The organism is Aeromonas schubertii (assembly GCF_000820105.1).
In the GTDB taxonomy this organism is placed as follows: domain Bacteria; phylum Pseudomonadota; class Gammaproteobacteria; order Enterobacterales; family Aeromonadaceae; genus Aeromonas; species Aeromonas schubertii.
This window is the reverse complement of sequence record NZ_CDDB01000039.1, coordinates 1-57671: the sequence shown is the minus strand read 5'-3', so window position 1 is coordinate 57671 and position 57671 is coordinate 1. Positions and strand designations below refer to the sequence as shown.

General features: G+C 60.6%; 48 protein-coding genes, 4 pseudogenes and 1 riboswitch (1 of these 53 running past the window's edge). Of the genes and pseudogenes, 24 read left to right on the top strand and 28 right to left on the bottom strand.

All coding sequences use genetic code 11. The features are described from left to right. Both BN1133_RS07290 and BN1133_RS07285 read left to right on the top strand, forming a co-directional pair. A protein-coding gene (locus tag BN1133_RS07290; RefSeq protein WP_082177948.1) for a response regulator crosses the window boundary here: on the top strand, positions 1 to 988 show its 3' portion. It extends 41 nt beyond the left edge of the window; only the last 988 of its 1029 coding nucleotides appear in the window; its start codon lies beyond the left edge, outside the window; its stop codon occupies positions 986 to 988. An 8-nt stretch (positions 989 to 996) separates the two neighbouring features. Beyond that, a complete protein-coding gene (locus BN1133_RS07285; RefSeq protein WP_050665879.1) occupies positions 997 to 1419 on the top strand; it encodes a PAS domain-containing protein in 423 nt (140 codons plus the stop codon). Positions 1420 to 1453: 34 nt separating this feature from the next. Here the strand turns inward: BN1133_RS07285 and ltaE are convergent, their stop codons facing one another. The 7 genes from ltaE to BN1133_RS07250 form a co-directional block, all read right to left on the bottom strand. Then, on the bottom strand, positions 1454 to 2467 hold the full coding sequence (gene ltaE, locus BN1133_RS07280; RefSeq protein ID WP_050665878.1) for a low-specificity L-threonine aldolase: 1014 nt from the start codon (positions 2465 to 2467) through the stop codon (positions 1454 to 1456). A 122-nt stretch (positions 2468 to 2589) separates the two neighbouring features. Further along, entirely contained in the window at positions 2590 to 3225 is a 636-nt protein-coding gene (gene maiA, locus BN1133_RS07275; protein WP_050665877.1) for a maleylacetoacetate isomerase, read from the bottom strand. A gap of 31 nt (positions 3226 to 3256) precedes the next feature. After that, a complete protein-coding gene (locus BN1133_RS07270; RefSeq protein WP_050665876.1) occupies positions 3257 to 4246 on the bottom strand; it encodes a fumarylacetoacetate hydrolase family protein in 990 nt (329 codons plus the stop codon). Further along, positions 4247 to 5392: a homogentisate 1,2-dioxygenase gene (locus BN1133_RS07265; RefSeq protein ID WP_050665875.1), complete on the bottom strand. Its 1146-nt coding sequence runs from the start codon at positions 5390 to 5392 to the stop codon at positions 4247 to 4249. It lies immediately after the preceding gene. Then, positions 5385 to 6458, bottom strand: a complete 1074-nt coding sequence (gene hppD / locus BN1133_RS07260; protein ID WP_050665874.1) for a 4-hydroxyphenylpyruvate dioxygenase — start codon at positions 6456 to 6458, stop codon at positions 5385 to 5387. The genes BN1133_RS07265 and hppD overlap by 8 nt, the downstream gene beginning before the upstream one ends. Positions 6459 to 6641: 183 nt before the next feature. Next, positions 6642 to 7268 (bottom strand): haloacid dehalogenase-like hydrolase, encoded by a 627-nt coding sequence (locus tag BN1133_RS07255; protein ID WP_050665873.1) that lies wholly within the window; start codon positions 7266 to 7268, stop codon positions 6642 to 6644. Further along, positions 7265 to 7909: a TIGR01621 family pseudouridine synthase gene (locus BN1133_RS07250; RefSeq protein WP_050665872.1), complete on the bottom strand. Its 645-nt coding sequence runs from the start codon at positions 7907 to 7909 to the stop codon at positions 7265 to 7267. The genes BN1133_RS07255 and BN1133_RS07250 overlap by 4 nt, the downstream gene beginning before the upstream one ends. Positions 7910 to 8049: 140 nt before the next feature. Here BN1133_RS07250 and BN1133_RS07245 point away from each other — a divergent pair, with 140 nt between their 5' ends. From BN1133_RS07245 to BN1133_RS07235, 3 genes are all read left to right on the top strand, one after another. Beyond that, on the top strand, positions 8050 to 9000 hold the full coding sequence (locus tag BN1133_RS07245; RefSeq protein ID WP_050665871.1) for a hypothetical protein: 951 nt from the start codon (positions 8050 to 8052) through the stop codon (positions 8998 to 9000). Positions 9001 to 9171: 171 nt separating this feature from the next. Beyond that, the gene (locus BN1133_RS07240) at positions 9172 to 10362 is read left to right on the top strand and encodes an amino acid aminotransferase (protein ID WP_050665870.1); all 1191 of its coding nucleotides are present in this window, start codon (positions 9172 to 9174) and stop codon (positions 10360 to 10362) included. A 114-nt stretch (positions 10363 to 10476) separates the two neighbouring features. Continuing rightward, entirely contained in the window at positions 10477 to 11910 is a 1434-nt protein-coding gene (locus BN1133_RS07235; protein ID WP_050665869.1) for an NAD(P)/FAD-dependent oxidoreductase, read from the top strand. Positions 11911 to 11973: 63 nt separating this feature from the next. Here the strand turns inward: BN1133_RS07235 and befA are convergent, their stop codons facing one another. From befA to BN1133_RS07205, 6 genes are all read right to left on the bottom strand, one after another. Continuing rightward, positions 11974 to 12747, bottom strand: coding sequence for a beta cell expansion factor BefA (befA, locus tag BN1133_RS07230; protein WP_050665868.1), 774 nt, complete (start codon positions 12745 to 12747; stop codon positions 11974 to 11976). A 62-nt stretch (positions 12748 to 12809) separates the two neighbouring features. After that, entirely contained in the window at positions 12810 to 13244 is a 435-nt protein-coding gene (gene arsC, locus BN1133_RS07225; protein WP_197273654.1) for a glutaredoxin-dependent arsenate reductase, read from the bottom strand. Next, positions 13241 to 14290, bottom strand: a complete 1050-nt coding sequence (arsB, locus tag BN1133_RS07220) for an ACR3 family arsenite efflux transporter (RefSeq protein ID WP_050665866.1) — start codon at positions 14288 to 14290, stop codon at positions 13241 to 13243. Before arsB ends, arsC begins: the two co-directional genes overlap by 4 nt. Before the next feature lie 44 nt (positions 14291 to 14334). Beyond that, positions 14335 to 16083, bottom strand: coding sequence for an arsenical pump-driving ATPase (arsA, locus tag BN1133_RS07215; protein WP_050665865.1), 1749 nt, complete (start codon positions 16081 to 16083; stop codon positions 14335 to 14337). Positions 16084 to 16092: 9 nt separating this feature from the next. Then, the gene (gene arsD, locus BN1133_RS07210) at positions 16093 to 16455 is read right to left on the bottom strand and encodes an arsenite efflux transporter metallochaperone ArsD (protein ID WP_153006677.1); all 363 of its coding nucleotides are present in this window, start codon (positions 16453 to 16455) and stop codon (positions 16093 to 16095) included. Position 16456: 1 nt separating this feature from the next. Next, on the bottom strand, positions 16457 to 16822 hold the full coding sequence (locus BN1133_RS07205; RefSeq protein WP_050666002.1) for an ArsR/SmtB family transcription factor: 366 nt from the start codon (positions 16820 to 16822) through the stop codon (positions 16457 to 16459). Positions 16823 to 17020: 198 nt separating this feature from the next. Here BN1133_RS07205 and BN1133_RS07200 point away from each other — a divergent pair, with 198 nt between their 5' ends. Beyond that, entirely contained in the window at positions 17021 to 18475 is a 1455-nt protein-coding gene (locus tag BN1133_RS07200) for a SulP family inorganic anion transporter (RefSeq protein WP_050665863.1), read from the top strand. A gap of 70 nt (positions 18476 to 18545) precedes the next feature. Here BN1133_RS07200 and icd read toward each other — a convergent pair whose 3' ends face one another. Beyond that, positions 18546 to 19799 carry an NADP-dependent isocitrate dehydrogenase gene (gene icd, locus BN1133_RS07195; RefSeq protein WP_050665862.1) on the bottom strand — a complete coding sequence of 418 codons (1254 nt, stop codon included), beginning with the start codon at positions 19797 to 19799 and terminating at the stop codon, positions 18546 to 18548. Between the two features lie 188 nt (positions 19800 to 19987). Here icd and BN1133_RS07190 point away from each other — a divergent pair, with 188 nt between their 5' ends. The 9 genes from BN1133_RS07190 to BN1133_RS07150 all read left to right on the top strand — a co-directional run bounded on the left by BN1133_RS07190 (position 19988) and on the right by BN1133_RS07150 (position 31283). Continuing rightward, complete coding sequence (locus BN1133_RS07190) at positions 19988 to 20737, top strand: pseudouridine synthase (RefSeq protein ID WP_082177947.1); 750 nt, start codon at positions 19988 to 19990, stop codon at positions 20735 to 20737. Between the two features lie 3 nt (positions 20738 to 20740). Further along, on the top strand, positions 20741 to 21190 hold the full coding sequence (locus BN1133_RS07185; RefSeq protein WP_050665861.1) for an NUDIX domain-containing protein: 450 nt from the start codon (positions 20741 to 20743) through the stop codon (positions 21188 to 21190). Positions 21191 to 21277: 87 nt separating this feature from the next. After that, positions 21278 to 22381 carry a tRNA 2-thiouridine(34) synthase MnmA gene (gene mnmA / locus BN1133_RS07180; RefSeq protein ID WP_050665860.1) on the top strand — a complete coding sequence of 368 codons (1104 nt, stop codon included), beginning with the start codon at positions 21278 to 21280 and terminating at the stop codon, positions 22379 to 22381. Between the two features lie 24 nt (positions 22382 to 22405). Continuing rightward, positions 22406 to 23020 (top strand): high frequency lysogenization protein HflD, encoded by a 615-nt coding sequence (hflD, locus tag BN1133_RS07175; RefSeq protein WP_050665859.1) that lies wholly within the window; start codon positions 22406 to 22408, stop codon positions 23018 to 23020. A 34-nt stretch (positions 23021 to 23054) separates the two neighbouring features. Further along, positions 23055 to 24425, top strand: coding sequence for an adenylosuccinate lyase (gene purB, locus BN1133_RS07170; RefSeq protein WP_050665858.1), 1371 nt, complete (start codon positions 23055 to 23057; stop codon positions 24423 to 24425). 63 nt (positions 24426 to 24488) lie between these two features. Continuing rightward, the gene (locus tag BN1133_RS07165) at positions 24489 to 25619 is read left to right on the top strand and encodes a ribosomal protein uL16 3-hydroxylase (RefSeq protein ID WP_050665857.1); all 1131 of its coding nucleotides are present in this window, start codon (positions 24489 to 24491) and stop codon (positions 25617 to 25619) included. Between the two features lie 136 nt (positions 25620 to 25755). Next, positions 25756 to 26139: a hypothetical protein gene (locus BN1133_RS07160; RefSeq protein WP_050665856.1), complete on the top strand. Its 384-nt coding sequence runs from the start codon at positions 25756 to 25758 to the stop codon at positions 26137 to 26139. 153 nt (positions 26140 to 26292) lie between these two features. Beyond that, complete coding sequence (locus tag BN1133_RS07155; protein ID WP_050665855.1) at positions 26293 to 30156, top strand: hybrid sensor histidine kinase/response regulator; 3864 nt, start codon at positions 26293 to 26295, stop codon at positions 30154 to 30156. After that, on the top strand, positions 30153 to 31283 hold the full coding sequence (locus BN1133_RS07150; RefSeq protein ID WP_050665854.1) for a hybrid sensor histidine kinase/response regulator: 1131 nt from the start codon (positions 30153 to 30155) through the stop codon (positions 31281 to 31283). The genes BN1133_RS07155 and BN1133_RS07150 overlap by 4 nt, the downstream gene beginning before the upstream one ends. A 4-nt stretch (positions 31284 to 31287) precedes the next feature. On the opposite strand, the gene tyrA is transcribed toward BN1133_RS07150, so the two are convergent. From tyrA to glpT, 6 genes are all read right to left on the bottom strand, one after another. Next, complete coding sequence (gene tyrA / locus BN1133_RS07145; RefSeq protein ID WP_050665853.1) at positions 31288 to 32415, bottom strand: bifunctional chorismate mutase/prephenate dehydrogenase; 1128 nt, start codon at positions 32413 to 32415, stop codon at positions 31288 to 31290. A 57-nt stretch (positions 32416 to 32472) separates the two neighbouring features. Then, positions 32473 to 33549 (bottom strand): 3-deoxy-7-phosphoheptulonate synthase, encoded by a 1077-nt coding sequence (locus BN1133_RS07140; RefSeq protein WP_050665852.1) that lies wholly within the window; start codon positions 33547 to 33549, stop codon positions 32473 to 32475. A 269-nt stretch (positions 33550 to 33818) separates the two neighbouring features. Then, entirely contained in the window at positions 33819 to 34892 is a 1074-nt protein-coding gene (glpQ, locus tag BN1133_RS07135; RefSeq protein WP_050665851.1) for a glycerophosphodiester phosphodiesterase, read from the bottom strand. A gap of 74 nt (positions 34893 to 34966) precedes the next feature. Then, positions 34967 to 36454, bottom strand: coding sequence for a glycerol-3-phosphate dehydrogenase (glpD, locus tag BN1133_RS07130; protein ID WP_050665850.1), 1488 nt, complete (start codon positions 36452 to 36454; stop codon positions 34967 to 34969). Positions 36455 to 36671: 217 nt separating this feature from the next. Next, entirely contained in the window at positions 36672 to 37430 is a 759-nt protein-coding gene (locus BN1133_RS07125; protein ID WP_050665849.1) for a DeoR/GlpR family transcriptional regulator, read from the bottom strand. Between the two features lie 97 nt (positions 37431 to 37527). Next, complete coding sequence (gene glpT, locus BN1133_RS07120; protein ID WP_050665848.1) at positions 37528 to 38868, bottom strand: glycerol-3-phosphate transporter; 1341 nt, start codon at positions 38866 to 38868, stop codon at positions 37528 to 37530. 468 nt (positions 38869 to 39336) lie between these two features. Between glpT and BN1133_RS07115 the strand changes: the two genes are divergently transcribed. Next, positions 39337 to 40185 carry an MIP/aquaporin family protein gene (locus BN1133_RS07115; protein WP_050665847.1) on the top strand — a complete coding sequence of 283 codons (849 nt, stop codon included), beginning with the start codon at positions 39337 to 39339 and terminating at the stop codon, positions 40183 to 40185. 68 nt (positions 40186 to 40253) lie between these two features. Beyond that, positions 40254 to 41756 carry a glycerol kinase GlpK gene (gene glpK / locus BN1133_RS07110; protein WP_050665846.1) on the top strand — a complete coding sequence of 501 codons (1503 nt, stop codon included), beginning with the start codon at positions 40254 to 40256 and terminating at the stop codon, positions 41754 to 41756. A 49-nt stretch (positions 41757 to 41805) separates the two neighbouring features. Here glpK and BN1133_RS07105 read toward each other — a convergent pair whose 3' ends face one another. Continuing rightward, complete coding sequence (locus BN1133_RS07105) at positions 41806 to 42606, bottom strand: DUF2726 domain-containing protein (RefSeq protein ID WP_160327880.1); 801 nt, start codon at positions 42604 to 42606, stop codon at positions 41806 to 41808. Positions 42607 to 42798: 192 nt separating this feature from the next. Between BN1133_RS07105 and BN1133_RS07100 the strand changes: the two genes are divergently transcribed. From BN1133_RS07100 to ppx, 3 genes are all read left to right on the top strand, one after another. Beyond that, the gene (locus tag BN1133_RS07100) at positions 42799 to 43311 is read left to right on the top strand and encodes a glycine cleavage system transcriptional repressor (RefSeq protein WP_050666000.1); all 513 of its coding nucleotides are present in this window, start codon (positions 42799 to 42801) and stop codon (positions 43309 to 43311) included. 65 nt (positions 43312 to 43376) lie between these two features. Beyond that, positions 43377 to 45449 carry a polyphosphate kinase 1 gene (ppk1, locus tag BN1133_RS07095; RefSeq protein WP_050665844.1) on the top strand — a complete coding sequence of 691 codons (2073 nt, stop codon included), beginning with the start codon at positions 43377 to 43379 and terminating at the stop codon, positions 45447 to 45449. Continuing rightward, on the top strand, positions 45439 to 46929 hold the full coding sequence (ppx, locus tag BN1133_RS07090; protein WP_050665843.1) for an exopolyphosphatase: 1491 nt from the start codon (positions 45439 to 45441) through the stop codon (positions 46927 to 46929). The genes ppk1 and ppx overlap by 11 nt, the downstream gene beginning before the upstream one ends. A 61-nt stretch (positions 46930 to 46990) precedes the next feature. Here ppx and mgtE read toward each other — a convergent pair whose 3' ends face one another. Continuing rightward, on the bottom strand, positions 46991 to 48334 hold the full coding sequence (mgtE, locus tag BN1133_RS07085) for a magnesium transporter (RefSeq protein ID WP_050665842.1): 1344 nt from the start codon (positions 48332 to 48334) through the stop codon (positions 46991 to 46993). A 115-nt stretch (positions 48335 to 48449) separates the two neighbouring features. Next, a riboswitch (M-box (ykoK) riboswitch) is annotated at positions 48450 to 48619 on the bottom strand. A 307-nt stretch (positions 48620 to 48926) separates the two neighbouring features. Between mgtE and pseB the strand changes: the two genes are divergently transcribed. Beyond that, a complete protein-coding gene (gene pseB, locus BN1133_RS07080; RefSeq protein WP_050665841.1) occupies positions 48927 to 49931 on the top strand; it encodes a UDP-N-acetylglucosamine 4,6-dehydratase (inverting) in 1005 nt (334 codons plus the stop codon). Next, positions 49928 to 51064 (top strand): UDP-4-amino-4,6-dideoxy-N-acetyl-beta-L-altrosamine transaminase, encoded by a 1137-nt coding sequence (pseC, locus tag BN1133_RS07075; RefSeq protein WP_050665840.1) that lies wholly within the window; start codon positions 49928 to 49930, stop codon positions 51062 to 51064. Before pseB ends, pseC begins: the two co-directional genes overlap by 4 nt. 232 nt (positions 51065 to 51296) lie before the next feature. On the opposite strand, the gene BN1133_RS20060 is transcribed toward pseC, so the two are convergent. From BN1133_RS20060 to BN1133_RS20045, 6 genes and pseudogenes are all read right to left on the bottom strand, one after another. Beyond that, on the bottom strand, positions 51297 to 52061 hold the full coding sequence (locus BN1133_RS20060) for a class I SAM-dependent methyltransferase (protein WP_153006664.1): 765 nt from the start codon (positions 52059 to 52061) through the stop codon (positions 51297 to 51299). Next, positions 52054 to 53214, bottom strand: a complete 1161-nt coding sequence (locus BN1133_RS20055) for an ATP-grasp domain-containing protein (protein ID WP_153006665.1) — start codon at positions 53212 to 53214, stop codon at positions 52054 to 52056. The genes BN1133_RS20060 and BN1133_RS20055 overlap by 8 nt, the downstream gene beginning before the upstream one ends. Before the next feature lie 44 nt (positions 53215 to 53258). Further along, positions 53259 to 54368, bottom strand: coding sequence for a DegT/DnrJ/EryC1/StrS family aminotransferase (locus BN1133_RS07070; protein WP_050665839.1), 1110 nt, complete (start codon positions 54366 to 54368; stop codon positions 53259 to 53261). Positions 54369 to 54379: 11 nt separating this feature from the next. Continuing rightward, on the bottom strand, positions 54380 to 55762 hold the full coding sequence (locus BN1133_RS19615; RefSeq protein ID WP_082177945.1) for a glycosyltransferase family 2 protein: 1383 nt from the start codon (positions 55760 to 55762) through the stop codon (positions 54380 to 54382). Between the two features lie 314 nt (positions 55763 to 56076). Beyond that, positions 56077 to 56211, bottom strand: a pseudogene (locus BN1133_RS20050) (IS5/IS1182 family transposase); the annotation flags it as partial. Positions 56212 to 56239: 28 nt separating this feature from the next. Next, positions 56240 to 56344: pseudogene (locus BN1133_RS20045) on the bottom strand (IS3 family transposase); the annotation flags it as partial. Positions 56345 to 56678: 334 nt separating this feature from the next. Here BN1133_RS20045 and tnpC point away from each other — a divergent pair. Then, positions 56679 to 57383 (top strand): annotated as a pseudogene (gene tnpC, locus BN1133_RS07065) (IS66 family transposase); the annotation flags it as partial. Positions 57384 to 57398: 15 nt separating this feature from the next. Next, positions 57399 to 57641, top strand: a pseudogene (locus BN1133_RS07060) (IS3 family transposase); the annotation flags it as partial. Positions 57642 to 57671: the final 30 nt, after the last annotated feature.

Genomic DNA, 57671 nt, shown 5'->3' with positions numbered 1-57671 from the left:
GCAAATGGCCCGGGCGCTTCCCCCGGACTGGCCGGTCACAGTTCACTTTGCCGAGCACGGTGTCGCCGGGGTAGAGCAGGCCTTGATGGGACACGGAGAGGTGATCTTCCTCGATCTCACCATGCCCGAGCTCGACGGTTACGGTGTGCTCGAGACCCTCAAACGCGAGGGGATCAAGTCCAAGGTGATCGTGGTCTCGGGGGATATTCAGCCCGAGGCGCACCAGAAGGTGATGAGTCTGGGGGCCATCGACTTCATCAAGAAGCCGGCCACCGCCGAGCAGATCGCGGCCCTGCTGCGCCACCACGGTCTGTGGCAGCCGGGAGGACAAGCTCCCGCGCCCATCCTGACCCAGCCGACCGAAAGCTCCGCCGAGAACACCGGCAGCGGCTTGCTGCTCGGCAGCGAGACCCGTGACGCCTATCAGGAGATCGCCAATGTGGCCATGGGACAGGCGGCCGACCTGCTGGCACGCCTGCTCGACGCCTTCGTGGTTTTGCCCATCCCCAACGTCAACGTGCTCGAGGTCTCCGAGCTGCACATGGCCCTCAATGCCGCCGCCGATCAGGACACCCTCTCCGCCGTCTGCCAGGGATTTATCGGTGCCGGGATCGCCGGTGAGGCACTGCTTCTGTTTCACGACTCCAGCTTCAACGATCTCGCCCGTCTGATGAAGATGGAGGGCCCGCTGGATCGCAGCGCCGAACTGGAGCTGCTGATGGACACCGCCAACGTGCTGATCGGCGCCTTCTTGCGCGGCTATGCCGAGCAGCTCGATACCCCCTTCAGCCAGGGGCACCCCGTCATACTGGGGCAACACAGACCGATCAAGGAGCTCATCCACACCAACCAGAGCCGTTGGCGTCGCACCCTGGCCATCGAGATCAACTATCGGGTAGAGGGGTATGCGGTCCAGTGTGACCTGCTGCTGCTCTTCACCGAGGATTCGATCACCACCATGAACAACAAGATCATGCACATGCTGTAGGAGTGCCCATGGATATCAGGGAATTTCACTGGTTGATGAACATAGTCCAGAATCTGGACGTGGGGCTGGTGGTGCTGGACCGCGACTTCAAGATCCAGGTGTGGAACGGCTTTATGGAGAGCCACAGCGGCCGCTTTACCCATGAGGTGCGCGACGGCAACCTGTTCGATCTCTTCCCCGAGGTGGATAGAAAATGGCTCGAGCGCAAGGCCAACATGGTCTTCAAGCTCAACAACCGCGCCTTCAGTACCTGGGAGCAAAAGCCCTACCTGCTGCGCTTCTCCAACTACCGACCCATCACAGGGGCCGCGCCGCACATGTACCAGAACCTGACCCTGGTGCCTCTGGCCGACTTCGGCGGCCAGGTGAGCCACATCGCCATCATGATCTACGACGTCACCGACGAGGCCATGCTGGCCAGCCAGCAATAAGTGAGGGCGCCAACGGCGCCCTCATCCTTTTCCCTCAACGACTGCCCATCAGCTCGGCGAAGGCGTCGATCACCTCCTCCACATCGTCATCGCTGATCTGCAGATGGGTCACCAACCGCATCAGCCCATACCCCGAGCAGAGGATGCCACGCTCGCGCATGAAGGGGCCCACCTCGGCCAGCTCGCGCCCGTCCATATGCAAGAACAGCATATTGGTCTGGGCACTCTCCACCCGGATACCAGGAATGGCCGACAACCCTTCGGCCAAGCGTGCGGCGCGGCGGTGATCATCCGCCAGGCGCTCCACATGGTGTTCCAGGGCAAACAGTCCGGCCGCCGCCAGCACCCCGGCCTGGCGCATGCCGCCACCGACCATCTTGCGCAGGCGACGCGCCCGGGCGATCAGCGCCTGCGACCCCACCAGCACGGAGCCGACCGGAGCACCCAGCCCCTTGGAGAGGCAGATGGAGACTGAATCGAAGGGAGCGGCTATCTCGCGGGCCGAGCGGCCACAGGCGACGGCCGCATTGAACAGGCGAGCCCCGTCCAGATGCAGCGAGAGCCCCTGCCCTTTGGCCCAGGAGGTCACCTCGGCGAGATAGTCCGCCGACAGTACGCGACCGTTGTGGGTGTTCTCGAGGCACACCAGACGCGCCTGGGCGAAGTGGGCATCGTCGGGGGCCACCGCAGCCTGCAGGGCCTCCAGGGGCAGCTGACCGTCTGCCTGCATGGGGATAGCCTGCAGCACCACAGAGCCGAGCACGGCGCTGCCACCCGCCTCGTAGCGGTAGATATGGGCATGATGGCCGACCAGCGCCGCCTCGCCGCGCTGGCAGTGGCTCATGACGCCGAGCAGATTGGACATGGTGCCACTTGGCACGAACAGGGCTGCCTCTTTGCCGAGCAGCCCGGCCGCATAGGCTTCCAGCCGGTTGACGGTGGGATCCTCCCCGTAGACATCATCTCCCACCTGGGCGTGAAGCATCACCCGACGCATGTCGTCGGTGGGTTGGGTGACCGTATCACTTCGTAAATCGATAAAACGCATAGATCCCTCCTTGCTGGCGCAACGACGTTACAAAGAGAGGAGCACACTGGCAAGGGGCGAACGGTGGGAATGTGAGATAAAACAGCGGGGCCCAAGGCCCCGCTCCCGTGACAGACGGCTCGTTACTGGGCGTCCGGCTGCCGCTCGGGGGCGGCGTCGGCAAACGCCTGCAGGGCCATGCAGTTGTCATGGATCCGCTGGATATTGGGAAACACCGAGATATCCATGTTGTAGCGGCGGGCGTTGTAGATCTGGGGCACCAGCATGCAATCTGCCAGGGTCACCTCGTCACCCACACAGTAGATGCCGCTGCAGGCCGACAGCATCTGCTCCAGGGCCCGGAAGGTCTCGCGGATCCAGTGCAGGTACCAGGTCTCTTGCTGCTGTTGCCGCACGCCGAATTCGCTCTCCAGGTAGTTGAGCACGCGCAGGTTATTGAGAGGGTGCACATCACAGGCGATCATGCCGACGATCTGGCGCACCCGGGCCCGCTCCTGGGGAGACGAGGGGAGCAGAGGATAAGCCGGATAGGTCTCGTCCAGATATTCCATGATGGCCACCGACTGACCCAGCCCCCACTCCCCGTCCACCAGAAAGGGGACCAGCCCCTGGGGATTGAGACGGCGGTAGCTCTTCTCTCCCTGCTCACCGCTCCTCAGGTTTACCGGGATCTGTTCATAGACTATGCCCTTGAGTCCCAACACGATCCGCACCCGAAACGAGGCCGACGAGCGCCAATATCCATACAGCTTCAACATAAGATACCTCAATGTCGCGGGCTACCCCGCCCTAGCGCGGCTCGTAAGGCCGCACCTCCTGCTCGATGCGTCCGAAGATCTCCCCACCGGACTCGTTTCGCATCGTGATGACCACTCTATCACCAAAGCGCAGGAAGGGCGTAGCGGGCGCACCCGAATCCATGATCTCGAGCATTCTCCGCTCGGCGATACACGACGCACCGGCGCTGCGATCGTAGTTGGAGACAGTCCCCGAGCCGATGATGGCGCCGGCTCCGAGCGGCCGGGTATGGGCCGCATGAGCCACCAGAGTGGAAAACCCGAAGGTCATGTCGACACCGGCATCAGGGGCGCCAAACAGGGCGTCGTTGAGCCAGGTCTCGAGCTTGAGGTGCACCTTGCCCCCCTGCCAGGCGTCCCCCAGCTCATCGGGCGTCACCGCCACCGGCGAGAAGGCGCTCGACGGCTTGGACTGGAAGAAGCCAAACCCCTTGGCGAGCTCTCCGGGAATGAGGTTTCTCAGGCTCACGTCGTTAACCAGCATCAACAGCTTGATGTGGCCGAGGGCCGCCGCCTCGCTCACCCCCATGGGCACATCGTCGGTAATGACCGCCACCTCGGACTCGAAGTCGATGCCCCAGGCCTCATCGGCCATCAGGATGGGATCGCGCGGGGCGATGAAGCTGTCGCTCCCCCCCTGGTACATCAAGGGATCGTGCCAGAAACTCTCGGGCATCTCGGCGCCGCGAGCCTTTCGCACCAGCTCCACATGGTTGACATAGGCGCTGCCGTCCGCCCACTGGTAGGCGCGCGGCAGGGGGGAGAGGCACTGGGCCTGGTCAAACGCAAAGGCATCGGCCACGGCATCGTCACACAGGGCGCGATAGACCTGCTCCAGACGCGGGGCCAGGGCGGCCCAGTCGTCGAGGGCCGCCTGCAGGGTGGGGGCGATCGCACCCACCCGGCAGGCACGGCGCAGATCCCGGCTCACCACCACCAGCTCCCCATCACGACGGCCATTCTTCAGTGTCGCCAGTTTCATTCATTGCTCCTTGCTCTGGCGCTGCCAGCTGTTGACGTATTCCCGGTTTTCTACCCGCTCGCACACCTCGCCCAGCATCAGGGCATCCCGGGTGTCGAGCATCACGGCCACCTCGTCGGTGAACTTCTTGGCATAGGCCTGGCCCGCGGCGAAGGCCTTGGGATGGGGGCCATGGGTGAAGCCGGCCGGGTGGAAGGTGAGCATGCCCTTCTCGATGTTGTCGCGGCTGAAGAAATCCCCCGCGTGGTAGAAGAGCACCTCATCGAAGTCATCGTTGTTGTGGTAGAAGGGCACCTTGAGGGCCCCCGGATCGCTCTCGATGGGGCGCGGCACGAAGGTGCAGACCACGAAGCGGCTCGCCACGAAGGTGGTGTGGGCCGACGGCGGCAGGTGATAACGGTGGCTCATCAGGGGACGGATGTCGCGCCAGTTGAGGCGCACCACGCAGAGATCCCCGTGCCAACCGATGGCGTCGAGCGGGTTGAAGGGCCAGGTGACCACCGAAACCTGGCTGTGGCGCTTTATTTGCAGCGACCAGGGCTCCTCGCTCTGCTGGGCGAGGAAGGCGTCGTCGATGGCCGGCACCCCGAGGGCGGCGGGGTCGAAGATGGCGTGGTTGCCCACCAGCCCCTTCTCCGGCAGCTGGAAGCTGTCGTTGGTCGCCTCGATCATCAGCACAAACAGGGGGGCGCTCGGCTCGAGACGCCACATGGTGCCGCGCGGGATCAGCAGGTAGTCCCCTTCCGAGAAGCTTAAGTGCCCATAGTCGCAAAAGAGCTCTCCCGCGCCTTCGTGGATGAAGAGCAGCTCATCCCCGTCGGCGTTACGCACCAGAAACGGCATGGGCTCGGCGAGGCGCCACACTCGCATCTTGCAGTGGGGGTTGCTGAGGATATCCGGCACCACCCAGGGAGAGAGGGCGCTGCTCTCTTCCTTGAGACCATTGAGGTCGAGCAGGCGCGGGCGCAGTGGCCCCTCCCAGCTCACCCAGTCGGTCGGGGCGTGGCGATGGTGGATGTGGGAGGCGGGCCCGAAGAAACCGCCGCGCCCCAGCTCCCGCTCGTAGATCCCCTCCTCGGGGAAGTCGGCGTGGGCCTGGCGCGAGCAGACCCCCTCACGGTGGGGGAAACTAATCCATTTACGCATCGCTCAATACCCCGCGGCGAATCTGGTCCAGCTCAATCGATTCAAACAGGGCCTTGAAGTTGCCCTCACCGAATCCCTCGTTACCCTTGCGCTGGATAATCTCGAAGAAGACCGGACCGATGACGGTGTCGGTGAAGATCTGCAACAGGATGCCATCCTTCTCGGGTGCCCCGTCGATGAGGATGCGCAGCTCACGCAAGGCATTCAGGGGCTCACCGTGGCCCGCCACCCGCTCGTCCACCTGCTCGTAGTAGGTCTCCGGGGTCGGCATAAAACCGGTGCCACGGCCGCGCAGGGTGCGAATGGTGTGGTAGATGTCGCGAGTGCCGAGGGCGATGTGCTGGATCCCCTCTCCCTTGTACTGACGCAGGTACTCCTCGATCTGGGACTTGTCGTCCGCCGACTCGTTGATGGGGATGCGGATCTTGCCGCACGGAGCCGTCATGGCGCGCGAATGCAGGCCCGTCAGCTTGCCCTCGATGTCGAAGTAGCGGATCTCGCGAAAGTTGCCGACTCGCTCGTAGAACTGGGCCCACAAGTCCATGTTGCCGCGATAGACGTTGTGGGTCAGGTGGTCGATCTCGGTCAGCCCCGCATCCACAGCGGCCATGCGCGCCTGCCAATCCGGGTAGAAGACAAAATCCACCTCGTAGATGGAGCCCTTCTCCCCGTAGCGATCCACAAAGGCCAGGGTGCTCTCGCCGATCCCGTAGATGGCCGGGATGTTGAGCTCCATCGGCCCTATCTTGCCAACAAACGGCTTGGCCCCCTGGGCCAGGGCATGGCGCTGGGCCTTGCCCGCATCGGCCACCCGAAACGCCATGCCGCACACGCTCGGTCCGTGCTGCTCGGCGAAGGCCTCGGCCTGGGAGTGGGGCTCGGCATTGATGACGAAGTTGATGTCGCCCTGGCGATAGAGCCAGCACTGCTTGTTGCGATGCTTGGCGACTTCGGCAAAGCCCAGAGAGGCAAACAGCTGCTTCAGGGCATCGATGCCGGCGGTCGAGGGGGCCGTGTATTCCACATACTCGAACCCGTCGGTTCCCAGGGGGTTGTACTCAGTCATGGGTGGCTCCTTGTCCCAATGTTAACGGTTTGTTTCATTAGACCGTCAACACAGGGAAAAGGAAGGGGAGAGCTCACCACTCTGGATGAGGCAAACTGCGACAGGATGTAAAGAAGATGTTACTTGTGGCAACGAAAGGCCACTCGGACCGTCCTCCCTGTCAGCAAAAGCTGACAGGGGTGCTCAGTGCCAGTGACGGGCCATCAACTCAGGCAAGCGTTCACGTCCCTGCGCCAATCGCCTCGGCGAGGGGTTGATGAGCCAGGCCTGCCGCCCCAGGGCGAGCAGGGGGAGATCCGAGAGGGCATCGGAGAGCGCCAGCTCGGCGCAGCCACTCTCCATTCCCGGCAGCAGATCCCGTTTGGCCGCCCCGAAGCTGTAGTGGCGTGGCACTATGGCCCCGAGAGAAAACCTCATGCGACTACCCAGCACCCGTCCCACCCGAAGGCCGCCCAGTTGGTGATGGAGCCTGCGCCGCACCAGGGCGCGCGGTGAGGCGCTCACCACCCAGACCCTCTCTCCCTCTCGGGCGAGCAACTCCCTGGCCTCGCTAAAGAGCGACGCCTCGCGCCGGGCATAATCCGCCACCCAGCACCGCCAGCTCCACCCGTCACCCCCCAGGGTCGCGCACCACCAGAGCAGCCACACCGCCTTGGGGCGGGAAAGCAGCCCGAGCAGCAAGAGCAGGGGGCTGAGCAACAGCACCAGGAGCAGGGGCCAGCGACGACGGAGGAGGATATGGCGCAGCAGAGCCCCATGGCTGTCCCCCGCCGTCAGGGTGCCGTCATAGTCGGCCAGGATCAGGTTCACGGGGCGAGAGCCTCGATGGCGGCGCGGGTCTCGGGCAGCACGAAGAGCGCCCCCCACTCGGGGGAAGAGACGAAGTCAAAGGTTTCACCGCCGTGCTCGAACCCCAGGCGCCAGGCGTGCAGATAGCCGCGATCGGCGGGGGTGCCGCCGTAGCGCTCGTCGCCGAGGATGGGGGCGCCGACGCTTTTCAGGGCGACCCGGATCTGGTGGGTCTTGCCGGTCTCGGGGCGGATGCGAAACAGCCGCAGCCCCTCGCGCACCAGGGTCGAGTCGAAACGGCTGATGGCGGGATTATCCAGGGTGCGGGTCAACATCCAGCTGCCGCCGCGCCCCTTCTTCATGTCCCCCCTGATGAGCCCCTGCTTCTTCAAGGGGCGCCGATCGGAGAGGGCCAGGTACTGCTTTTTCATGCGCCGCTCGGCAAAGCCCTGGCTCAGGGCGCGGTTGGCCTGTGGGTGGCGGGCCAGCAACAGCAGCCCCGAGGTCATCTTGTCGAGCCGGTGCACCGGGTAGAGCTCGAGCCCGGTCGCCTCGCGCACCAGGGTGACGATGCCGGGGGCGCCGTCCTCCTCGTGCATGCCGATCCCGGGCCCCTTGTCGATCAGCAAAAAGTCGGGGTGGCGGACCAGTTCACGAAACATACGGACTCCGAAATGGGGAAAAAAGGGATTGTACGGGGAAGGTGCGGCGGCCACAAATCGGCGCCGGATCACGCGCCAGTCCCCTCCCCCTTGCGTCCCGAAGAGGGGCCAGTAGAGTAGTGCGCTGGTTTGGAGGGACTATGACCAACATCGACTTCTCTTCCGGCATGCTCAAGGAGGTGGCCGAGCAGCTGATGACTCAGCCCTCGGTGCTGATCCGCTCGCGCAACCTGCAGCCACTGGTGAGCCTGATGCTGGAAAACGGACTGCTGCTGACCCACTCGCCCCACCGTTATGGGCTGACCGAAGCGGGCCGGCGCTACCTCACCCGTGCCCTGGCCCTGGGGCAACTCGAGCAGGCCCCTCAGGATCCGGAGGAGTGGCTCCACGAGCAGGGGCTCACCCTCCCCACCCCGGTCAATCTGCGCCTGCTGGCCGCCCTCTATCGGCGTCAGGGGCGTCATCCCCTCTTTACCCCTGACGAGCAGGTTCGCCTGGCCGAGCGGGGGGTCGAGACCAGCCAGGACAGGGTGGTGCGCCTGCGCGCCTCCCTCCCCTTGAGCCTCTTCTTCGCGGGAGGGCGCCTGGTCGATGGCGCCCCCCTGCTCGAGACCCTGGGCGAGATCGCCCTGCCCGAGCGCACCCTGCCAGGCTTGGGCAAGCTCATCAGCAACGGGGAGCCCATGGCGCGCCTCATCACCACGGACAGAACCGGCGTCTTCACCACCCTGCCCCTGCCGCCGGCCACCCTGCTCGCCTGGTTGCCTCCGGCTGGACAGGATCTGATGGAACACCTGTGCGCCGCCCTGCCCGCCGCCGTGAGCTGGAGCCACCTCACCGATCTCGATCCGACCGGGATCGAGCGCACCCGCACCCTGGCCGAACGCACCGGCCGTCCACTGACCTGCTGGCTACCCACCGATCTCAGCGCGCACCTGCGCCACTACGGCAAGCCGCTGGAGGGCGCCAGCTGGGAGCCCAGCCGCCTGCCCCGCCCCCTGCTGGCGCGACTCACCCCCCTCATCGAGCAGGGGCTCACCCTGCCTGCCGAGCTGCTCGCCCTGGCCCGTCACTGGGACGCCGTCGGCTAAACGGGATTAGTTTCAAGGCCGCCCACGCACGGGCGCCGTACAGCGCTTTTCCCCCTACTTCGGCAGTGGTATAAAGAAGCGACCGAGGCGTCCGCACGGCAGTTGGGGCGGGCGCCTCTGTTTGCCTCCAAGGACCGCCCCCACTACCACAACGGAATTACAGGGATCATCATGTTTGAAAAGGTTGTAGCCGCCCCCGCAGACCCCATTCTTGGCCTCACCGAAGCGTTTCGCAGCGACGAGCGTGAGCACAAGATCAATCTGGGTGTCGGCATCTACAAGGACGAATCGGGAGCCACCCCCATCCTCAAGTGCGTCAAGCAGGCCGAGCAGAAACTGCTGACCGACGAGAAGACCAAAAACTACCTCGGCATCGAGGGCAACCAGGAGTACGCCCGCATCGTGCAGGGGCTGCTGTTTGGCAAGGGGGCCGAGCTCATCACCTCGGGCCGCGCCAAGACCGCCCAGGCACCGGGCGGCACCGGTGCCCTGCGCATCGCCGCCGAGTTCATTGCGCGCAACCAGCTCGCCAAGACAGTCTGGATCTCCGACCCCACCTGGGCCAACCACGTCAGCGTGTTCCAGGCCGCCGGGCTCGAGGTGAAGTGGTACAAGTACTACGACGCCGCCAGCAAGGATCTCGACTTTGCCGCCATGCAGGACTCCCTGCGCGAGGTCGAGCGCGGTGACGTGGTGCTGCTGCACGGCTGCTGCCACAATCCGACCGGCATCGATCCCACCACCGCCCAGTGGGAGGCCCTGGCCGAGCAGAGCGCCGCCGCCGGCTGGCTGCCCCTGTTCGACTTCGCCTACCAGGGCTTCGCCCGCGGCATCGAAGAGGACGCCGAGGGGCTGCGTATCTTCGCCCGCTCCCACGGCGAGCTGCTGGTGGCCAGCTCCTTCTCCAAGAACTTCGGTCTCTACAACGAGCGGGTCGGCGCCTTCACCCTGGTTGCCGCCAACAAGGCCGTGGCCGACACCGCCTTCACCCAGGTCAAGACCGTCATCCGCGCCAACTACTCCAATCCGCCCTCTCACGGTGCCGCCGTGGTGACTGCCGTGGTCAATGATCCCGCCCTCTACGCGCTGTGGGTCAGCGAAGTGGCCGAGATGCGCGAGCGCATCCGCGAGATGCGCGAACTGCTGGTGGCCAAGCTGGCCGAGCGCGGCGTGAGCCAGGACTTCTCCTTCATCGCTCGTCAGAACGGCATGTTCTCCTTCTCCGGTCTCTCCAAGGAGCAGGTGGCTCGCCTGAAGGAAGAGTTTGCCATCTACATCGTCGGCTCCGGCCGGATCAGCGTGGCCGGCATCACCCGCGCCAACATCGATCCCCTCTGCGACGCCATCGCCAAGGTGTTGTAAGCACCACCCAAGTGTGCCAAGCAGGTCCGCCCGGTGCGGACCTGCTTTTTTTTGCTTGGTCCGGGTCTCCCCTCCCAGTAGGCTGATGCAAACAGTCGAAACGGAGTTCGCTGCATGCCCCATACCCTGACAGACACCCTCTGGGCCCACACCCTGGGGGAGCCCCTCACCCCTCGTCCCCCTCTCACCCGGGATCTCGACGTGGATATCGCCATCCTGGGTGCCGGTTACTCGGGCCTGTGGAGCGCCCTGCTCCTTAAACGACGGGATCCCTCCCTGCGCATCGCCCTGCTGGAGGCCGGGATTGCCGGCGAAGGCGCCTCGGGGCGCAACGGGGGCTGGCTCATGGGCGGCTTCTCGGGCGATCTGAGTTATCTGGCCATGCTCGATGGAGAGCGGCGTGAACAGACACGGCGTCTCATCACAGGTACCGTGGCCAGGGCGGCGACCGAGCTCGCAGGGCTCGGGATCGCGTGCGACCTCGAGCACGGGGGCAACCTGCATATGGCCGCCCGCTACCCCGAGCAGCGACTGCGCCTCGAGGAGGAGCTGGCCACCCTGCGCCAGGCCGGTTTCGGGGAGGAGGATGTGCGGCGCCTCGAGGGGGCTCAGGCGCAAGACGCACTCCAGCTGCCGGACGGGGATCTCGCCCTCTACACCCCTCACTGCGCCCGGGTCCATCCCCTCAAGCTGGTGCGGGGCCTGGCAAGGGCGGTGGAGGCGGCCGGCATCTCCCTCTACGAGCAGAGTCCGGTGCTACGCCTCTCTCCGGGGAGCGTGCATCTCAAGGAACATACGGTGCGCGCCGGGGTGATCGTCTCGGCACTGGAGGGATACCAGCGGCTGCTTGGGCTCGATCAAGGGGCCACCCTGCCGGTGCAGAGCCTGCTGCTCGCCACCGAGCCCCTGAGCGAGTCCCAGTGGCAACGCATTGGCCTGCACCGCCATGAGACCTTTGCCGACGCCTCGCGCCTTGTCACCTATGGCCAGCGCAGCGCCGATGGACGCCTGGTGTTTGGTGCCCGTGGCGGTTACCGCTTCGGAGGCCAGGTCAGGACCCGCTTTCCCTTCACGCCTCGGTACCTGGGGGATGCGCCCAAGGGGGATGAGTTCGATCTGCGCGCGGATCTGCTGCTCGCCCTCTTCCCCCATCTCGCCGGGGTGGCCATCACCCATGGCTGGGGGGGAACCCTGGGGATGGCACGGCGCTTTCGCCCCCACGCCCTGTTCGACCCCCGCCTCGGGCTCGCCACCCTCGGCGGCTACGGGGGAGAAGGGGTGGGCGCCAGCCTGCTCTTCGCCGACACCTTGAGCGAGCTGATCCTGGGTGGCGACGGCTCGCTTGCCACCCAGCCCTGGGCCTATCGCGGCTCTCTCACCACCCACCTCAGACGCTGGGAGGCCGAGCCCATCCCCTGGCTCGGCTACGGTGCCATCTCGGGGCTGTTCCAACTCGAGGAGCGGCTGCTGCGCCGTCCGGTCAGACCCTCCCTGCCCCTCACGCTGGTCACCCCCCTGGCCGATGCCCTGGAGGCGCTGATGCAGTAGCGTCGAGGGCGATGGCAACAGGCTCGGTGCAAAAAGGGAGGGCGGCCATGGCCGCCCTCCTGCTTAGGGGGTGAGATCCTTGTCCACCCAATATTTGGAGCCCGAGATGTTGGCATCGAGCAGCAACCCCTTCTCCCCGATCTGGTAGATGGCCATGCCGCCGTTGTACTTGGCCTTGAGTTCGGCACTCTCCTTGCCGGCCACCACCCCCACCTCGGAGGTCGCCTCCCACCCCTGGGTGACGAAGCGCTCGAAGGTCTCGCGGCTCTCGAACAGGATCACCTGCTGGTAGAACTTGCCGCCAAAGCCGGCAGCCAGCCCGGCCCCGAACATCTTCATATAGGTGTGCTGGCCGCTCTTGCGGTTGACCGCCACCCCGGCCCCCTGATTGGTGTGCAACATCAGGGAGAACTTGCGCGAGTCGAAGACCGCATAGCCGTAGGCGCTGTCAAACAGGAGCTTGGCCGAGGGCTGCTCGTTAAAGAGGCGCACCAGGGCGGTGTCGGCCATGGTGTCGAGGGCCGTACGAGCCTGCTCGGGCGTGGTGGGCTCGAGCATCTCGTCGAGCTTCTTGTCCGCCACCGTCAGCCACTCCTTGCCCTTGGCGGCACTCTGGGCGGTCCACTCCCCGGCCTGGTTATAGGCATCTGAGCCCCAGGCAGAGAGGGAGTCCCAGGTCTGTTTGGAAAAATCCGAAACGCTCTGCCATGTCTCCTTGCCGGTCTCGCTCAGGGCACTGCCCAGATCGGCGGCGGCGGATTTGATCTTGTCCCAGTCGGCGTGGGCCGGCTGAGCCAGCATGGCGGCCACCAGCAGGGCCAGACTCCCTCTTCTCATCGTCGTTGTCCTCGGTTGACAGATGGCTCCATCTTACCCCCAAACCCATGAACGGTGGCTGATCATTCCCCCTCTACGATCCGCTTGCCGTGCGCATCGACCACCTGCTCCCCGTCCTCCTTGGCGAAGGCCCCTTTTTGCTGAGAGGGCAGAATATCGAGCACCCGCTCGGAGGGGCGGCACAGACGCGTCCCGAGCGCAGTGACCACGATCGGGCGGTTGATGAGGAGGGGGTGGGCCAGCATGGCGTCGATCAACTCGTCATCGCTGAAACGATCCTCGGCCAGCCCGAGCGCCTCGAAGGGGGGGACGTTCTGGCGCAGCAGGGCACGCACCGGGATCCCCATGGCGGCGATCAGCCCCACCAGGGTGGCACGATCGGGCGGGGTCTCCAGATAGTGGATGACGGTCGGCTCGACGCCGCTGTTGCGGATCATCTCGAGGGTGTTGCGGGAGGTGCCGCACTCGGGGTTGTGATAGATGGTGATGCTCATCAATGAGCTCCTTGTGATTGTTGATACCAGGATTGACTCCGGTTGACGATGCGCACCACCAGCAGCATGACCGGCACCTCGATGAGGACGCCGACCACGGTGGCGAGCGCCGCCCCGGAGTGGAAACCAAACAGGCTGATGGCCGCAGCCACCGCCAGCTCGAAGAAGTTCGACGCCCCGATGAGGGCCGAGGGGCCGGCCACCGCGTGCTGCTCACCGACGGCGCGGTTAAGCCAGTAGGCGAGCCCTGCATTGAAGAAGACCTGGATGAGGATAGGCACGGCCAGCAGCGCAATCACCAGGGGCTGGGCCAGGATCTGCTCCCCCTGGAAGGCAAACAACAGCACCAGGGTGAGCAGCAGGGCAGCCATGCTCCAGGGCTGGATCCGGCTCAGCAGAGGCTCGAGGGTGCCACGGGCCAGGGCGCGCCGGCGCAGCCACTGGGCCAGGATCACCGGCACCACGATATAGAGCAGCACAGAGGTGAGCAGGGTATCCCACGGCACAGTGATGCTGGAGACACCGAGCAGCAGCGCCACCAGAGGGGCAAAGGCCACCACCATGATGAGATCGTTGAGCGCCACCTGGGAGAGGGTGAAGTAGGGGTTGCCGTTCACCAGCCGGCTCCAGACAAACACCATGGCGGTGCAGGGGGCGGCGGCAAGCAGAATCAGCCCCGCCACATAGCTGTCCAGTTGATCCGCCGGCAGCAGATCGGCAAACAGGCCGCGAATGAAGATCCAGCCCAGCAAGGCCATGGAGAAGGGCTTGACCAGCCAGTTGATGACGAGCGTCACCCCGATCCCCCTCACGTGCTCGCGCACCTGGTGCAGGGCCGCGAAGTCGATCTTGATGAGCATGGGGATGATCATCACCCAGATGAGCAGGCCGACCGGCAGGTTGACCCGGGCCACCTCGAGGGCGCCGATGGTCTTGAAGAGACCGGGCAGCCCCTGGCCCAGTGCGATGCCGACCAGGATGCAGAGGGCTACCCAGGCGGTGAGGTAGCGTTCGAAGAAGCCGATGGGGCTGGCAGAGGGGTGAGACATAGAGACTCCGGATTGGGGGGTGGCCACCCGGGCCACCCTTGGACTTAGGGTTGAGTAAGGGCAAGCAGGGCTGCGCTGCCAACCGGCTCGACCACCTGCAGCGGCACGCTGGCCGCGCGCAGGCTCTGGGCCGTGACCGCCGCCAGTTGCGGCCGCTGGGCGCATGCACGCAGCCGCAGCAGGGGCGCGCTCACCGTGTCCGGTAGCACCTGATTGACCAGCCAGCCCCAGGGCTCGATGCCGGCGCGGCGCAGGTCGGCCTGCAGAGCGGCCGCCTCCAGCACAGGGGTGGGCTCGGGCAGGGTCACGATCAGCACCTTGGTGCGCGCCGGGTCCTGCAACTGCATCATGGGAGTGGTGAAGTGCAGCCCCTTGCTGCCCATCTGGCGCGCCACCTCCCTGTGGTAGGCACCGGTGGCGTCAAGCAGCAGCAGGGTATGGCCGGTCGGGGCCGTGTCCATCACCACGAACTGGCGCCCCGCCTCGCGGATGATGCGTGAAAACGCCTGGAACACGGCGATCTCGGCGGTGCAGGGGGAGCGCAAATCCTCTTCCAGCAGGGCGCGGCCGGCGGCATCGAGACCGCCCCCCTTGCTCGCCAGCACCTGCTCGCGATAACGGATCGTCTCTGCCTCGGGATCGATTCGGCTGACCGTCAGCGTCTGTGACGCCTCGGCCAGGGTCTCGCTCAGGTGCGCCGCCGGATCCGAGGTCGACAGGTGCACCCGATGGCCACGGCGCGCCAGCTCCAGGGCGACGGCGGCGGCCAGGGTGGTCTTGCCCACCCCGCCCTTGCCCATCAGCATGATGAGGCCATGCCCCTCCCCCTCGAGGGAGTCCACCAGCGAGCTCAAGGGCGGCAGGGGTGAGGGCGCCACCTCGACCGCTGCCGACGCGCCACTCCCCTGCCCTGCCAGCAGGGCGCGCAGGGCATCGACCCCGACCAGGTTGGTGTCGAGCAGCGGCAGCCGGCTCTGGGGCAGGGTGGCGAGATCCCCCGGCAGCTGGGCGAGGGCCGCTTGCTCGCGCCGCCACAGGGCCGCGGCCAGGGGATCCCCGGCGATGGCCGCCTCGGGGAAGAGGCCGTTGAGCACCAGATGGCGATGGGTGATACCCAGTGCCGCCAGCTCCTTGCCGGTGCGGGCCACCTCGCGCAGGGTCGCCCCCTGGGCGCGGGCCACCAGCACCAGGCGTGTCTGCATTCCGTCACACAGGGCTTCCACGGCGGCGCGGTAGCGATGGCGCTGCTTGTCGAGGCCGGCCAGGGGGCCGAGGCAGGAAGCATCCCCCTTGCCCTGCTCGAGAAACTCGCTCCAGGCGCCGGGCAGTTGCAGCAGGCGCAGGGTGTGGCCGGTCGGCGCCGTGTCAAACAGTATGTGGTCATACTCGGCGCGCAGGGCCGGGTCGGTGAGCAGGGCGGTGAACTCATCGAAGGCGGCGATCTCGGTGGTGCAGGCGCCGGAGAGCTGCTCCTCGATGCGGTGCACCACCGCCTTGGGCAGACGACCGCGCACCGGGCCGACGATCCGCTCGCGATAGTCGCGCGCGGCGGCCTGGGGATCGATCTCGAGGGCGCACAGCCCCGGCACCACTCCTATGGTCGTGATCCGGTTGCCGATGGGGGTCTCGAACACCTGCGCCACGTTGCTGGCGGGATCCGTGCTCACCAGCAGCACCCGCCGCCCGCGCCCGGCCAGGGCGATGGCGCTGGCACAGGCAAGCGAGGTCTTGCCCACCCCGCCCTTGCCGGTGAAGAAGAGATAGGGGGGCGCATCGTGCAAAAAGGCCGACATGGTCTCTCCTTAGCAGCAGCCGCTGCCGGGCTGACAGGGTTTGACGATCCCCTTGATCGGGGAAGGGGCGGCCAGGCCGGCGAAGCGGGCCAGCTCGCGCCGGCTCGGGTAGCGCCCGGTCAGCACCACCTGACCATCGACCAGAGTGAGCGGCAGCCCCTCCTCGCCCGCCAGGGCCAGGAAGGCGCTCACCGCCGGGGTGTCGGCAAATATCATGGGCTGCTGGGCCAGGTTGTAGCGCTCAAAGGCCACCCCTTGCTCGCGCAGCCAGGCCAGATCGGCGGCGAAGGTGACCAGGGCCGGGTCGACCTCGGTGCCGCAGATACCACTGGCGCAGCAGAGCGCCGGATCGAAGAGTTGGATCGCCATCAGATCACTCCTTGTTGCAACAGGTGGGGGGCAGCACGGCCGGGGAGCAGCCGGCATCGGCGCGCAAGGCCTCGCACGCCTCGGGGTGACCGGCGCAGCACTCCTCGGTGAGATAACCGATGAGCCCGAGCATCAGGGGGATGTTGGCGCGATAACGCAAGAACCGCCCCTCCTGCTCGACGCTCAGCAAGCTGGCGCCCAGCATGGCCTTCAGGTGAAACGAGAGGGTGTTGGGGGCGACACCGAGGGTGGTGGCCAGCTCTCCGGCCACCATGCCATCGAGACCGGCCCGCACCAGCTCTCGCCAGGCAGCCAGACGCACCGGCGAGGCGAGGGATTCGAGCACCCTGACGGCGCTCTCGGAAGGCATGGGTTGTGACATGTGAGATCCTCGATTCGCTTCAACCATTCAACTATACAAGAAATATTGAAACGATCAATTCACCATCACCTTATTCCCCTGTCGCCTTGCCCCTGCCCCTCCCCTTTGTTAGAGTCGCGCGCCGCGCGGCCTGCGCGCCATCACAATAACGAGCGCCAAGGGCGCCACAAGGAGCTAACACAACCCATGCGTGAGCGCATCAAACAAGAGTGGTTCGGTAATGTCAGGGGGGATCTGCTGTCGGGTACGGTCGTGGCCCTGGCCCTGATCCCGGAGGCCATCGCCTTCTCCATCATCGCCGGCGTCGATCCCAAGGTGGGGCTCTACGCCTCCTTCTGCATCGCCGTCATCATCGCCTTCACCGGCGGCCGCCCGGCCATGATCTCCGCCGCCACCGGCGCCATGGCCCTGCTGATGGTGACCCTGGTGCGCGAGCACGGCCTGCAATACCTGATGGCCGCCACCCTGCTCACCGGCTTGCTGCAGATCCTGGCCGGCTACCTGCGCCTCGGCGCCCTGATGCGCTTCGTCTCGCGCTCGGTGGTGACCGGCTTTGTCAACGCCCTGGCCATCCTCATCTTCATGGCCCAACTGCCGGAGCTGACCGACGTCAGCTGGCAGGTCTACGCCATGACCGCAGCCGGGCTTGGCATCATCTACCTGTTCCCGCGCCTGCCGCGCATCGGTACCCTGCTCCCCTCGCCGCTGCTGTGCATCGTGCTGCTCACCGCGGTGAGCGTCGGTCTCGGCCTCGAGGTGCGCACGGTCGGTGACATGGGCGCCCTGCCGGACACCCTGCCGGTCTTCATGTGGCCCGAGGTGCCCCTCAATCTCGAGACCCTGGCCATCATCTTCCCCTACTCCGCCGCCCTGGCCGTGGTGGGACTGCTCGAATCCCTGATGACCGCCGCCATCGTCGACGAGATGACAGGCACCCGCAGCGATCGCCACCGCGAGTGCAAGGGCCAGGGGCTGGCCAACATCGCCGCCGGCCTGATGGGCGGCATGGCGGGCTGCGCCATGATCGGCCAGTCGGTCATCAACGTGAAATCCGGTGGCCGCGGCCGCCTCTCCACCCTGGTGGCAGGAGCCCTGCTCATCGTCATGGTGGTGTTCCTGGACGAGTGGATCCGCCAGATCCCCATGGCGGCCCTGGTGGCGGTGATGATCATGGTATCCATCGGCACCTTCTCCTGGGGCTCGGTGCTGCGCATGCACAAGACGCCCCTGGCCACCAACCTGGTGATGCTGAGCACGGTGGCCGTGGTGGTGGTGACCCACAACCTGGCCCTCGGGGTGCTGACCGGGGTGCTGCTGGCCTGCCTCTTCTTCGCCCACAAGGTGGCGCGCACCCTGCTGGTACACAGCGACAGCGAGCGCCACGGCGCCACCCGCACCTACCGGGTACACGGCCAGGTCTTCTTCGCCAGCACAGAGCAGTTCTGCGCCGGCTTTGACACCGGCGAATCCCTCGAGCGGGTGGTGATCGATGTCAGTGACGCCCACTTCTGGGATCTCAGCGCCGCCGAGGCCCTGGCCACGGTGCGTCGCCGCTTCGAGGCTGCCGGCACCGAGGTGCAGCTGACAGGCGTGAGCGACGCCAGCGCCGCCCTGCTCGGCCGCTTCGCCCCGGCGACCTGAGCGCGCGCCGCGTCTGGCGCCCATAAAAAAGGCCAGCCCCGTGGGGCTGGCCTTTTGCATCTTCACAGACTTACATCTGGTCGATCATATCCTGGGCGAACTGGGAGCAGGAGCGCAACGTGGCCCCTTCCATCAGACGCTCGAAGTCATAGGTGACGGTCTTATTGCGGATCGCCGCTTCCATCCCCTTGACGATGAGGTCGGCCGCCTCAACCCAGCCCAGGTGGCGCAGCATCATCTCGGCTGAGAGGATGAGCGAGCCCGGGTTGACCTTGTCTTGACCGGCGTATTTCGGCGCGGTGCCGTGGGTCGCCTCGAACAGGGCCACACCGTCACCGATGTTGGCACCCGGCGCGATGCCGATGCCGCCGACCTGGGCCGCCAGGGCGTCGGAGATATAGTCACCATTGAGGTTCATACAGGCGATGACGTCATACTCGGCCGGACGCAGCAGGATCTGCTGCAGGAAGGCGTCGGCGATGACATCCTTGACGACGATGGTCTTGCCGGTTTTCGGGTTCTTGAAGGAGCACCAGGGGCCGCCGTCGATAAGCTGGGCATCGTACTCTTTCTGGGCCAGGGCATAGCCCCAATCCTTGAAGGCACCCTCGGTGAACTTCATGATGTTGCCCTTGTGCACCAGGGTCACGGAGTCGCGATCATTGTCGATGGCGTACTCGATGGCGGCGCGCACCAGGCGCTCGGTACCGGCCTTGGACATGGGCTTGATGCCGATGCCGCAGGACTCGGGGAAGCGAATCTTCTTCACGCCCATCTCGTTTTGCAGGAAGGCAATCACCTTCTTGGCTTCGTCGCTGTCGGCCTTCCACTCGATACCGGCGTAGATGTCTTCGGCGTTCTCGCGGAAGATCACCATGTCGGTCAGATCCGGACGCTTGACCGGGCTCGGGGTCCCTTCGTAGTAACGAACCGGACGCAGGCAGACGTAGAGATCCAGCTCCTGGCGCAGGGCCACGTTGAGGGAGCGAATGCCGCCGCCGACCGGGGTGGTCAGGGGGCCCTTGATGGCCACGCAGTATTCGCGGATGAACTCCAGGGTCTCGGCCGGCAGCCAGACGCCTTCGCCATAGACGTGGGTGGATTTCTCACCGGTGAAGATCTCCATCCAGGCGATTTTGCGCTCGCCCTGGTAGGCCTTCTCGACGGCGGCATCGACCACCTTGAGCATGGCCGGGGTCACATCGACACCGATGCCGTCACCCTCGATGTAGGGGATGATGGGGTTGTTCGGCACATTCAGCTTGCCGCCGGCGGCGACGGTGATCTTCTGGCCCTGGGAGGGGATAACTACTTTGCTTTCCATCGGCATCTCCTAACATCCGATTGTTATCATTGTGTAAGTAGAGCGGGGCCATCTTAGCCCGTCCCACCCTGAAAAGAAATGGCTCACCAGGGCTTTATGACTCATCGGATTAGCCGCCATTGGCCGTGGGGAAAGGGCATCTGCTACACTGCGCGCCATCCAACTACCGCCCGCAGGTAATCGCTTTTATGACCCCCTTGCGCCCTCCCCGATCTCGCCGTCCCGATGACACCAGGCCACGCCCCTCCCCCGAGGCGCGTAGCATAGTGCTCTTCAACAAGCCCTACATGGTGCTGTGCCAGTTCACCGACGAGGCGGGTCGCGAGACCCTCAAGGATTACATCAAGGAGCCCGGCATCTATGCCGCCGGCCGGCTCGACAGAGACAGCGAGGGGCTCTTGCTGCTCACAAGCGACGGCCTCCTGCAGGCACGCCTCACCCAACCGGGGGAGAAGCAGCCCAAGACCTACTGGGTGCAGGTGGAGGGGGAGCCCACGGACGAGGCGATCCAGGCCCTGTGCGCCGGGGTGACCCTCAACGACGGCCCCACCCTGCCGGCCCGGGTGCGTCGCATGGCGCCGCCCGCCGTGTGGGAGCGCACGCCCCCTATCCGCGAGCGCAGGGCGATCCCCACCAGCTGGCTCGAGATCACCATCGTCGAGGGGCGCAACCGCCAGGTGCGGCGCATGACCGCCCACATCGGCCATCCGACCTTACGCCTCATCCGCTACGCCATCGGTCAGTGGACCCTGGACAATCTGGCGCCGGGTGAATATCGCACCCTGCCGGCCCCCGAATTACCCCCGCGCGCCGCAACGCCACGACAGCCGACCAGGGCCAGGACCCGCGAGCACCACCCGGCGAGCCGGGCAAACCGTCCGGCCGGCAAAGGGCGCGGCACGGCCCGTCGACCGGCTCGCCACAAGCAAGGAGAGTAAGCCATGGAGACCCGGCTCACGGTCGCCGCCCTGGTCCACTGGCAGGGGCGCTTTCTGATGGTAGAGGAAGAGATAGAAGGCGAGCGCCGCTTCAACCAGCCCGCCGGTCATGTGGAAGAGGGAGAGACCCTGATAGAGGCGGTGTGCCGGGAGCTGCGCGAAGAGAGCGGTCTGGTGGCCAGCCCGGGCGCCTGGCTCGGGGCCAGCCTGTTTCGTCCCCGCGACGGCGCCGCCACCTTCGTGCGCTTTGCATTTATCTTCGAGCTTGAAAACCCGCCCGGCGACCACCATCCAGAGGATCCCGACGGAGATGTGCTCGCCTGTCACTGGTGGAGTATCGGCGAGCTCGCCGCCCACCGCGGTGCCCTGCGCAGCCCTCTGGTGTGGCAGACCGTCGAGAACTATCTGGCCGGCACCCGCCTGCCCCTGCAGGCGCTACAGGCTCATCTGTAGCCCGGCAGCGAAACTCAGCGCGATATGACCCGGGGCGTCAAATTCTGATAGAATGCGCCCCGTTAATTTCAAGGATTTCCATTACTGATGACAGACAACAGCCAAATCAAGGTGATCGTCGGCATGTCCGGCGGCGTGGACTCTTCCGTCTCGGCCTACCTGCTCAAGCAACAGGGCTACCAGGTCGAAGGCCTGTTCATGAAGAACTGGGAAGAGGACGACACGGACGAGTACTGCTCTGCCGCCCAGGATTTGGCTGATGCCAAGGCCGTCTGCGACAAGCTCGGCATCGAACTGCACACCATCAACTTCGCCGCCGAATACTGGGACAACGTTTTCGAGCACTTCCTCGAGGAGTACAAGGCCGGTCGCACGCCGAACCCGGACATCCTGTGCAACAAGGAGATTAAGTTCAAGGCGTTCCTGGAGTTTGCCGCCGAGGAGCTGGGGGCCACCTACATCGCCACCGGCCACTATGTGCGCCGTGACGACAGCACAGGCCGCCCGCGCCTGCTGCGCGGCCTCGACGGCAACAAGGATCAGAGCTACTTCCTCTACACCTTGAGCGAGGCCCAGGTCGGCCAGAGCCTGTTCCCGGTCGGCGACCTGGAAAAGCCCGAGGTGCGCCGCATCGCCGAAGAGCTGGGATTGGTCACCGCCAAGAAGAAGGATTCCACCGGGATCTGCTTCATCGGCGAGCGCAAGTTCAAGGACTTCCTGGCCCAGTATCTGCCGGCCAGGCCGGGCCCCATTGAAACCGTGGATGGCAAGATCATCGGCGAGCATCAGGGGCTCATGTACCATACCCTGGGTCAGCGCAAGGGATTGGGCATCGGCGGCCTGAAAGACGCCGGCGACGAGCCCTGGTACGTGGTCGACAAAGAGGTGGCGCGCAACACGCTGGTGGTGGCGCAAGGGGAGCACCCGCGCCTCTACTCCGACGGCCTCATCGCGAGCCAGTTGCACTGGGTCGATCGCACCCCGATCCGCGAGCCCCGCCGTGCCACCGTCAAGACCCGCTATCGCCAGCAGGACATCCCCTGCCTCATCGAGCCCATCGACGATCTGACCATCCGCGTCACCTTCGATGAGCCGGTGGCCGCCGTCACCCCGGGCCAGTCTGCCGTCTTCTACGACGGGGAAGAGTGTCTCGGTGGCGGCGTCATCGAGCAGCGTTTCCGCCACCCCTGACCACATCACCACAAGGGACGACACGTGAGCGACAAGTATCAAGACAGAACCATGGCGTTCGCCGGCATCTGCCAGGCGGCCGCCCTGGTGCAACAGGTGGCCCGTAACGGCGCCTGCGACGAGGCCTCCCTGCGCGAGAGCCTCTCCAGCATTCTGGTGACCAATCCGAGCCAGCCACTCGAGGTCTATAACAACACCCATCTGGCCATTCGCGACGGCTACCGCGCCCTGGTCGAGCAACTCGGCGCCGACGGCAGCCAGAAGAATGCCGAGCTGACCCGTTACGTGGTCAGCCTGATCGCCCTGGAGCGCAAGCTGGCCAAACGCAAGGATCTGCTGGGCATGCTGAGCGAGCGGATCGGCCAGATCGACCGACAGCTGCAGCATTTCGATCTGCTCGACGAGCAGATCGTCTCCAACATGGCGAGCATCTACAGCGACCTTATCAGCCCGATAGGCCCGCGCATCCAGGTGGCAGGCACCCCGCTGTATCTGCAGCAGCCCATGGTGCAGCACAAGGTGCGCGCCCTGCTGCTGGCCGGTATCCGCGCCGTGGTGCTGTGGCGCCAGGTCGGCGGTAGCCGCAGCCAGATCATCTTCGCCCGCAAGAAGATGGTGGAGCTCGCCAAGCGATACTGATTTCCCCCCACACAAACCATCAGGAGTTCACCACATGGAACTGTCAGCGCTGACTGCTGTTTCCCCCATCGATGGCCGTTACGGCGACAAGGCGGCCGAGCTGCGCCCCCTCTTCTCCGAATACGGCCTGCTGCGTTTTCGCGTTGAAGTGGAAGTGCGCTGGCTGCAGAAGCTGGCCAGTCACGCCGGGATTCCGGAAGTACCCGCCTTCAGCCGCGATGCCAACGCACTGCTCGACGGGATCGTCAGTGGCTTTTGTGAGGCTGATGCCGCCCGCATCAAGGAGATCGAGCGCACCACCAATCACGATGTGAAGGCGGTCGAGTACTTCCTGAAGGAAAAAGTGTCGCAGCTGCCGGAGCTGGAGGCGGTCTCCGAGTTCATCCACTTCGCCTGCACCTCCGAAGACATCAACAACAACTCCCACGGCCTGATGCTCAAGACCGCCCGCGAGACCGTCATCAAGCCCTATTGCGAGAAGCTGATTGGCGAGATCAAGCGCCTGGCACACGAATACCGTGACCTGCCGCTGCTGTCGCGCACCCACGGTCAGCCGGCCACCCCGAGCACCATGGGCAAGGAAATGGCCAACGTCGCCTATCGCCTGGAGCGCCAGCTCAAGCAGATCATGGCGGTCGAGCTCCTCGGCAAGATCAACGGCGCCGTGGGTAACTACAACGCCCACATCAGTGCCTATCCGCTCGTTGACTGGCACCAGTTCTCCGAGGAGTTCGTTACTTCTCTGGGCCTGACCTGGAACCCCTACACCACCCAGATCGAGCCGCACGACTACATCGCCGAGCTGTTTGACGCCCTGGCACGCTTTAATACCATCCTCATCGACTTCGATCGCGACGTGTGGGGCTACATCTCCCTGGGCCACTTCAAGCAGCGCACCGTGGCGGGCGAGATCGGCTCCTCCACCATGCCGCACAAGGTCAACCCGATCGACTTCGAGAACTCCGAGGGCAATCTGGGCCTGGCCAACGCCGTGTTCCAGCACCTGGCCTCCAAGCTGCCCATCTCCCGCTGGCAACGCGATCTCACCGACTCGACCGTACTGCGCAACCTGGGCGTGGCCGTGGGCTACTCCCTGATTGCCTACCAGGCGACCCTCAAGGGGATCTCCAAGCTGGAAGCCAACGGCGCCGCCATGGCCGCCGATCTGGACGCCAACTGGGAAGTGCTGGCCGAGCCGATCCAGACCGTGATGCGCCGCTACGGCATCGAGAAACCCTACGAGAAGCTCAAAGAGCTGACCCGTGGCCGCCGCGTCGACGCCGAGGGGATGCGCACCTTTATCGACACCCTCGAGCTGCCCGACGCGGTGAAGGTGGAGCTCAAGAAGCTGACCCCGGCCAACTACATAGGCGCCGCCCAGCGTCTGGTGGACGAGCTCAAGTAAGCGTCCATTATCCTAAAGGGGCCCGCCGGGCCCCTTTGCCATAGACCAATCCGAAGAGACACCATGTACGAACTCAATCTCGACATCGCCCACTTTCTCGAGCACTACTGGCAGAAGCGCCCGCTCCTTATCAAGGGCGGTTTCAAGGACTTTGCCGATCCCATCACCCCGGACGAGCTGGCAGGCCTGGCCATGGAGCAGGAGGTGGAATCCCGCCTGGTGACCCGCTTCGACGGCAAGTGGGATGCCTCCCACGGCCCCTTCGAAGCCTATGACCACCTGGGCGAGGAGAACTGGACCGTGCTGGTGCAGGCGTGCAACCACTGGGCCCCCGAGGTGAACGAGCTGGCCATTCCGTTCCAGTTCATTCCCGGTTGGCGCTTTGACGACGTCATGGTGAGCTTCTCCACCCCGGGGGGCGGTGTCGGCCCCCACATCGACAACTACGACGTCTTTATCACCCAGGGGGTGGGCCGCCGCCACTGGCGGGTCGGTGACGCCCTGGCCCTGAGCGAGTTCGCCGCCCACGGCGCCCTGCGCCACTGCGAGGCGTTCGACGCCATCATCGATGCGGTGCTGGAGCCGGGCGACATCCTCTACATCCCGCCCGGGTTCCCCCATGAGGGCTATGCGGTCGAGCCCTCCATGAACTACTCGGTGGGCTTTCGCGCCCCCGATGCACGCGATCTGCTCTCCCTGTTTGCCGATCACCTGATCGACAACGAGATCGCCACCGAGCGCTACACAGACCCGGACCTCAAGGCCCGCGAGCGCCATGGGGAGATCCAGCCCCATGAGCTGCACCGCCTGCGCGAGCTGATGCAGCACGCCCTAGACGATGACGCCCTGCTCAAGGAGTGGTTCGGCGCCATGATCTCCGACGCCAAGCACGATCTCGACGTGGTGCCGGTCGACCCGGACTACAGCGAAGAGGAGGTGGCCAACCTGCTGGCTGCCGGCGAGCCGGCCATCCGGGTGCCGGGCCTGCGCTGCGTCTGGTTTAGCGGCGCCACCGACACCTGCTACATCGACGGCGAGGCCTGGCGCCTGCCGAGCGAAGACCCGGCCGCCATTTCCCTCTTGTGCGATCGGGATGTGGTGACCCAGAGCGACATGGTGACTCTCGAGGATCAGGCCGGCTTCCTGACCCTCTTCACCCGCCTGGTCAACCGTGGCTACTGGTTCTTCGACTAAGGCTATGGATGCAACAAGGGCGCCTGACGGCGCCCTTTTTCTTCTGGCAAGCTGAACCCGGCCTTGCTGGCGGGTGGGTTGGCGCTGGCTGTCGCGCTCAATAATCGTACAATGGACGCCTCACAAGGAGACATTCATGCAGATCACCCCTCTCCCCCAGCCGGTTCCCTCTCTGACGCCCGAGCAGCGCAACCGCGCCGAGAATCAGGCCCTCGACAAGCGGGCCGAGCAACAGGCTGCGGCCAGCGCCAAGCAAGAGGCCAAGCGCACCCTGGCGGTAGACTACACGGAGCAGCGCCAGAACAAGGCGGCCATGGAGCGCTATCTGGAAGCGAGCGGCAACGCCAGCACCCCGTCGCCTGCGCCCGAGCCTGCCGACATCTATCAGGCCAGCCGGCAGTTGCAGCGCCAGGAGCGCCTGAGTCAGGCGGTCAGCGCGGCCCAATCGAGCCTTGGTGAACGCATCATCGACCTCTATCAGGGGCGCCCCGAGCCCTACCTGATCGATACCCGGGCCTAAACCAGGAAAGGGCGCCGTCAGGCGCCCTTTTCTTTATTACTGCTTTCTCCGACTCCCCGGCCCGAAAGCGCCGGTGCCCCCAACAGTGCGTGCCGTCCCACTGCCCGAACAGACCCCTTCTATACTCTGATGGACCTCACCGGAGAAGTATCCATGCGTTCCATCAAGGCGGTTTCACTTCTGCTCTTCATCCTCATCAGCGCCCTGCTCATTTACCTTCTCTTGCTGTCGTGGCGGTTGGACCATCAGCAGCGCACCCTGAACCAGATCTACTATCAGTCGGCCGACCGACTGGCGCTGGCCCAGGAGATCCGCAGCAGCTCCGATCATCTGAGCAAATTTGCAAGGGCCTATGCCGTCACCGGTGAGGTGCGCTTCCGGCAGCTCTTTAACTATGTGCTGGCGGTGCGCAACGGTCAGATGCCCCGTCAGGAAGGGCACAGTTTTGGCTTCTGGGATCAGGCGGCCATCCCCGGGTTTACCCTCCCGCCCCCAAGTGCTGAGCGCGCCTATCCCAGCCTGCAGAAAGCGCTCGACAACGCCGGCCTGTCGACCCTGGAATTGCTGCTGCTCAAACAGTCGCTGAACACCTCGGATGCCCTGGTGGGCATGGAGCGGCGAGCCTTCGATGCCGTACAGGGGATTGGAACACCGGATGGCAAACCGGATCTGCAAACGGCCACCCGCTTGCTCTTCTCCGATGAGTACTTCAACGAGAAGTGGCGCATCATGCAGCCTCTCGGTGAGTTTTATACGGCCTTGACCGAACGCAATCTGCAGCGCCAGCAGCAGGCTGAGCAACAACTGGCCAGCTTTGCCCGACAGCAGCAGGCGGGACTGTTGCTGCTTCTGCTGGCCACCCTGTGTGCTTTTGCCATCATCTGGCGCTGGTACCTCTCCCCCCTGGCCAGGATGCAGGAGCGCCTCATCCGGCGAGTCAGTGCCCATGACTATCATGCCGAAGAGGAGAGCTGGCATCAGGGGGAGCTGGGCGCCCTGGCCCAGGCCCAGAACCAGCTCCTGCGTGAGGTGGGGCGGCAGCTGGATAACAACCGTCTGCTCAAGGAGTTCTCCGACGCCAGCCGGGGCTGTGAGAGTGCCGCCGAGTTTGGTAACCGGGTGATCCAGTTCCTGCTTGCCCGCTTCAATGTCCCCCTGGCCGGTCTCTACCTGTGGGAGCAGGAGCGACTGGTGCGCTGTGCCGGCATCGGCTATGGAGGGGGAGCCGAGCAACAGATGGTCGAGGGTAGCCTGCAACTGAGGCTGCTGCACAATCGCACCCCCTATCGCCTCACCGATCTGCAGGAGCACTGCACCCTTCCCATGCTGGGGGGAACCCTCACCTTGAGCGAGATCCATTTCTTTCCGCTCTGGAGTAATGACAGGCCCCTCGGGTTACTCGAGCTTGGCATGCTGGGAGCCCTGGACGAAGAGCGCCAACAGTGGCTGACCCTGCTCTGCAAGGATCTCGAAGTGGGTCTCAAGCTGACTCTTAACCAGCAACAACAGATGAGGGCCGAGCAGCGGGTCTCAGAGCAACTTCGTTTCACCCAGCAGGTACTCAACGCCATCCCCAACCCCATGTACTATCTGGATCGGCAACAACAGCTGCTCGGCGTCAATACCGCCTTCGCCGACTTCTGTGGCCAAGCCCAGGAGAGCCTCATCGGCATGCCACTGGGCGCCCTCTTCCCCGTGGGGGATGCCTTCCTCGACAACCACACCCCCCTGTTACAGGAAGCCGCCGCCATCCACTATGAGCTGACCCTGCCGGATCCGGCCGGCGAGCCCCATCAGATGAGCATCTATGAAGCCACCTATCTGGGCAGTGACAATCAGCCAGAGGGGATAGTGGGCCTGCTGGTCGATATCACCGAGCAGAAGGCGCTCGAGCAGGCCCTGCGCCAGGCCAAGGATGTGGCCGATGAGGCCTCGCAGGCCAAGGGAGAGTTCCTGGCCAACATGAGCCACGAGATCCGCACCCCCATGAACGCCATCATCGGCATGGCCCAGCTGGCAATGATGAGCGATCTAAATCCCAAACAGCAGCACTACGTGGGCAAGATAGATCAGGCAGCCAAGTCCCTGCTCGGCATCATCAACGATGTGCTGGACTTCTCCAAGGTCGAGGCCGGGCGCCTCCAACTGGAGCAGACCGACTTCCAGCTCGACGAGGTGCTCGACAACCTCGGGAACATGTTGGGACAGAGGGCACAGGAGAAGGGGATCGAGCTGCTGTTTGATATCGACCCCACCATGCCCCAGGCGTTGATCGGCGATCCCCTGCGGCTGGGGCAGATCCTGATCAACCTCTGCGGCAATGCGGTCAAGTTCACCGAGCGCGGTGATGTCGTGCTGCGAATCCAACCCAGGGAGCAGGATGAAGAGCACGTTCGGGTCCACTTCGAGATCCGTGACAGTGGCATCGGCATGACCCCGGAGCAGCTCGGCCGCCTCTTCCAGTCCTTCTCCCAGGCCGATGGCAGCATCACCCGCCGCTATGGGGGCACCGGACTGGGGCTCACCATCGCCAAGCACCTGGTCGAGCTGATGGGCGGCGAGATCCGCGTCACCAGCACTCCCGAAGTGGGCTCCTGCTTTTCCTTCGATCTCAGGCTTGGATTGCAAAGTGCCAAGGCCCGCCAATATGTCACCAGTCTCAATGAACTCAACGGCATGCATGCCCTGGTGGTCGATGACAACCCCCTGGCCAGAGAGATCATGCAGAGCCTGCTGCAAGCCATGGGGTTGACTGTCACCCTGGCCGAAGATGGCGACGGAGCCATTCGTCAGGTGCGCAGTCGGCCCTTTGCGGTGGTCTTCATGGATTGGCAGCTGCCTGGCATGGACGGGCTGGAGGCCTGCCAGCAGATCCGCCCCCTCGCCCCCGACTGCAAACTGGTGCTGGTCACCGCCCACAGCCGCGAGCTGGCACTGCAGAGCCACAACGAGATCGATGCCCTCATCATCAAACCGGTCAACCCCTCGGTGCTCTTCAACTGCCTTGCCGATCTCTTTCACCATCCTCAGCCTCTCCCCAGCGGGAGCGAGAGCCAGCCCCTCCCCACCCTGGCCGGTGCCCGACTGTTATTGGTGGAAGACAACCCAACCAACCAGGAGATCGCCGTGGGATTGCTCGAGCCACACGGAGCCCGCGTGCAGATCGCCAATCATGGTGAGGAGGCGCTGGCCTGGCTGGGGCGCGAGACATTCGATCTGGTGCTCATGGATATGCAGATGCCGGTGCTTGACGGGGTCAGTGCGACACGCCGGATCAGGGACAATCCCGCCTGGCGCAGCCTGCCCATCATCGCCATGACCGCCAATGCCATGCACCAGGATGTGGAGCGCTGCCTCGAATGCGGCATGAATGACCACATCGGCAAGCCCATCGATGTGAAGGAGATGCTGGCCAAAATAGCCAAGTGGCTACCTAAGGCGGCCGACAAGATCATGGCGCTGCCCTTGCTGGCCGAGGAAGAGGCACTCTCCCGCTTCTGCGGAGACAAGGGGCGCTGGCTGCAGAGCCTGGAGCGTTTTGTCGACCAGCTGGAGCAGGAGAGCGGGCAGGCGAGAGCGCTGCTGGAAGGAGACGATCGGATGGCCCTGGCCCGTTATGCCCACGGCATCAAGGGCGCGGCCGCCAATCTGGGGGCCACCCGCCTCGCGCTCTGGGCCGGTGAGGTGGAAGAGCTAAGTCGCAGTGATGCCCCCCCCGACGTCGACGCCTACCCCCGACTGGAGGCCGAGCTTGCCGACCTGCGCCACATCCTGCCCACCAGGGCCCCGCAGGGCACAGGCGAATGCAGCCACTCCCTCAGGGAGGCACTTAAGGCACTGCTTCCCTTGCTGACAAGCGGGGAAGCCAGCGCCAAGACAAGGCTAGAGGCACTCAAACAGCGCAGTGCCGAGTGGCCCGCCGAGCTTGCCCCTCTGGAGAGCCTGATCCACCACTATGACTTCGAGCAGGCCAGCCTGTGGCTCACCCACTGGCTGGCCGAGGACGAGAATCCATGAGTACCATCCTTATCGTTGATGACGCCCCCATCAATCTCGACATTCTTCATCACCTGCTCGAGCAGGAGGGGTATGGGGTGCGGGTCGCCAGCAATGGCCGACAGGCGATCCGCAGCATGGAGCAGTCACTGCCCGATCTGGTCATCATGGACATCAACATGCCGGAGATGGATGGCTTCGAGGCCTGCCGACGGATAAAGAGCCGCCCAGACCTGTGGGGCACCCCGGTCATCTTCATCAGTGCCAGCAGCGATATCGAGTCCCTCGACACCGCCTTTCAGTCCGGCGGCTGTGACTATATCAGCAAGCCCTTTCACCCACTCGAGGTGATGGCCAGGGTCCGCAATCAACTGCGCCTCAAGGAGTTCAACCGCCAGCAGGCCCGCATTCAGCTCTACCAGAGCCTGTTCCAACTGACCGCCGGCATCGCTCACGAGATCAATACCCCTCTGGGGATCTGTATCACCGCCTCGAGCTTTATCCATGGCGCGGGGGATCAGATCTCCCAGGCCATGGAGGGGGGCAAACTGGGCCAGAAGATGCTCAAACAACAGCTCGACGAGATCCGGGAGGGGGCACAACTGGTTGAAAACAGCCTGCAGCGGGTGGTGACACTCATCAATCGCTTCAAGGCGCTGGCCCAGGATCAGGATCCCCCCAAGAGCATCCGCTTCGATCCCCAGGAGGCCGCCGCCATGCTGGTTGCCGGGTTCGCCGAGGAGTTTCACCGCCAGGAGGTCGAGATGCAGGTGTCGGGCAACGCCACCCGGCTCACCTGCCCCCAGGGGCTCTTTCTCGATCTTCTGCAGGAACTGATCAGCAACAGCCTGGCCCACGCCGCCGTCACCCCGCTGCGGCTTGGGTTGACGCTGGATGAAGAGAACAACCAGCTACGGCTGCACTACTGGGACAACGGTGTCGGCATGTCGGCCGGGGAGCTGCCCCATCTGTTCGAACCCTTCTTCACCACCAAGCGCGGAGATCCGAGCCACTGTGGCCTGAGTGCCTGCCGCATTCATAATCTGGCGGAGAGTAATCTCGGGGGATCGCTGCAGGTATTCAGCCCCGGCGAGGGGCTGCATTACGAAATCCGGCTCCCCGTGAGGGACAACCCGGGTCAGGATTAACCCATTAGCCCAGGTGGCGCCTGTCGTTGGCCTGGGCCAGCAGCTGCTTGCTCTCGCGCAGGAATTGGCTGGCGTGCTCGCCGAAGTAATCAGCCACCCGGTTGAACGCCTCCACAAATCCCTCCCGTTGCCCCTGCTCGAGCAGGGCCAGGGAGCGGCCAAACTCTTCGTAGTAGCGACGGATCATGGCCAGATTTTGCGGTGACGAGAGGATGATGTCCGCATAGAGTGCCGGGTCTTGCGCAAACAGACGCCCCACCATGGCCAGCTCCAGCCGGTAGATGGGGGAGCTCAGACGCAGCAGCTGCTCCAGATCCGCCCCCTCCTCGGCCAGATGACGGCCATAGGCGAAAGTGGCGAAGTGGCGCAGGGCCTGGATCAGGGTCATGGCCTGGTCGTGCTCGGCGGCGCTCACCGCCACCAGACGCGCCCCCCAGATAGTCATCTGCTGGCAGAGCCACTCGCTTGCCAGAGGATCACGTCCGGCGCAGCAGACGATCACCTGCTTGGCCAGGCTCGCCACATCGGGACCAAACATGGGGTGCAGGCCGAGCACAGGCCCCGGGTGGGCCGCCAGCATGGCGGCCATGGGCCCCTGCTTGACGCTGGTGAGATCCACCAGCAGGCAATCTTCCGGCAGGCGCCCAAGCTGCCCGATCACCGCCTCTGTCACATCGATGGGCACCGCGACCATGACCATGCCGGCGTTGGCAAGCAGGCTTTCGCTATCTGCCCAATCCTCTTTCTCCAGCACCTCGACCCGGTAGCCAGAGAGACGCAGCATGTGTACAAACAGCCCGCCCAGGGCGCCGCCCCCTCCCACCACCACCACGTGGCGCAGATCGGGCTTGATGCACTTGAAACCGGTCTCCTTCTCGCTGGCGTACGACTCGCGCATGATGCGCCGCAGCACATCCTCGACAAGATCCCCGGGCACCCCGTGGGCCTCGGCCTCCTCCCGGCGGCGCGCCAGCATGGCCGCCTCCCGATCCGGGGCATAGATGGGCAGACCGTGGCGGCTCTTGACCTCTCCTACCTCCCCCACCAGCGCCAGGCGGCGGGCCAGCAGGGTCACCAGCTCCCTGTCCACCTCGTCAATCTTGTCCCGCAGGACATCCAGTTCTTTGGCCATGATCCCTTCTCTATCAGCAAGCAGGTCGCCCCGTGGCGACCCGGCCATTATTCAATGTCAGACCGGCTGACGTCGAGACTTAAGGGCCTCCCCCAGCTCGTGGTAGGCGCGTGCCAGCAGCTCGTCCGTGGTCGCCCAGCCGATGCAGGCATCGGTAATCGAGACTCCGTAGCGCATGCACTCGCGCGGCTGCTCGGAGGATTGGCTCCCCTCCTCGAGATGGGACTCGAGCATCAGGCCGATGATGGAGCGGTTCCCCTCCTGGATCTGATGGATGACGTTATCGGCCACCCTGGGTTGCAAGCGGTAATCCTTGTTGGAGTTGCCATGGCTGCAGTCGACCACCAGCCCGGGGGTCAGTCCGGCCTGAGCCATCGCCTCCTCGGCCAGGGAGACATTGACCGAGTCGTAGTTGGGATGCTTGCCCCCGCGCAGGATCACATGGCCATCCGGGTTGCCCTGGGTCTGCAGCAGGGCCACCTGCCCCTGCTGGTTGATCCCCATGAAGGCGTGGGGCGTCGCGGCAGAGCGCATGGCGTTGATGGCGGTGCCGAGATTGCCATCGGTGCCATTTTTGAACCCCACCGGCATGGAGAGACCGGAGGCCATCTCCCTGTGGGTCTGGGACTCGGTGGTGCGGGCCCCGATGGCCGACCAGGAGAAGAGTTCGGCCAGGTATTGGGGACTGATGGGGTCGAGCGCCTCGGTGGCCAGCGGCAGCTCCAGCTCGGCCAGCCAGCAGAGCAGCTCACGGGCACGATGCAATCCCAGCTCCACGTCGAAGGTACCATCCAGGTTGGGATCATTGATAAACCCCTTCCAGCCCACGGTGGTTCGCGGCTTCTCGAAGTAGACCCGCATCACAATATAGAGAGAGTCACGATAGGCATCATGCAAGGCCTTGAGTCGGGTTGCGTACTCCTTGGCGGCCTCCATATCGTGAATTGAGCAGGGACCGCAGATGACCAGCAGGCGGTGATCCCGGCGATGGATGATGTCAGAGATGGTCTGGCGCGCCCCCTGCACGAAGGCCAGGGCGTGCTCGGAGATGGGCAGCCTGCGCTTGAGCTCGGCCGGGGTGATCATCACCTGCTCGGAGTGGATATGGACGTTGTTGAGGGGATCTTTTTGCATGAGTGGACTCTCTCTTTCATGTAAACCACCGCGAAAAACCGTAAACATTAAATTACAATTGTTCACTCGCGACGACGCAACCGGAGTCCACATTAACAATCAAGCGATGAATGGCAAGATTAAATTCAATGAAATGGTTCAATAGCTTCTTTTTTACGCTACCAAGACCAGAAATAATCTCTTCACAGAATTCAAAACACCACCTTTGTATACTTAGATTTACAATCAAAAAGGGGCCCTCGGGCCCCTCGTGATCCGTGACTCACCGCTTACTTGCCGTTGTGGGCTCGAATCACCTCGACCGCCTTGTCGGGGAAGTCGCTAAACACACCGTCCACATCGGCCTGATAGAGGAAGATGTTGAGCAGATCGGTGAAGTCATTGGCATAGGCCGGCACCTGCCCCTGATCCTGACGGAAGGTATAGGGGTGGACCTTCAGACCGCTGGCATGGGCCTCCTTGACCAGGTTGGTGAAGGTGGGCTTACCCGGGGTACCCGGCTCGGGCACTATCATGGGTTTCCACGGACCCACCCCTTCGGCATAGGTGGCTATCTCTTTCATGGCACCGGGTTTGAACATCCAGTCATAGTTATAGGGCGTCGCCTTGCCCTTGGCGTCATAGACCATGGTCTCGTTCCAATCGGTCTCGGCCATCAGCTGTACCAACTTGAGATCCATGCCCATGGCCGGCATCAACTCACCGTTGATACGCTTGAGCTCGTCGGCGTCAAAACACTGCAGGTAGACCTTGTCGTCCTTACCGGTGTAGCCGTACTCCTTGAGCACCTTGAGCACCGCCCTGGAGATATCCTTGCCCTCGTGGCGGAACAGCCAGGGTGCCTTGATCTCGGGATAGATACCGACATTCTTGCCGGTGCTCTTGTTCATCCCCTGAATCATCTCGATCTCTTCCTGGAAGGTGTGGATCTTGAAGCTGGACTTCCAGAGGGGGAAGCGCGCCGGGTAGACGGGGACCTGCTTGCCATCGACCACCTGGAACGGCTCTGTCATGCGCAGGGAGCGGATCTCGTCCAGGGTGAAGTCGACCACATAGAAGCGGCCGTCAGGACGGGCACGCTTCGGGAAACGCTCGGCCACATCGGTGATGCCGTCGAGGAAGTGATCGTGCATCACCACCAGCTGGTCATCCTTGGTCATCACCAGATCCTGCTCCAGATAATCCACCCCCATGGCATAGGCCATGGCCTTGGACTCCAGGGTGTGCTCGGGCAGGTAACCGGAGGCGCCCCGGTGGGCGATGACAATCTTGCCCTCATCGGCAGCCAGGGCGGGGAAGGTAAGCGCAGTGCCCAGCGCGAGGGCTATCCATGTTTTCTTCATTGTTATGACTCTTCTTGTTGTGGTTGCTTGCAGGGTACAGAGGAAATGTGACGGCCATGCGGCCGCCACCCGGGTTAACTTGCCCGTGGCAAGGCGTGGAGATGTTCCTCCAGCCACCGGGCGAGACGGGCCTGCTGGCTGGCATCGAGACGCAAGCCCAGCTTGCTGCGGCGCCAGAGGATGTCCTCCAGGGTGCGGGCCCACTCTCGCTCGATGAGGTAACGCACCTCGGCCTCGCACAGGCCGGCACCAAACTCCTCGCCGCGCGGCTGGCCCAGCCAGAGACGGGCATTGGCGCCATAGGCCTCGGCGATGCGCAGGGCGCTGCGGTCGTCGAGCCAGTCAAACTCCAGGGCAAAGGCACGGGCCAGTTCGCGCACCGGGCAGTCGAACTCGCCGCCCGGCAGGCGGGTGGTCGCGGTCCAGTCATCGCTCATCCGGGGGAACCAGGGCTGCAGCTTGTGGCAGGCGGCCTGGGCCAGTTTGCGATAGGTGGTGAGCTTGCCACCAAACACCGACAAGAGCGGCGCCTCCTGCTCGTCACCGCTCACCTCCAGGGTGTAGTCACGGGTGACCGCCTGGGGTGAATCGGACTCGTCATCGCACAGGGGACGCACCCCGGCATAGGTCCAGACCACGTCCTTGGGCGCAACCTGACGGGTGAAGTGGGCATTGACCACGTCGCACAGATAACGGATCTCCTCATCGCTCATACGCGCCTCGCGCGGGCTCCCCTTGTGCTCCACATCCGTGGTGCCGATAAGCGAAAAATCCTGCTGGTAGGGGATGACGAAGACGATGCGCTTGTCCTCGTTTTGCAGGATATAGGCCTCGTCGCGCTCGTGAATCCGCGGGACCACCATGTGGCTCCCCTTGATGAGACGGATCCCGCGCGGGGACTTCTCATGGAGTCCATCGTCATAGAACTGCTTGACCCAGGGGCCGGCGGCATTGACCAGGGCGCGCGCGGTCACGGTGAAGCGCTCTCCCCCCTCCCGCTCCAGCGTCACCCGCCATTCACGCCCCTGGCGCTGGGCGTCGATGCAGGTAGTGCGGGTCTCGATGCGGGCGCCCTTGTCCCGGGCCAGCATGGCGTTGAGCACCACCAGACGGGCATCGTCGACCCAGGCATCGGAGTACTCGAATCCCTTGCGGATCTCGCTCTTGAGCCCATCACCAGGGACAAAACGCACCCCTGTACTCCCCTTGAGGCGATCGCGCTTGGCCAGATTGTCGTAGAGAAAGAGGCCGGCGCGGATCATCCAGGCCGGACGCAGGTGCGGGCGGTGGGGCAGGCGAAAACGCATTGGGCGGGCGATATGGGGCGCCATGCCGAGTAGCACCTCCCGCTCGGCCAACGCCTCCTTGACCAGACGAAACTCATAATGCTCGAGATAGCGCAGACCGCCGTGGATCAGCTTGCTCGAGTTGGACGAGGTGGCCGAGGCGAGATCGTGTGCCTCGAACAGGGCTACCTTGAGCCCCCTCCCTGCGGCATCGGCGGCGATGCCGACCCCGTTGATGCCGCCGCCGACGACGACCAGATCATAGTGCTCGTTCATGTTCACCTTCATTTCGTTTTTATGATTCAACGCATAGCAGCGTTTGATTTCGCTCATATTAGAGCACAAAGGAAAATCAAACGAACATTATTGCGCAAAAATGTGATCGAAATGGGGGCGGTGTTTGCCAGGCTGCAACAGCCTGTCAACCCAATGACGATGAGGAGAGAAAATCAGAGGAAGAGAGAGCCAGGGGCCTGGCCCCCGGCAGAGAGGATCAGCAGAGATGGCACTCGACCTGATGGCTGGCGAGGATGCGGGCCAGCTTGTCAGGCGGGGGTTGATCGGTAAAGAGGGCATGTACCTGACTGATATTGCCGAGGTTCACCATGGCGTTGCGGCCAAACTTGGTGTGGTCGGCGGCGAGCAGCACCTCGCGGGAGTATTGGATGATGGCCTGAGCGATCTTTACCTCGTGGTAGTCGAAATCGAGCAAAGAGCCGTCGAGATCGATCCCCGAGATGCCGATGACCCCATAGTCCATGCGAAACTGGCCGATGAAGTCCCGGGTCGCCTCCCCGACGATGCCACCGTCCCGGTTGCGGATCTCGCCACCGGCAATGATGACGGTGAAATCATCCTTGGCGGTCAGGATGCTGGCCACGTTGAGGTTGTTGGTGACGATGCGCAGATCCCGGTGCCCGAGCAGGGCGCGCGCGACCGCCTCTGTGGTGGTCCCGATGTCGATAAAGAGCGAGGAGCCGTCGGGAATATGGGCCGCCACCGCCTGGGCGATGCGCTCCTTCTCCTTGAGTTGCATCACCTTACGGGTGGTGTAGGCGGTATTGACGGTACTGGAGTGGAGCGAGGCCCCGCCGTGATGGCGGCGGATCTTGTTCTGCTCGGCGAGATCGTTGAGGTCACGACGAATGGTCTGGGGGCTGACATCGAAATGCGTCACCAGATCCTCGGTCGAGACGAATCCCTGCCGGGTGAGGACATCCAAGATCTCCTGATGTCGTTGTGTTTGCTTCACCTGGATCCTCCCTTGTGATCGAAAAAGGCCCCGCACTCGGCGGGGCCTTCGCAGTCTACCCCAACCCGGGCGGGCGAGGTAAGCAGACCATCACGTTTTAGGCCTTCTGCGCCATCATCTCGTTATCGTGCTTGAGGGTCAGGCCGATGAAGAGGATGGAGAGCACGCAGGAAGAGGTCAGCAGAATAAAGCCGCCATCCCAGCCGAAGTGGTCCACGGTGTAGCCGAGTACGGCGTTGGCGGCCACGGCACCACCTAGGTAACCAAACAGACCGGTGAAACCCGCGGCAGTACCGGCGGCCTTCTTCGGCGCCAGCTCCAGAGCGTGCAGGCCGATCAGCATGACGGGGCCATAGATGAGGAAGCCGATGGCCACCAGAGCCAGCATGTCGATGGTCGGATTGCCGGCCGGGTTGAACCAGTAGACCAGCACGGCCACGGTCACCAGTGCCATGAACAGGATACCGGCCGGGGCGCGGCGGCCCTGGAAGAATTTGTCCGACATCCAGCCACACAGCAGGGTACCCGGAATGCCCGCCCACTCATAGAGGAAGTAAGCCCAGGAGGTCTTGTCGACGGAGAAGTCCTTGGCCTCTTTGAGGTAGGTGGGGGCCCAGTCCAGCACCCCGTAACGGATGAGGTAGACGAAGGCGTTGGCGATGGCGATATACCAGAGCAGCTTGTTATTGAAGACGTACTTCATGAAGATCTCCTTGGCGGAGAACTCCTTTTCGTGCTCGGCACTGTAATCGGCCGGATAGTCGTTCTTGTACTCCTCAACCGGGGGCAGGCCGACCGATTGCGGGGTATCACGCATGATGAAGAAGGCGAGCACCGCGATAGCAGCCGCAGCGGCTGCCGGCACATAGAAGGCACTGCGCCAGTCATTGAACCAACCCATACCGAGAATAAACAGCGGGCCGATCATGCCGCCACCCACGTTGTGAGCCACGTTCCACACCGATACGATGCCGCCACGCTCCTTGTGCGACCACCAGTGCACCATGGTGCGACCGCAGGGAGGCCAGCCCATGCCCTGAGCCCAACCGTTGAGAAACAGCAGCACAAACATGATGCCAATACTGGAGGTGGCCCAGTGCATGGTCCCCATGCAGAACATGATGACGGCAGAGAGCAGCAGACCGGCAGAGAGGAAGTAGCGGGCGTTGGAGCGATCCGATACGTTACCCATCAAAAACTTGGAGAGACCATAGGCGATGGAGACCCCGGAGAGCGCCAGACCCAAATCACCACGGGAGAAACCCTGCTCGATGAGATAAGGCATGGCCAGGCTGAAGTTCTTGCGCACCAGATAGTAACCTGCATACCCAAAGAAGATGCCGATGAAGACCTGCCAGCGCATCCGTTTATAGAAGGGGTCGACCTTGTCGGCAGGCAGCCTGGCAATGTGCGGTGCCGGCCTGAAGAGACTGAGCATGTTGAGCTTCCTTTTTGTTGTTGTGATTGAAGGGTAGAGGCTAATTCGGAAACGAGCAGACTTTACCGATTCGAATTCGCGCTCATTATGCTCACAAAGGAACATCAATTCTGTGACGAACGATGAATTATTACAGTTTCATTACTCCGATGAGTCCATTATCAATAACCTCCTCCCCCTTACAGGCCGCATCGGCACTGGCCTTAATACCCCTTAGTGGTTAGGCACCCTGACTGCCATTTGCGTATGATCACATTTTATTAGCATCCTGTGCGATCTCGAGCACACTTCCTCTCTGAACTCTCTGACAGATCTGCCAGAGAGGGAGTAAGGTTGCGGCATCCCGAATACGCGCACAAACGAACACGCATGATTGCGCATTAAAACAACAGGGAACAAACGTTTTCGGGTACGAAAGATAGCAAGACACACGACTGATAAAGGAATACCTCTGGTGGAGAACCGTCTATGAGCATACAAAAACCCAGTACCTTGCCCGGCGAACTGTTCGCCGAGTTTATCGGCACCGCCCTTCTCATCTTCTTCGGGGTGGGCTGTGTGGCGGCCCTGAAACTGGCCGGCGCCAGCTTCGGCCTGTGGGAGATATCCATCACCTGGGGCATGGGATGTGCCATCGCCATTTATGTGGCCGGCGGCATCTCCGGCGCCCACATCAATCCGGCAGTGACCATCGCCCTGGCCACCTTCTGCGGTTTTGACAAGCGCAAGGTCGTCCCCTACATCGTCGCCCAGATAGCAGGTGCCTTTGCCTCTGCCGCCCTGGTCTACTTCCTCTACAGCAGCCTCTTTGTCGAGTGGGAAACCACCCATAACGTCATCCGTGGCAGCCAGGAGAGCCTGACCCTGGCGGGGACCTTCTCGACCTACCCGAATGCGGCCCTCTCCAACCTGCAGGCCTTCTTCGTCGAATTCTTCATCACCTCCGTGCTGATGCTGGCCATCCTGGCCATTGGCGATCCCAATAACGGCGCTCCCAAAGGCTTTGCCGGTGCCCTGCTGATCGGCATCCTGATCGCCGTCATTGGCGCCTCTTTCGGCCCCCTTACCGGCTTTGCCATGAACCCGGCCCGTGATTTTGGTCCCAAGCTGTTCGCCTTCGTGGCCGGCTGGGGTGAGATTGCCCTGACCGGTGGCCGTGACAACCCCTACTTCTGGGTCCCCATCCTTGGCCCCATCTGCGGAGCCCTCTGTGGTGCCGCCCTCTATGTGAAGGTATTGGCCCCCTGCGTCCCGGGTAACCGTGTCGCTGCCGAAGAGACCGCCGAGCTGTCCAATAAAGAAGAAGCGGCGGCCTAAGCCGGCGCCCGTCCGATAAAGAAGAGGCCGCTGCCCAAAGCGGCGGCCCATCCAACGTGGAGAACATCATGACTGCACAACAGAAATACGTCGTCGCTCTGGATCAGGGAACCACCTCATCACGCGCCATCGTCTTCGATCAGGATGCCAACATCGTCGGCGTCTCCCAGCGCGAATTCACCCAGCACTACCCCAAAGCAGGCTGGGTCGAGCACGACCCCATGGAGATCTGGGCGACCCAATCTTCCGTCTTCACCGAAGTGCTGGCCAAGACCGGGCTGCACAGCGACCAGATCGCCGCCATCGGTATCACCAACCAGCGTGAGACCACAGTGGTGTGGGAAAAGGCCACCGGCAAGCCCATCTACAACGCCATCGTCTGGCAGTGCCGCCGCACCGCCGCCATCTGTGAAGAGCTCAAAGCCCGTTGCCTGGAAGAGTATGTGCGCGAAAATACCGGCCTGGTGCTGGATGCCTACTTCTCCGGTACCAAGGTGAAGTGGATCCTCGACAACGTCGAGGGTGCCCGCGAGAAGGCGATGAACGGCGAGCTCCTGTTCGGTACCATCGATACCTGGCTGGTATGGAAGATGACCAACGGCGAGGTGCACGTCACCGACCCGACCAACGCCTCGCGCACCATGCTCTACAACATCCGCGAGCTGAAGTGGGACGAGAAGATGCTCGACGAGCTGGGCATCCCCATGTCCATGCTGCCTGAGGTGAAGCCCTCCTCCTCCATCTATGGCCACACCACCCGGGGTGGCGGTACCCGCATCCCCATCGCCGGCATCGCCGGTGACCAGCAGGCCGCCCTGTTTGGCCAGCTCTGCTTCGAGAAGGGGATGGCCAAGAACACCTATGGGACCGGTTGCTTCTTGCTGATGAACACCGGCACCGAGCCGGTTCGCTCCCACAACGGCCTGCTGACCACGGTCGCCGTCGGCCCCAAAGGGGAAGTGAACTATGCCCTCGAGGGGGCCGTGTTCATGGGCGGTGCCACCATCCAGTGGCTGCGTGACGAGCTCAAGATCATTCACGATGCCCGCGACACCGACTACTTCGCCTCCAAGGTGGGTGACACCAACGGCGTCTATCTGGTGCCGGCCTTCGTCGGCCTGGGCGCCCCCTACTGGGATCCGTATGCTCGCGGCACCATGGTCGGGCTGACCCGCGGCGCCAACCGCAATCACATCATCCGTGCAGCGCTGGAGTCCATCGCCTACCAGAGCCGCGACGTGCTGGACGCCATGCAGCAGGACTCCGGCATCAAGCTCTGCGCCCTCAAGGTGGACGGCGGCGCCGTAGCCAACGACTTCCTGATGCAGTTCCAGTCCGACATGATGCACACCCCTGTGGTGCGCCCGACCCGCATCGAGACCACCGCCATGGGCGCCGCCTTCCTGGCTGGCCTCGCCGTCGGCTTCTGGGAGAGCAGTGACGAGCTGCAGAACAAGTTCAGCGTCGACAGAGAGTTCATCCCGCAGATGGATCATGAGGCACGCAACAAGCTCTACCGCGGCTGGCAGAAGGCGGTCGAACGCTCCCGCCGCTGGGCCGAAGAGGAGTAAGAGAAGGCAACACAGAGAGGGAGGCATCAGCCTCCCTCTTCTATTGGTCTCACCCCTGGGTCTGCCCCTCGCTCAACGATGCATAACGACACTCGGGGAAACGGGTACAGGTCATGAAATAGTGGCCCGCCTTGGGCCCCTTGCGGGCCAGGCGCTCCACCAGCGGCGCATCGCAACGGGGGCAGGTCTGCGCGATGCGGGTGATGGTCGGTGAGCGCTCTTCTGCGGTATCGCCAATCAGCTCGGGATTCAGGGTCGGCTCACGCCGGCCTCCGGTCTCGATGCTATCGAGGGACAAAGCGCCCAGTTGCGGCCCGTCGCCAAACTCCCGCTCATGATGGGGCTCCTGAGGCAGTGCTTCTTCTTGTGGCGCCTCTTCACCCAGTCCCAGCTCAGGCTCGAGATAGTAGAAGATCTGACTGCGCAGCCGTGCCACGTCGTACTCCTCGGCCAGGGGAATGGCCAGCAGGGCCAGACCGGCGGCCTTGCAGGCGAGGCGACGAAAATCCTCTGCATGCCCCTCCTCTTCTTCGATAACGATGCCACACAGGGGAGTCCCCTCCTCCCGGTCGATCAGCACATAGTCGAGATCCCAACAGGTGAGCTCATCGCTGGCCCGCTGCCACTTGCGCGCGTTGAGGCGCTCGCTCGGCGCCAGCACGTTGGCCAGATTGACCTTGCACAACACGCGCGCCTCCTGCCCGACCGCCTCTTCAAGGGCATCGAGCAGCGTCAGCTCGTCAGCCTCGAGCACCCCTTCCTGACGTTGATATTCCGAAGGGGCCGCCCCGCGGCGTATCCACCACAAGGCTCCCGCCACCAACAACATCAGTACAGCTAACCAGACCAAGCCCATGACTCCTCCTGCCTTCACGACGATTGGGCTAAAAAAACGGGCGATACTCTAGCATGCACCCTCGAGTCTGTCAGTGACTGACGCACCGCCCCCCCATCGCTATTGCCACCACTTTTTATGGTGACAGCGCTTCATATGGCGCGCCCCCACAGGCACAATGAGAGGATGAACGACAAGGAGGTATATATGCACAAGCAACTGGTTATTACCGTCATCGGTCCGGACCGCCCGGGCATCGTCGAATCCCTGGCCAAGGCCGTCAAGCAGGCAGGCGGCAGCTGGCAGGCCAGCTCCATGAGCGAGTTGGCAGGCCAATTCGCCGGCATCTTGCAAATCACCCTGCCCGGGGAAGCCGTGGCATCGCTGCATACCACTCTGGAGGCCCTGCCCAATCTTCAGATCACCCTGGCCGAGGGGGAAGATCACCCCGAACCCCAGCAGCAGCTGATGATGACGGTCACCGGCAACGATCGCCCCGGCATCGTCGAAGAGCTGGCCGCCACCCTTTGCCGCCTCTCGGTCAACGTGATCGATCTCACCACAGGCTGTGAGCCGGCCCCCCACTCGGGCGCGCCCCTCTTCTTCGCCCACACCCTGGTGGCCTTGCCCGATAGCCTCGATGAAGAGCAGTTGATCGAGGCACTCGAGGCGCTCTCGGACGATCTGATGATCGACATCGACCGGGACGAGGATGCCTGAGTTAATAAAAGTGCAATTAAAGTGTCATATAACAGGCGACCCAGACGGCATTTCAGAGGCAGATCATGAGCACGGATCAGTTGTACGTGGACAAGGAGCTCAGTTGGCTCTCATTTAACGAGCGGGTACTGCAGGAGGCGATGGACAAGACGGTTCCCCTCATCGAGCGGGTTCGCTTTCTCGGGATCTTCTCTTCCAACCAGGATGAGTTCTTCAAGGTGCGGGTGTCGGATGTGAAACGCCGTATCCTCATCAACGAAGAGCACGGAGGGGACGAGGCGGCCAAACTGCTGCTACGGGCCATTCAGCAGAAGGTACTGACCCTGGGGGAATCATTTGATGCCACCTATCGCGAGCTGCTGTTGCAGCTCGCTCGCCACAGTATCTTTCTGGTCAACGAAAACCAGCTCTCGGAAGCCACCGTAAACTGGATGCGCACCTTCTTTCGCGAGAAGGTACTGCGCCACATCACCCCTATCCTCCTCAACAAGGAGGTCAACCCCGCCAAGTTTCTCAAAGATGAGCGCACCTATCTGGCCGTCGAGATGAAAAGACAGGGGCAGGTGATCCAGTATGCCCTGGTCGAGGTGCCCACCGACGATCTGCCGCGCTTCTTCCAGCTGCCGCCGGAAGGGTCGCGCCGCAAAAAGCAGATCATCTTGCTCGACAACATCATCCGCCTCAACCTCGATGCCATCTTCAAGGGCTTCTTCGACTACGACGAGATCGCCGCCTACGCGGTCAAACTGACCCGTGACGCCGAGTATGATCTCTCGGATCAGCTGGATCTCAGCCTGGTCGACAAGATGAGTGATGGCTTGAAGCAGCGGATCACCGCCATGCCGGTGCGCTTCGTCTATGAGCGGGAAATGCCGGCGGCCATGATCAGCTTTCTCAAGCTCAAGCTGCAGATCAGCTCCTATGACGCCATCATCCCCGGCGGGCGCTATCACAACTTCAAAGATTTCATCGGCTTTCCCAATGTCGGCCGGGATTATCTGGAAAACCCCAAGCTCCCCGCCCTCGAGTGCCGTGATTTCGATGGCTTCGTCAACGCCTTCGACGCCATCCGCGAGCGGGACATACTGCTCTACTACCCCTACCACAAGTTCCACCATTTCACCGAGCTGGTGCGCCAGGCCGCCTTCGACCCGGCGGTCACCGCCATTCGCATCAATATTTACCGGGTGGCCAAGAAGTCGCGCATCATTCACTCCCTGATCGATGCCGCCAACAACGGCAAGAAGGTGACCGTGGTGGTCGAGCTGCGCGCCCGCTTCGACGAGGCGGCCAACATCGACTGGGCCAATATCTTGACCGACGCCGGAGTGCGGGTGGTGTTCGGGGTGCCGAGCCTCAAGATCCACTCCAAGCTCTGCCTCATCACCCGGATGGAGAATGGCGCCCCGGTGCGCTATGCCCATATCGGGACCGGAAACTTCAACGAGAAGACCGCCAAGATCTACACCGACTTCTCCCTGATGACGGCTCATCCCGAGATAGCCGCCGAGGTGGAGAGCGTCTTCGAGTACATCGAATACCCCTATCGGCGCTACAAGTTCAATCACCTGCTGGTCTCCCCCATCAACAGCCGGCGTCAACTGTTTCGCCTCATCGACAACGAGCTGGCCAACGCCAAGGCGGGCCTGCCCTCCGGCATCGTGCTCAAGGTCAACAACCTGGTGGACAGGGATCTCATCAACCGCCTCTATGCTGCGGGCCAGGCGGGGGTCCCCATTCAGATGATCATCCGTGGCATGTGCGCTCTCAAGCCGGGCGTGCCGGGCCTGAGCGAGAACATCAAGGTGATCAGCATCATCGATCGCTTCCTCGAACACCCCCGCGTCATGGTGTTTCACAACAAGGGGAACCCCCAGCTCTACATCTCCAGCGCCGACTGGATGAGCCGTAATATCGACGGCCGTATCGAGGTAGGCACCCCGGTCTACGACGATCGCCTCAAGCAGCGCATCCTCGACATCCTGGATCTGCAGTGGAACGACACCACCAAGGCCCGAGTCATCGATGCCGAGCAGAAGAACGAGTACGTCAAACGGGGCAACCGGCGCAAGCTGCGCAGCCAGATGGCCATCTATGAATACCTGAAACAGTGCGAGGAGAAGCAAGGTGGACAATAGCCTCTATGCCGCCGTGGATCTTGGCTCCAACAGCTTTCATATGATCATCGCGCACCTCAGCGAGGGACGTTTCCGGGTGGTAGACCGCCTCAAGGAGCGGGTCAGGCTGGCCGAGGGGATGGATGAGCGCAAACGGATCAGTCCAGAGGCGATGCAGCGAGGGCTCGACTGCCTCGCCCTGTTTGCCGAGCGCCTCGCCAATCTCCATCCGGAGCACGTGCGTATCGCCGGCACCTACACCCTGCGCCGGGCCAGCAATGCCCATGAGTTCGTCCAGCAGGCCAGCCGCCTGCTGGGCCACCCCATTGATGTGATCAGCGGCCAGGAGGAGGCACGCCTCATCTATCAAGGGGTCGCCCATACCCAGCATGTGGAAGGGCAGGTACTGGTCGTGGACATCGGCGGGGGGAGCACAGAGCTCATCATCGGCGAAGGCTTCACCCCCCATGCCCTCACCAGCCGCAAGATGGGCTGCGTCAGCTTCACCCAGCATTTTTTCTCCGACGGCAAGCTCAGTGAGCGTCAATTTACCGCCGCCATGCTGGAGGCCCAGCACCAACTCGACCCCATCCGCGAGCAGTACCGCACTCTGGGCTGGCAGGCGTGCCTGGGCAGCTCGGGCTCTATCCGCGCCGTGCACGATGTGCTGGTGCAGGAGGGGCTGAGCGAGGGGGGCATCACCCTGGGCGCCCTCGAACTGCTGCGCCAGAAGATGATAGAGAGCAAGAAGTGCGGCAACCTCAAACTGGCGGGACTGCCCGAGGAGCGACGCGAGGTGCTGCCCGCTGCGGTCGCCATCTTGCTGGCCCTGTTTCATACCCTCAAGATCGAGCGGATGGATTACTCGGACGGTGCCCTGCGCGAGGGACTGCTCTACGAATTTGAGGAGCGGCTGCAACACCACGACATCCGCGAGCGCACCACTGAGGCGCTCAGCCGCCACTATCACCTCGACGTGCGCCAGGCGAGCCGGGTCGAACAGACCGCCCTCACCCTGTTTGATGCGGTGCAGGGCGAGTGGCAACTCGAGCACACCCCCTATCGGGCCCTGCTCGGCTGGGCGGCGCGGCTGCACGAGATAGGCATGGCCATCAACTACAGCGGCATCCATCGCCATTCGGCCTACATTCTGCAGCACACGGATCTGCCCGGCTTCAGCCAGGAGGATCAGACTCTGCTGGCGGCCCTGGCACGCTTCCAGCGCAAGGCATTGCGTCTGGAAGAGATGCCTCCCCTGCCGAGCCACGACACCATGACGGTGCTGCGCTGCCTTCGTCTGCTGCGCCTCGCGGTAGCCCTGCACCATCGCCGCCAGGACGAACTTCTGCCCGCGCTGGAAATCGCGGTAAGTGAGGAGACACTCACCCTGCGCCTGCCTGCCAACTGGTGTGAGGCCAATCGCCTCTTGATGCAAAACCTGGAGAAAGAGCAGCGCTACTGCCGGGAGGCCGGTTGGCCCCTGCTGCTGGAGTCGGTGTAACCACTCACACAACTGAAATAGCAGCGGGGCGGCCCATAGGCCGCCCCGCTTTTTATTCACCTCACTGCAACTCGGGCAGGATCAGCTTGGCAATCTCGAAGTAGATGATGAGGCCGGTACCGTCGACCAGGGTCGCGATAAAAGGGGCAGACACCACGGCAGGATCGATCCGAAGGCGACGCAGCACCATGGGGATCACCGAGGCCACGGTGGCACTCCAGAGCACAATCGCAAGAATGGTAAGGGTCACCACCAGACCAATCTGGGGGCCCACCCCCAGTGACCAGGCTCTTACCCAGGCGGCCAGCGCGATTGCCACCGAGATGAAAGAGGCGGTGGAGAGCTCTTTTTTCAGCACGGCACCGAGGTTTCGCAGGCTCACCTCCCCCACCGCCATGGCCCTTATGATGGTGGTGGTGATCTGGGTACCACTGTTGCCACCTGTGCCAATGAGCAGAGGAATGAAGAAGGCCAGGGCGATGGCCGCCTCGAGCTGCTCTTCAAATGCCCGCAGCACAGTGCCTGTGTAAGCCTCGGCCACAAACAGGACCAGCAACCAGGGGGTGCGCTTGCGCCATAGCTCCCAGGGGGAGGTCTCGAGATAGGGTTTGTCGAGCGGCAGTGACCCCCCCTGCATCTCCGCATCCTCAGTCGACTCGGATTCGAGAATATCGGCCGCGTCATCCACATGCAGCACCCCGACCAGTCGTCCCTCATGCACGACCGGCAGGATGGAGAGATCCCGCTCGATAAGCAGCCGGGCCGCCACCTCCTGATCCGCCATCGCCTCAATCCGGGCGATGTCGAGGGTCATCAGCTCCCCTAGGGATGCCGTGGGCTCGGCCACCATCAGAGTACGCAACGAGATGGCGCCACACAGCACGCCCTCGGTACTCACCACGAAGATGTCACGGGTGCTCACCGCTTGATCCCACAGATCGTGCACCTGCCGTTTGGCCCCCTCGACGCTACAGTCGCGTGGCAGGGCCAGATAGTCGAGCCGCATATGGGCACCGACCGTCTCGGGAGGCCACTTGAGCAGAAGACGCAGCGCCCCCTGATGCTCTTCCTGGATAGCGGCAGTCAGTTGATCCTGCTCGGCCCGTCCCAGCGGGCGCAGCAGCTCGAGCAGCTGGGCCAGGCTGAGCCAGTTGAGCAGTGGCGTCATGACGCTTACATGCAAACGGAGTAGCAGTCGCCCCGCCGTCGCTCCCGGCAAGGAGATAAGCAGGGACTCACTATCTTCTAGCGGCAGGGTGTCGAAGACGCAGTTAAGCTCTTCGGGGCGCAGGGCCATCAGCTGATCGGCGCGGCGTACAGGATTGGTGTTATGGGCCAGCCACCCTTGCAGTGAGGGGCGATCGAGCAGTTGATGGGTATTGAGTAACAGGTGTGTTTTCTTCATCACAGAGTTCTCGTGTGATCCAGGTCAGCCTGGAGGTGCGCGACGCGCAAATGAGAGAAAACAGCCCTTGATGGACGAGCAAGAGATCGGCAGGAAAAGGGTCGCTCACGCGAAACCCGCATCCCCACGTTCCAGCTTTAGCACTGCATAACGTATCCGGTTACCCGGAAGCCACTTGGGTTAACACCTTAATCCGATGAAAACTGTCCTGATCTTGGGCGTCTCTGGACGTCGTGAGATCAGTGGCCTGTGTTTATGCAGGAGCCTCGCCTAACGAGATGCTGCAGACAGTGCCCCGGTCACGGGGCGGCGCCATGATGGCGGCCGCCAGGAGTTGGGTCAACCCTGGTGACAAGCTTCGCAATATCTGCTTACAGAATGAAGAGAGAGAGCACGCCTGTGATATGAGGCCCCATTTAACCCAAGGAAAGTGTGCGCAATCGGGCAAAGTGGAGTTATGATCTAACAATTCGATGGAAATCATTGGGTTATCCTTCCCGCCCTGTGCTACATATCGAGGGAAGATGCGCCCCTGTATCCACGAGATGGAACGAAGATTGCTTGAGACTGAGCTCAGCAGAGAGAGACCCCTATGTTTGACAACAAGACCCTATTGATTACCGGCGGCACCGGCTCCTTTGGCAAGATGCTGGTCAAGACCATATTGGCCCGCTACCAACCCAAGCGTCTTATTATCTACTCTCGCGACGAGCTCAAGCAGTTCGAGATGCAACAGGTGTTCAACGAACCTTGCATGCGCTATTTCATCGGTGACGTGCGCGACGCCAACCGCCTCACCATGGCCATGCGCGGAGTGGACTATGTGGTTCATGCCGCCGCCCTCAAGCAGGTGCCTGCCGCCGAATACAACCCCATGGAGTGTATCAAGACCAACATCCACGGGGCCGAGAACGTGATCCAGGCCGCCCTCTTTAATCAGGTGAAGAAGGTGATCGCCCTCTCGACCGACAAGGCCGCCAACCCAATCAACCTCTATGGGGCTACCAAGCTCGCCTCTGACAAGCTGTTTGTGGCGGCCAACAACATCGCCGGGCAGGACCCGACCCGTTTCTCCGTGGTGCGCTACGGCAACGTCGTCGGCTCACGCGGCTCTGTGGTGCCCTTCTTCCAGCAGCTGATCGATCAGGGGACAGATTCCCTGCCCATCACCCATGAGGAGATGACCCGCTTCTGGATCACTCTGCAACAAGGGGTGGAGTTTGTGCTTCGCAACTTCGAGCGTATGAAGGGGGGTGAGATCTTTGTGCCCAAGCTCCCCTCGGTGCGCATCACGGATCTGGCCCGAGCCATGGCGCCCGATCTTCCCCACAAGATCGTGGGCATCCGTCCCGGTGAAAAGATGCATGAGGTGATGTGCCCGGCCGACGACTCCTACCACACCTTCGAGTTCGATGATTTCTTCGTCATCGGCCCCACCATCAACTTCAACAACCGTAACAACGACTTCTCGAAGACGGCGGCGGGCGAGAAGGGGCGGATGGTCGAATCCGGCTTTGAGTACAACTCCAGAAGCAACCCCCACTATCTCACCATAGAGGCGCTCAAGCGGCTCAACCAAGAGGTCAACATCGAATGATCCCCTACGGTCGCCAGTCCATCAGTCAGGCCGATATCGATGCGGTGGTGGAGGTATTAAAATCCGACTTTCTGACCCAGGGGCCTGTCGTACCCCGCTTCGAGCAGGCGGTCGCCGATTTTTGCGATGCCACATTTGGGGTAGCGGTCAACTCGGGTACTGCCGCACTGCACATCGCCTGTCTGGCGCTGGGAGTCGGCCCGGGAGACTGGGTCTGGACCTCCCCTATCAGTTTCGTGGCATCGGCCAACTGCGCACTCTATTGCGGTGCCCAGGTGGACTTTGTCGACATCGAGCCCGATACCGGCAATATGTGCGCGCTTGAGCTGGAGCGGAAACTGACTGCCGCCAAGGCGGAAGGCAAGCTGCCCAAGGTGGTGATCCCGGTGCACTTCGCAGGCCTGCCCTGTGACATGAAAGAGATCCACCGCCTGGGACAGGAGTATGGTTTTCGTATCATAGAGGATGCCTGCCACGCCCTCGGCGCCCGCTATCACGGCGAGCCTACCGGCAACGGCCGCTACAGCGATATCACCGTCTTTAGCTTCCACCCGGTGAAGATCATCACCACCGGCGAAGGGGGCATGGCCATGACCAATGACCCGCAATTGGCCAAGACCATGCGCATGCTGCGCAGCCACGGTATCACCCGCGAGCCGGAGGACTTTATCAACGAACCGGACGGCCCCTGGTACTACGAGCAGCAGATGCTGGGCTTTAACTACAGGATGACTGACATCCAGGCAGCTCTGGGATTGGGTCAGATGGCTAACTTAGAAAGATGGATTGAAAAACGGGGCGAGCTGGCCCGTCGCTACTTCGAAGCCCTGGTACCCGACCTTCTCCCTCGCTATTTCAATACGGAGCGGCGCAGCGCTTTTCATCTCTATGTGCACCATGTTGCTCCAGAGCAGCGCAGTGACCTGTTCCAAAGACTCCGCGATCATGGCATTGGGGCCAACGTGCACTATATGCCGATCTACAAGCAGCCTTGGTATCAAAGGTGGACGCCGTCCCCCCTACCCCATGCTGAACAGTTCTATAGCGGTGCCATCACGCTGCCATTATTTCCTGCACTGGCTCATGCTCAGCAAGATATGATCAATGGCTTGTTGAGATCCATAAGCCAATAACCATTATATTCTGGGTGGAACAACAGCCTGCATAGCAATGCTCATACAACAGGCTGATGGCGTTCAAGTAACGATCGTCTCTTTTTTATGTCAACGCACTCATGATGAACGATTATCGCGCAAATACCTTGGCCTCAAGTAGCCTAAAGTGATCTTTGAGCAGTTTTGCAAGACCGCCAGATTCTTGTACAGATGTTGCAATTCAACGTTGAATCCAATAGCCACAACACGATTAACACAATTTACTTTTTAAAATGAATATGGGGCGATTAAAAAATTCGCCATACTTGTCATCTCTAACAATGCTCTCATCATTTTTAGGTAGATATGTTACTCCGGTAGATGTTTGCACTGCAATTAAAGTTGACATAATTTCCCAATATCCTGCAGTAACCGACTCTAACCACTCAATGACTTCTGATTTGGTACCATTATTGAATAATGGCCTGTTAGGATCGCCCTTCCAGTTATATCCTATCTGAAATACTAAATATGATCCTAAATTTGAATATTTTCGTAACATGTCGGCAGCAGAGTCGAGGCAAGCCTGTTCATTACGCACAATACCAAAATCATCACCAATATGATGGAGTACATTAAGCAAATATATCAAATCAACCTTTTGTACTTCCTCTGAAGGCTGAAAATATTTACTATATACATTCAACCTGTCAGATATACCTATCATACTTGCAGCCAACTTTACAAACTCACAATGCTCTGAATTACCCTCATAGTAGTGAACCAGATTACAACCTTTTCTGATACTTTCAAAAGAAAAATATCCCGTATTACCACCGACATCTAATACAGTTAAGCCGACAAGATCAATATGTGACTCAATAGCAAGAAAGCGCTCACATTCAAAACGATTAACACTAGGTTTAATAGTGCAATTATTAAACAAATTCTCTACGAGAGGGTTCAGTCTTTGATAATGAGCATGTTTACTCATTTTATAATAAAGATTCTCAAGTTGCTTACCGTTATTAATCATGTTGACCCCAATATTTCAATCCAATCTGGATAGTATCTGAGCGCATATACACATCATTCGACATAAACTCCCCTAAACTACCAAGCATCGCCACCGCATCTGTATCTTCTAAATGACAAGAACAAGGAGAATTAAATTCATTCTCGACAAACCCTCCCATCCAAAAATACTTAGCACTCTGATTAAAAATTCCAGTATTAACGGAATAAGAGACTCCTAGCCAATCATTTAAAAAGTTAATGAAAAGATTATGCTGTGCATCAACAAAAAGTTGGGATGGCCCCCAAAACCTAGGGTTTGCTTCTATCATATAATACTTGTTTTTATATTTTTTCAATTCAACCATAACTAATCCAAAAAAGCTCATGCTGGATAGTAATTTTTCATAACCAACTGATACAGATAAGGTATGAACATCACTTAATACAGATGCAATAACTGACTTTCCATTTGGCTGTTGAATTAAATTTCTCATTGATAACTTCTCTACTGAACCTGAACGATCAAAATAATAAAGAAGATAGTAAGTCTCACCTGATATGTACTCTTGAAAATAAAAGTCATCACGATCACCCCTAGCCAAAAAATACTCTAAGTCATTGTTATTATCTATTATGACAGGACTGTGAATTTCACCTAACTTTGACTGATACCTTATTGGTTTTGCTACAAATGGCAAATTTTTTTCTTCAGGATTTAATATTTCACAAGGGACAAGCAATCCATGTTTAGAACATATCTGACCAAATGACTTCTTATCAGAAATCATCTCATAGAGATTCTTATCCACAAGAGGGATTGTAACGCCCAAACTCTCGAAAAATGTGGACTCACTTAATAAATATCTATTTAGAAACTCTGAAGATGGCGCAACGACCATTGTCTCACACTCCAACATGGCCCGTGACAAATTAATACAGCGCCTCAGATCATCTTTATCTAGCGACTGTATATTGCGAATAGCCGCAACGTGCCCCTTATAGTCTGTAGATAAAATAAAATCCTCTTCAGAGGCTGCAATGATAGTAAATTTAATATCTGTAATAATTAAGGTTCTTATAAATGCGATTATAGCCCTTGGATTATACCCTGAGAAAATCAACACTCCTGAATTACTTCCTTTGTTTGATAGGGCCATAGTATCAGTTCTCATCTAGAGTCTAGTCAAAAAATTTAAACAATATGCTGCGCATAAAATCAATCATGGCCATACTTTATCAAAGTTATTATCTTAGTAAGTGAATCAGGATCTAGACCGGGATACAACGGTAAACAAATTACACGACTTGATAAAATATTGGCGTTAATGAGATTATGAGGAGACGAAGAGGGAATTTTGTTATACATCGGTATATTGCTAATTAACGGGTAAAAGTATCGTCTTGCAAAAATACCTTCCGACTTTAACTTACTATAGAGCATATCGCGACTCATTATATAGTCATCTTTGACTAAAATAGGAAAGTAGGAGTAATTTATGATACCATTAAGCTTCATGAGAGGAAGTTCAATCCCGACTACATCCGCTAATTCATTGCAATACCGGTCAAAGATCACTTTCCTTTGTGAAAGGGCGTCATCAACATGCTTGAGTTGTAATAAGCCAAAAGCAGCATTCACTTCACTCATTTTAGCATTAATCCCGGGAGCAACAATAGTTATCTCATCAGAGAAACCGAAGTTCTTTAAATAATCTACCCGTTGTTTCAACTTTCGCGATGCTGATATTATAGCGCCACCTTCGAATGTATTAAAAACCTTTGTAGCATGAAAGCTAAGTACTGACATATCTCCCTGATTCAAAATGCTTTCGCCCTTGTATTTAGTTCCAAATGCATGCGCTGCATCATATATTAACCGCAAGCCATAGTTATCAGCAATTCTCTGAATCTCCTCAATCTCACAAGGTGTTGAGTAACAATGCACAGGCAAAATAGCTGTAGTATTTGGTGTAATCGCCTCTTCAATTTTTGAAGCGTCTATATTAAATGAACCCGGTTTCACATCAACAAACACAGGTGTAAGATTATTCCATATAAGGGCATGGCTGGTTGCAACAAATGAGTAAGGGGTTGTAATTACTTCACCCTTTATCCTTAATGCTTGCAGAGCCGTCACTAAAGCCAATGTACCATTTGTAAACAATGACAAATGTTCAACACCTAAATATAAACATAATTCTTTTTCCAATTGTTGATGAAAAGGCCCATTATTTGTTAATTGACAATTCTCCCAAATTTCCTCTAAATAAGGAATAAAATCATCTAAAGGGGGAAGATATGGCTTAGTAACAGGAACAACCTTCATTACAAAACATCCTATTTCATATTGATATTAAGACAAATATCCTCTCTAGGATATCCATGTTCAATCAGAAAGCGTTTAGCTGAAGAAAAAATACTTTTATTTACCAAATCTAAAGTCAACAAATCATCAACAATAACAATCTTGCATTTTACCCCACGCTTATTCAATAGACTATCGCATATTGAATGCCCTCTGAAAATAGGCGTAACCACAATCACATCTGTTTCATTAAATGAGTGTTCTTCTAGCTCACAACTGTACAAAACATGTCTTTTTATTAGCTTTAAAAAAGCCCCCTTATCAATAACATTTACAATATCAGTTTCATCTCCAATAAGAGCATCAAAGATCGTCCCCGCACCGAAATATATTATATTTCCTGACTTAAATTCCATTATAGCTTTACTCACTGCCCCCTTTATAATTGAATAAAATTCACTCAAGTAAGAATAAGCAAAGGCGGAATGAAGCAATGAATGTAACTCAAGCGTATACTTAAGTAAGTGATGGCGGCCAATCTCATTTTTATTGTATGTCACAAAGCAACTTGAAATCCCTTGTGATACTGAAAGCATTTTTATACAATGTGCGACTTTTAAGTTAAAGTTATTTTCCCGAGCACTGGTCCAAGATCCTGGTACATTCTCTCGATACACTGACATCTCATCTCTTATATATAAGGCACCTGAAGCCCCACCAATCAATTTGATAAAATAGTCACTCGCATCAATCCAGGGATACTTTTTAAAAAATTGATAAAATGATATAAATGAGCAGCGTCGCATCACGACGGATGATACATGAACTGTATTTTCAATAAAAAAAACACTTGCTAATTCTGGAGAAATGAATGAAACCTCCTTAGAATCAAACTCAGCAATGTAGCCATATGACCCCAAGCAGACTCCCGTTTCTGTATTCAACCTAGTTGTTGGATGAAATGATATATTACATTCACGTTTGCTAATTAATCCAGCTATTTGCTTTTTAAGTTTATCCTTTGATAACCAATAGTCATCACCTTCGCAGAAAGCAATAAACTCCCCCTGAGCATGCTCTACAAAGAAACGCCATATAGAAAGTCGGTCGCCTTTTGAATAAACATTCTCTATTCTTTTCAAACTAACAATGAGTTCAGGATACCTTTCTTCATATTCTGATATGATGCTTTGTGAATTATCTTGGGAAGCATCGTCATGCACTAAAACTTCATATTTAAAATCGACATCCTGCATAATTATAGAATCAAGGGTGCGCCTCAAGTACTGTTCATGATTAAATGAAATGCATAGTACTGAAACAAGTGCGCTAGGTTCATAATAACAAACGCAATGATTTTCTTTATCCATACCATTAATACCAAGAAGATAGGGTGGTAACCAAGGGAAAAGCATGAAAAATGCTTATCCTGCAAAAGACTCTAGCCAGGTAGTCTGTACTCATCGCCGCTTTTACTCGCTTGCACTTTATTTTTTCCTTCAGTGTCTTTTCATTGGTAAGAATGATTCATAGCTATAGCCTTGTTGCTTAAATTGGGGAGCTATCTGTCATCTCGGTGATCTGATCCTATAAATAGCTGATCCTAATTCCGCACCAGTTGCATAAGCCTATGTGCGTTGCCAGGGAACGGTGCGGCATTATCCAGAAAGTAGGGCGTTGTTGACAAAATCCGTCGTTGGATAGCCGTTCCCCAACCCGCCATGACCACTCAATTCACTGGCTGGCGAGCAGGCATACCAAGCCCTATCAGCGTGTTCATCACCTTCACACCAGCCAGAATTTCGCCCACTTGGGCGTTGTAGTTGCGCAGGCTCAGCTTTGGCCCGATGAGTTGCTTGAACTGATCTGACCCAGCAATCGTGGACACCGGGTTAAGCAGCTACCTTCTCAAACTCCTCTGGGGTTTGGTAACCCAGAGTGCTGTGCAGGCGATGTCGATTGTAATCGACCTCTATGTACTCGAATACCCTTTCCCGGTAACCGTGGCCTTGTTGAACAAAAGCATATCTGCGCTGTTTAGGTTATAAAAATCAGAGGATGTCTCTGCGTCTCACCATGTCTGAGACACTGGAATGCGGCTTTCAGATGAGATCTTCAGGCTCATGCCGAGCTTAACAAGAGAAAGATTCTTTTATTCAACAACGCCGGTAACCGTTCACCGAGAGCATCTTGACAATGGAGCACTCAGGCGTCCCTTAGTTGAAACATCCGATAATCGGGAGTTTAAAAGCATTCCGACAGAATATTCTGTTAGGAAATACCCCATAACCACACCCTATTCCACCTGTCAACCCAGTCCCGGTGAACGGTTACATGTGGATGGCACTGAGCAAGATAGCGGTTTGCTTCATGACCGCTTACGGCCGTGGTATCGACGCAGCCAAACGCCTGCTGGGGTCGGAGCTGGCAGGCGTGCTGGTGACGGACCAATATGCGGGCTACCGGTTTGTCGGCGCGAGTCAGCGGCAACTCTGCTGGGCCCATGTGCTGCGCAATGTGGTCGCCATTGCCCAAAGTGGAGAGCAGGTTAATCAGTCCATTGGAGCCAGGCTGGTGCTGCTGGCCAACAGTGTGTTTCGGGTTCGCCATCGCTATGAGCATGGGGCCTTGAGCAAGGAGCGCTATCTGCACCGGCTCAGGCGCTATCGGCAGAGCTGGTTAAAGCAGTTAGAGCAAGGACGGCTGCTCTGCTCAACGCGCTATCGGGGGCGCTGCGCGTGGCTCATCAAGGATAACGAGATGTTGTGGCGGTTTATGGGGGATGACGATATTCCGCTGACGAATAATGAGGCCGAGCGCGCGCTGCGCGGCTATGTGCTGTGGCGCAAAGGGAGCTACGGCGTGTGCTCACATCGTGGTGAGCAGTTTCGTCAGCGCATCCTGTCGTTGGTGGAGACAGCCAAACGCCTGGGTCGTTGCCCCCAGGAGTGGCTGCGCGCCGTCGTCCGAGCCTGCATCGAGAAAACGGATTACCCCATCCCTGCCGAGTTGTGTGCGTCAAGCCCCTGTCGGTGAACGGTTACACGGTTACTGTTGAATGCCCACGGCCTGCACTGCAGCATGAGCGCCAAAGGCAATTGTTATGACAATGCCTGCTCGGAGAGCTTCTTTCACTCATTGAAGGTGGAAGCGATCCATGGCGAGCGGTTCACGACCCGAGCCCAGATGCGGGAAAGGGTATTCGAGTACATAGAGGTCGATTACAATCGACATCGCCTGCACAGCACTTTGGGTTACCAAACCCCAGAGGAGTTTGAGAAGGTAGCTGCTTAACCCGGTGTCCACGATTGCTGGGTCAGATCA

Excerpts from the sequence above, each read along its gene's own strand:
- icd (WP_050665862.1), bottom strand. The coding sequence starts at position 19,799 with ATGGAAAGCAAAGTAGTTATCCCCTCCCAGGGCCAGAAGATCACCGTC.
- glpT (WP_050665848.1), bottom strand. The coding sequence starts at position 38,868 with ATGCTCAGTCTCTTCAGGCCGGCACCGCACATTGCCAGGCTGCCTGCC.
- hppD (WP_050665874.1), bottom strand. The coding sequence starts at position 6,458 with ATGACTGAGTACAACCCCCTGGGAACCGACGGGTTCGAGTATGTGGAA.
- BN1133_RS07115 (WP_050665847.1), top strand. The coding sequence starts at position 39,337 with ATGAGCATACAAAAACCCAGTACCTTGCCCGGCGAACTGTTCGCCGAG.
- BN1133_RS07150 (WP_050665854.1), top strand. The coding sequence starts at position 30,153 with ATGAGTACCATCCTTATCGTTGATGACGCCCCCATCAATCTCGACATT.
- BN1133_RS20055 (WP_153006665.1), bottom strand. The coding sequence starts at position 53,214 with ATGAGAACTGATACTATGGCCCTATCAAACAAAGGAAGTAATTCAGGA.
- BN1133_RS07205 (WP_050666002.1), bottom strand. The coding sequence starts at position 16,822 with ATGCCTTCCGAGAGCGCCGTCAGGGTGCTCGAATCCCTCGCCTCGCCG.
- befA (WP_050665868.1), bottom strand. The coding sequence starts at position 12,747 with ATGAGAAGAGGGAGTCTGGCCCTGCTGGTGGCCGCCATGCTGGCTCAG.
- BN1133_RS07235 (WP_050665869.1), top strand. The coding sequence starts at position 10,477 with ATGCCCCATACCCTGACAGACACCCTCTGGGCCCACACCCTGGGGGAG.
- mgtE (WP_050665842.1), bottom strand. The coding sequence starts at position 48,334 with ATGAAGAAAACACACCTGTTACTCAATACCCATCAACTGCTCGATCGC.
- mnmA (WP_050665860.1), top strand. The coding sequence starts at position 21,278 with ATGACAGACAACAGCCAAATCAAGGTGATCGTCGGCATGTCCGGCGGC.
- arsA (WP_050665865.1), bottom strand. The coding sequence starts at position 16,083 with ATGTCGGCCTTTTTGCACGATGCGCCCCCCTATCTCTTCTTCACCGGC.
- BN1133_RS07155 (WP_050665855.1), top strand. The coding sequence starts at position 26,293 with ATGCGTTCCATCAAGGCGGTTTCACTTCTGCTCTTCATCCTCATCAGC.
- maiA (WP_050665877.1), bottom strand. The coding sequence starts at position 3,225 with ATGTTGAAGCTGTATGGATATTGGCGCTCGTCGGCCTCGTTTCGGGTG.
- BN1133_RS07250 (WP_050665872.1), bottom strand. The coding sequence starts at position 7,909 with ATGTTTCGTGAACTGGTCCGCCACCCCGACTTTTTGCTGATCGACAAG.
- BN1133_RS07240 (WP_050665870.1), top strand. The coding sequence starts at position 9,172 with ATGTTTGAAAAGGTTGTAGCCGCCCCCGCAGACCCCATTCTTGGCCTC.
- BN1133_RS07245 (WP_050665871.1), top strand. The coding sequence starts at position 8,050 with ATGACCAACATCGACTTCTCTTCCGGCATGCTCAAGGAGGTGGCCGAG.
- BN1133_RS07165 (WP_050665857.1), top strand. The coding sequence starts at position 24,489 with ATGTACGAACTCAATCTCGACATCGCCCACTTTCTCGAGCACTACTGG.
- BN1133_RS07100 (WP_050666000.1), top strand. The coding sequence starts at position 42,799 with ATGCACAAGCAACTGGTTATTACCGTCATCGGTCCGGACCGCCCGGGC.
- arsB (WP_050665866.1), bottom strand. The coding sequence starts at position 14,290 with ATGTCTCACCCCTCTGCCAGCCCCATCGGCTTCTTCGAACGCTACCTC.
- BN1133_RS07140 (WP_050665852.1), bottom strand. The coding sequence starts at position 33,549 with ATGCAAAAAGATCCCCTCAACAACGTCCATATCCACTCCGAGCAGGTG.
- BN1133_RS07270 (WP_050665876.1), bottom strand. The coding sequence starts at position 4,246 with ATGAAACTGGCGACACTGAAGAATGGCCGTCGTGATGGGGAGCTGGTG.
- glpK (WP_050665846.1), top strand. The coding sequence starts at position 40,254 with ATGACTGCACAACAGAAATACGTCGTCGCTCTGGATCAGGGAACCACC.
- BN1133_RS07070 (WP_050665839.1), bottom strand. The coding sequence starts at position 54,368 with ATGAAGGTTGTTCCTGTTACTAAGCCATATCTTCCCCCTTTAGATGAT.
- BN1133_RS19615 (WP_082177945.1), bottom strand. The coding sequence starts at position 55,762 with ATGCTTTTCCCTTGGTTACCACCCTATCTTCTTGGTATTAATGGTATG.
- pseC (WP_050665840.1), top strand. The coding sequence starts at position 49,928 with ATGATCCCCTACGGTCGCCAGTCCATCAGTCAGGCCGATATCGATGCG.
- BN1133_RS20060 (WP_153006664.1), bottom strand. The coding sequence starts at position 52,061 with ATGATTAATAACGGTAAGCAACTTGAGAATCTTTATTATAAAATGAGT.
- tyrA (WP_050665853.1), bottom strand. The coding sequence starts at position 32,415 with ATGGCCAAAGAACTGGATGTCCTGCGGGACAAGATTGACGAGGTGGAC.
- BN1133_RS07265 (WP_050665875.1), bottom strand. The coding sequence starts at position 5,392 with ATGCGTAAATGGATTAGTTTCCCCCACCGTGAGGGGGTCTGCTCGCGC.
- glpD (WP_050665850.1), bottom strand. The coding sequence starts at position 36,454 with ATGAACGAGCACTATGATCTGGTCGTCGTCGGCGGCGGCATCAACGGG.
- BN1133_RS07200 (WP_050665863.1), top strand. The coding sequence starts at position 17,021 with ATGCGTGAGCGCATCAAACAAGAGTGGTTCGGTAATGTCAGGGGGGAT.
- glpQ (WP_050665851.1), bottom strand. The coding sequence starts at position 34,892 with ATGAAGAAAACATGGATAGCCCTCGCGCTGGGCACTGCGCTTACCTTC.
- BN1133_RS07160 (WP_050665856.1), top strand. The coding sequence starts at position 25,756 with ATGCAGATCACCCCTCTCCCCCAGCCGGTTCCCTCTCTGACGCCCGAG.
- ppk1 (WP_050665844.1), top strand. The coding sequence starts at position 43,377 with ATGAGCACGGATCAGTTGTACGTGGACAAGGAGCTCAGTTGGCTCTCA.
- BN1133_RS07185 (WP_050665861.1), top strand. The coding sequence starts at position 20,741 with ATGGAGACCCGGCTCACGGTCGCCGCCCTGGTCCACTGGCAGGGGCGC.
- purB (WP_050665858.1), top strand. The coding sequence starts at position 23,055 with ATGGAACTGTCAGCGCTGACTGCTGTTTCCCCCATCGATGGCCGTTAC.
- BN1133_RS07285 (WP_050665879.1), top strand. The coding sequence starts at position 997 with ATGGATATCAGGGAATTTCACTGGTTGATGAACATAGTCCAGAATCTG.
- pseB (WP_050665841.1), top strand. The coding sequence starts at position 48,927 with ATGTTTGACAACAAGACCCTATTGATTACCGGCGGCACCGGCTCCTTT.
- ltaE (WP_050665878.1), bottom strand. The coding sequence starts at position 2,467 with ATGCGTTTTATCGATTTACGAAGTGATACGGTCACCCAACCCACCGAC.
- BN1133_RS07190 (WP_082177947.1), top strand. The coding sequence starts at position 19,988 with ATGACCCCCTTGCGCCCTCCCCGATCTCGCCGTCCCGATGACACCAGG.